The organism is Acinetobacter sp. SM34, from assembly GCF_022012365.1.
Lineage (GTDB): Bacteria > Pseudomonadota > Gammaproteobacteria > Pseudomonadales > Moraxellaceae > Acinetobacter.
In genome coordinates this window covers 1-57,671 of record NZ_JAKLTP010000008.1, presented here as the reverse complement: position 1 = coordinate 57,671, position 57,671 = coordinate 1, and the positions used below count along the sequence as shown (strand labels likewise).

The following is a 57,671-nucleotide window of genomic DNA, read 5'->3' as shown; positions in this document are numbered from 1 at the left end:
CGAGGCGCAAGCCATTCATTTTGGTAAATGGAGCTTTGTGCTATTAAACAGTGCAGTACAAGACCGGACCGATGGCTGGATTGAACAAGAGCAACTGCAACAACTGGATAGGCTTTTAGCAAAACTGCAACAGCAATTCGTGATCGTAGCATGTCATCATCATCCCTTTGAAATGCAATCAAAATGGATTGATCAGCACATCCTGAAAAACACTGAAAATTTAACTGATATTTTAGCCAAGCACAGCAATGTCAAAGCGGTTATTTTTGGTCATGTGCATCAGGATTCGTGGCATGAATGGCAGCACATCCAGTTTTTTTCTACCCCATCCACCTGTGTTCAGTTCAAACCCTTAAGTGAAGATTTTGCCCTGGATAATGAAGCTCCAGGTTTTCGTGTCCTGCATCTGAAAGCCAATGGTGAACTTGAAACCCAAATTTACCGGGTTCTAACAGCACGACAACAAATTAATAGTGAAATTTCAGGTTATTAACTTTTCATTTTGTTTTTTTTCTATTACTTTATGCCTTCTAAAGGAAGCATGGTCGATAGAATCCAAGCATCAAAGACTATCTAAAAGCACAAAAAGTCTATATGATGACGACCCTCGAAGGAAAATCTCCTTAGGGTTGGATAAAAACACTTGCATATCACCATATTTTTTGCGTATAGATAATACGTATATGATGAGGAATGCCCTATATGGCGAATGACAACCAAAATCAAGTCTTGGACGAACAAACTGATGTGGTAGATGAGAAATCTACCAAACGCGTGCGTAAAACGAAGCCAAAAGCGTCAGAAAGTGGTTCTACTGCTAGCTTATTTGGTATTGCACCTTATCAGCCTAAAAAAAATGAAGAATACATGTCTGAAGGACAACTTGAGCATTTCCGCCAGATTTTACTGGCATGGAAAGCTGAACTGATGTCTGAAGTAGACCGCACCTTAAACACCATGCAAGACGAAAATACAGCTTTGCCTGATGTTAATGACCGTGCGACACAAGAAGAAGAGTTTGCTATTGAACTCCGTACTCGTGACCGTGAACGTAAGCTGATTCGCAAGATTGAGCAATCCATCGAAGCGATTAAAAACGATGATTACGGTTTCTGTGAAACTTGTGGTATTGAAATTGGTCTGCGTCGTCTTGAAGCACGTCCAACTGCAACCCTTTGTATTGACTGCAAAACGCTAGCAGAAATCAAAGAGAAGCAAAATAACGGTTAATACTGTGTTAAGTAATCCCTCCCTGACCCTCCCTTTAAAAAAGGGAGGGAAAGCTGAAGAGAATTACGTGGGTCGGTTTGCGCCATCGCCAACCGGCCCTTTGCATTTTGGCTCACTCATTACCGCTGTGGCCAGTTATTGCGATGCACGTGCCCATCAGGGTCAATGGCTGGTTCGGATTGAAGATACCGACATTCCCCGCATTTACCCCGGTAGCGAAGCACATATCCTGCACTCAATCGATGCTTTTCAGTTCACACCTGATGCCGAGATCATTTTCCAAAAAGACCGCCTCGATATTTATGAATCTGTGATTGAGCAGCTGCATCAGCAAGGCTGGGTCTATGCCTGCCAGTGCACCCGTAAAATGCTCGGTTCCAATCATATCTATGCCGGGACCTGCCGAGATTTAAATCTGCCTTTTGAGCATCAAGCCATCCGTCTGAAAGTATCGGATCAGGCCATTTGCTTTACTGACCGTTTACAAGGATCTCACTGTTGCAACCTGCAACAAGACCTCGGTGACTTTGTGCTGAAGCGTCGTGATGGCATTATCAATTACCAGTTGGCAGTCGTCGTGGATGATTATCTACAAGGCATGACCCATGTGGTTCGCGGTGCCGACCTGCTGGATAATACCGAACGGCAAATCTGGCTCGGTTCGCTACTGGGTTATCGCAAACTTGAATATATGCACCTGCCTTTGGCGATGAACGATCAGGGGCAAAAACTCTCTAAACAGAATCTGGCGCAAGCGCTTGACCTCAAGCGTGCCCCTGAATTACTACAGCAGGCCATTCGCGCTTTGCATCAGCCAGAAGTTGATTTAGACACGCCAGAAAATATGCTGAAACAGGCTATTGCTCAATGGAATATTGAATTAATTCCACATACAACCGAGCTACAAGGCAGCTATTTATAAAATCCAGATTAGGATTAAGCTAAAAAATCTATATCAAAAATGGCAGGCTGAAGATGTTTTTTATATTTGGCATTGGTCCTAAAACCAAGGTAGTGGAGAAAAGTCAGTTTCTTTGTCCAGTCTGCAGAACACGCAGCGCTTATGAATTGAAACAGCAATGCAATTATTTTTCTTTATTTTTTATTCCACTGATTCCCCTTTCAAAAGCCAAAGGAGAATTTGTGAAATGTCTGCATTGTGGAACTGAAATGCCAAGCACGGTACTGAACCATGCTTAGCCAGATTGATTGCCAGCTTTGGGCTAGAAGCTGGATTCTTCTTTGCTTGGATTGGCCTTTTGTGTGGTGGCATCAATCTTCAAAATCAGGCTGATCATCACTGCACACATAATTAAAGATGAACCCCCATAACTAATAAACGGCAAGGTCAAACCTTTGGTCGGCAGCATGCCCATATTCATCCCGGCATTTACCAGGATTTGCAGCAAGAAAATAATACTGATGCCATAGGCCAGATAACCTGCACGCAAGTATTGGTGCTGCAAGGCACGGTGTCCGATTTTGATACAGCACACCACCATCATAAAGGACAAGATCAATACCGTACTGATCCCGAAGAAGCCGAATTCTTCACCTAAAATAGCCAACATAAAGTCAGTATGTGCTTCAGGCAGATAAGACATTTTCTGGATACTATGACCCAGTCCTACCCCCATCCATTCACCCCGACCAAAGGCCATCAGTGCATTAGACAACTGATAACCGGTTCCCAAAGGGTCTGCCCAGGGATTGGTAAAGGACAGCGCGCGCTGCAGGCGGTAAGGCTCAAAGATAATCGCAGCGGCCAAAGCGAATACAATCGCGATCAGGAAGAAAATAAACTGAATCGGCGGTGCGCCAGCCAGAAAGAAAATGCCTAAAATCATCAGGACAATAACCGCAGTCGCTCCCAAATCGGGTTCCAGCAGGATTAAGCCTACAGTGATGATCATCACGCCGACTAAGCGGTACAGGCCGGACGCGCTGCTTCTTACCTCTTTGGCACGCCGCACCACATAATCGGCGGTGAAGATCGCCATCATCACCTTGGCGACTTCGGAAGCCTGTAAGGTAAATCCGGCAATACGAATCCATCGGGTGGAACCATTGACCTCGGAACCGGCGACCAATACCACTGCCAGCAGCAGAATGGTCATAATCCACAGTGGAAAGGTATTATTAAACCAGACATTCAATGACACCTTATACGCCAAGAACGCGGCAACAGCGGCCACAAAAATGGAAATGCCGTGTCGGATCACATAGTGAAATGCATTTTCATGTAACCGGTCTGCATAGGGCATCGATGCCGATGCCACCATGATTGAACCAATACACAGCAAAGTGATTACACAAAAAATCAGTACATTACGCGGCGTAACTTCAGCGGGGATTTTCGGTCCCCACTCATTGTAGACCTGATTAATTTTATTTATGGTCGTCTGAGCTAACCCAGCCATACAACTTTCCTTATCGTTCTTTTAAGCCAGTGCATTCACACAATCGACAAATTGATGTCCGCGTTCACTATAACCTTTGAACATATCAAAACTTGCGCATGCAGGTGACAATAACACCACATCATGGGCTTGAGTATGTTGCTGGCATAATTCTACCGCTTCTTTTAAGGATTCGGCATGAATTAAGGTGGTTGTACCTTCAATTGCGCTTTCAATGACGGGTCGATCTTCACCAATCAGCACGGCAACTTTGGCATATTTAGTTAGAGCTTCACGAAGTGCGCTAAAGTCCTGCCCTTTACCTTGACCACCTAGAATAATAGCAACTTTTCCACCCTGTGGCTCAATCGCTGCACCCAGACCATCAATAGCCGCCAAGGTTGCGCCAATGTTGGTGCCTTTAGAGTCATTATAATAACGAACCCCGTGCACTTCTTTGACAAATTCACAGCGGTGCTCTAAACCTTTAAAGGTTTTCAGCGTTTCAAGCATGCTCTCTAAAGGCAGGCCAATCGCCTCCCCCAAAGCTAGGCATGCCAAGGCATTGGCAACGTTATGCGTACCTTGAATGTACATGTCTGAACTTTTCAATAAACGTTCACGGCCACGGGCCAGCCAGATGCTGCCATTATCTTCTTTTAAAATACCGTATTGATTTAAATCAGGTGCATTCAAACCAAAGCTCTGCATTGGTGTGTTATCTGGAACCAGTGGACGGGTCAAAGAATCATCACGGTTATAGACCACTTTTTTCACACCCTGGAAAATGCGGTGTTTTGCCGTATGATAACCAAACATGTCACCATGACGGTCAAGATGATCTTCACTCATATTCAGCACGACTGCCACTTCAGCATTTAAATTGGATGTCGTTTCTAACTGAAAGCTGGATAATTCCAAAATATAAAGTTCAGGATCATCTCTGGTTAAATCCAGTGCCGGACGACCCAAATTACCGCCCACAGCCACTTTTTTGCCGGCATCTTTTGCCATCAGGCCAATGAGTGTGGTTACGGTACTTTTGGCATTTGAGCCGGTAATGGCCACAATCGGTTTATCGGTTGCACGGCGCAAAATCTGAATTTCACTCACCACCGGAATGCCTTTGGCAATTGCAGCCTGAATTTCTGGAATCTTCGGATCAAGCCCTGGGCTAATCACGATTTCTTCAGCTTGTAATAATAGATCTTGATCGAGCTGACCAAAACTGGTTTGCACTGCTGCCGGAATCTGGTCATGCCCGGGTGGTGTCTTTCGAGAATCTGTTACTGCAACGCGGTAGCCATTTTCATGTAAGAAGTTTACTGCTGCAACACCTGAAATTCCGAGTCCTGCAACGACTTTTAATCCACCACGCTGTATTAACATTTTTGCCCCATTTTTTGGTACGTTTTCAAAACTGACAAAATGTTAGCACTTTGCTGTTTTGAATGCTTTTTCTGTTTTGACTTTATCTCGGCTTTTTTGTGTCAGTGCGTAAAAAAACCGTCATAAATGACGGTTTTCAATTTTTTTTCCCGGCAGTAGATTTTATTTCCACTTTACTGCCTGGACTTCAGGTTTTTTCTTGGCAGGACTGTCCGAGGCCGAACAGCCACAACTGCCACCGCAGCCAGAGACCATTTCAGGTTTTAACCATTTTGCCAGAACTGTCCAGCCCTGCTTTTGGCAGCCGTTCGAAAGTGAGCTGAAGACTGAATACGCGGCTTTCGGAAAAACTTTCTTAAACACCACCACAGCACTCCAAATGACCAAAGCAGCCACAATGAGAATTTCAATCATTTCAGTCTCCTTTCACTTGTTTAGCTTTGGACAAAATTATCCAAAGTAAAATTATCCAAAGTAATGTGAAGCAATTTGATAAGTCAGGAATGACATGAGATACGCCAGTCCAAACAGATAAATGGTCATGAAGGTTACGGTTTTGAATGAACCTGTTTCACGCTTTACCGTTGCCAGCGTCGCCAGGCAATGCGGCGCATAAATGAACCACACCAGCAAAGATAAACCGGTTGCCAATGACCAAGCCAAATCACCGCTACTGATTAAGGTCGATAAGCCTTGCGCGACCGCATCATCATCAGCTGCAGACAAGGCATATACGGTACCGAGTGCTGCCACCACCACTTCACGAGCCGCCATGGCTGGAATCAGGGCAATACAGATTTGCCAGTTAAAACCCAATGGCGCAAAAATCGGCTGCATCACATGACCCAGCATACCGGCAAATGAATAGTCAATTGCTGGCCCAACTGCGCCTTCTGGCGCCTGCGGGAAAGTACACAGGAACCACAGTAAAATGGACAAGGCGAAGATGATGCCACCCACCCGTTTCAGGAAGATTTTGGCGCGGTCAAGCAAGCCAATCCAGACACTTTTCACATCCGGAAAACGGTAACTTGGCAATTCCATCAACAAGGCATGTTGGGATTTGTCTTTCTGGAAAAATTTCAGCACAGTCGCCACAATCAGGGCACTGACAATACCTGCCATATACAGCGCGAACAGCACCAGACCTTGCAGGTTGAACATGCCCCACACCATTTTTGCTGGAATAAAGGCAGAAATCAGCAAGGCATAGACTGGTAAACGCGCAGAACAGGTCATCAATGGTGCAACTAAAATAGTGGTCAAACGGTCACGCGGATCGCTGATACTACGGGTTGCCATAATGCCCGGCACAGCACAGGCAAAACTGGATAGTAATGGAATAAAGGCACGGCCACTTAAACCAGCCTTAAACATCAATTTATCCAGCAAGAAAGCTGCACGTGGCAAATAGCCGGATTCTTCCAATACCAAAATGAAGAAGAACAGGATCAGAATCTGTGGCAAGAACACCACTACACCGCCCGCACCGGCAATAATGCCGTCCACCACCAGACTATTCAGCAATGGATGTGCAATATACTCACCCACGGTTTCTCCCAGCCATCCAAAGGCTGCTTCAATCCCATCCATAAATGGCGCAGCCCCAGCAAATACCGCCTGGAAGATAATAAACATCATCACTGCCAGGCTGATTAAGCCAAACACCGGATGCAAGAAAATTTTATCCAGAAAATCAGAACGCTTATCTTCATGGTCAACGAAAACCACCACATCTTTTAGAATCTGGGCAATTTTTTCATGATTTGAACCGGAAATCTTGACATCGCTCAGTTCAGTGTTGGGCGTTCTAAATGTTTCAGCATCTAGCGCGCCCATCAGGTTTTCAATGCCTGCATTACGCACCGCCACAGTTTCCACTACAGGAATACCTAAACGCTGCGATAATTTTTGCGTGTTGATCTGCATGCCACGGCGGCGTGCTTCATCCATCATATTCAGCACAAGCAAAATAGGACGCCCCAGCTCGATCATTTCCAGAACCAGACCGAGATGCAGTTTTAAGTTGGTGGCATCAACCACGCACAGGAAAGCATCCTGATCACCTTCTTCAGCAATTTTGCCCTGCACCACATCACGGGTAATGGCTTCATCCGGGCTGGTCGCATTCAGACTATAAGTCCCGGGCAAATCCAGCACACGAACCGCACGCGCTGAAGGCAAGCTGAACTGCCCAACCTTTCGTTCAACCGTGACCCCCGCATAATTACCCACTTTTTGCCGTGTTCCGGTCAAATGGTTGAATAATGATGTTTTACCACAGTTAGGGTTACCTACAAGGGCAATACGTAGCGCATCACTCATGCAGTGATCCCCTCTTCAATTTCAATTTTTTCAGCTTCAACTTTACGCAGTGCGAAACGGGTAAACCCCACCTGAATCAGAATGGGATCGCCACCAAAAATACCTTTGGTAATGACCTGAACTTTTGTCCCCGGTACAAAACCTAAAGTTTCTAAACGACTCGCCACCAGATCAGTCTGAGCTGTATCACCATCCAAAGTACGATTCACTTTGCTAATAATGGCCGTTTGTTTCACTTTCAAATCAGATAATCGCACCGCATCTAATCCTAAAATATTTCGTACAGTATACAAACAAATGAGAATAATTACCAAGTAAGGTTTGATTCCAATTCTCATCTTGTGTGCGGCGTTCGACATTGCAAAAAAATTGGTCTACATTGATCAAGACCAAGAAAAACTTGGGGTTTTCATTTAACGTAGAAGTGACATGCTCAATAAAAAGCCTCGTATTCCCGCAGCTGTAAACATTCCTGAAAATTTAAGTTTTTTGCAGGGCTTTCGAGATTATTTAATTGCCCAAACCGTCAGTCCGCATACCCGTAATGCCTATCTATCTGATTTAATTCAATGTAGTGAATGCAGTGCTGTTGCCATGCCAGACTGGAGCAGTGATGACATTTCCGATGTTTTATTAAACCTGACCCAACAGGGAAAAAGTCCGCGCTCGATTGCCCGCTCACTTTCTGCCCTGCGTTCCTTTTATAAATTTCTGCGTGAGCAAAAATTACGTAGCGATAATCCGGTGGCGACCCATAAAACCCCTAAAATTGGGCGAGCCTTACCGAAGGATTTATCCGAAGCCGATGTTGAAGCCTTAATTAATGCACCAGATATCAATACCGCTCTGGGCTTACGTGACCGGGCGATGTTTGAAGTCCTCTACGCCTGCGGACTGCGGGTATCTGAATTGCTCAATTTAAGGCTGGAACTGATTAACCTAAAACAGGGCTATTTGCGTATTGTCGGCAAAGGCAATAAGGAACGTCTGGTGCCTTTGGGGCAGGTCGCTTGCGAATGGATTGAAAAATATCTGCAGCAAGCACGTGCCAGCCTGTATAAATCTGCCACTGACTATGTGTTTTTAACCCAGCATGGTGGCATCATGAGTCGGCAAAATTTCTGGTATGCCATTAAGCGCTATGCCTTGCAAGCCGGCATTCAGGCCGAACTTTCGCCGCATACCCTGCGGCATGCCTTCGCCACCCATCTGCTCAATCATGGCGCCGATTTGCGTGTGGTACAGATGCTGCTCGGACATAGTGATTTATCCACCACGCAAATTTATACCCACGTGGCTCAGGTTCGCATGCAACAGTTACATGCCACTTATCACCCACGCGCTTAACGGCAGTAAATATCAGACTAAGAAGTTTTATTTCAGGCATTTTTTTTTGTTATGCTTATTCACCTGTTTTTTTATACCTACAAGAAAGGGTTGTTTATGTTATTTACCCGTTCAAAAATTTTTCTCGCATGTACACTTGTTGTTGGCTTGGGATTAACGGCCTGCTCCAATTCGAATAATGATGAAAAAAAGCAAAATACTTTAACCGCTAGCGCACCTGCCACCGGGGAAGCATCCAACCTTTCAGAACGCAATGCACAGCAACGTCTGGTCAACACCTTGCAGCAGCATTTCAAGAAAGCCAATATCAATGCCAAAATTTTAAATATTAAAGCGACTGAAGTCCCTAATCTGTATTGGGTCACTCTCGAAGGCATGTCATCTGTATATGCCACTGCCGATGGCAAATACATTATTCAAGGCGATGTACTGCGTTTAGGTGACAGTAAAATTCACAATGTCAGTGAAAACTTGCAGTCTGAGACCAACAAGAAGCTGCTTGCCAACTTAAAAACTGAAGATCTGCTGGTTTATAAAGCCAAAGGCAAGACCAAACATGTGGTCTATGTCTTTACCGATGCCAGCTGTCCATATTGTCATAAATTACATGAACATATGGCTGAAATTAATGCCCAGGGCATTGAAGTACGCTATATCGCATGGCCACGTGGCGAACAGTTCATGCCAGCCATGGAAAGCGTATGGTGTAGTGCCGACCGTCAAGCTGCATTCGATCAGGCCATTGCCGGTGCACCGCTTGCTCCAGCGACCTGTAAAAATCCAGTCAGAGATCAATATCAATTGGGCTTGAATATGGGCGTCAATGGTACTCCAGCAATTTATAATACCGAGGGTGTTTACCTGGGTGGATATCTATCGCCTGAAGAATTGGTGCAACGTTTAAATAACTAATTTTTATCAATTCATTTACTAAATTTAATAGGTAAAGATAAAGTGATATCTACCCTAGAGTCTGGCGGTTTTTTTAGCTATGATCTAGTTTCGCTTAAAGTTGAATACATATTTGGAGTGTGACGTGAAACCAGTTCGTCTGGCAATCCTCGGTCTTGGTACTGTGGGTGGTGGTGCCCTTAAACTACTAAAAGAAAATGCTGCTGAGATTAAACGTCGCACCGGTCGAGAAATTCGAATCACTCATGTAGGTACCCGTCGTCCACGTCCTGATCTGGATTTACCTGCTTCGGCGAAGCAAAGTGCTGATCTGCTCGATATCGTTCGTCAACCGGATGTCGATGTTGTGGTTGAAGTCATGGGCGGTATTCACCCTGCTTATGAAGTCATCATGGAAGCGATGAAACACGGCAAGCACATTGTGACGGCCAACAAGGCCTTACTGGCTGAACATGGCAATGAACTGTTTAAAGCGGCCGAAGACAATGCCGTGCAAATTGCCTATGAAGCAGCCGTTGCCGGTGGTATTCCGATTATTAAAGTGATTCGTGAAGGTTTGGCTGCCAATAAAATTGACTGGCTGGCGGGCATCATCAATGGTACAGGCAACTTCATTTTAAGTGAAATGCGTGAAAAAGGTCGTACCTTTGCAGACGTGCTCAAAGAAGCGCAAGAACTGGGTTATGCTGAAGCAGATCCAACCTTTGACGTTGAAGGCATTGATGCTGCACATAAACTAACGATTCTGGCTTCATGTGCATTTGGTATTCCGCTACAGTTCGATAAGGTATTTACCGAAGGCATCAGCAAAGTGACTGCTCAAGACGTGAAATATGCCGAAGACTTGGGCTTCCGTATCAAACACTTGGGTATTGCACGCCGTACCGATGCCGGAATTGAATTACGCGTCCACCCGACCTTGATTCCAGATGACCAGCTGATTGCTAACGTCAACGGTGTAAAAAATGCCGTTCTAGTCCAAGCCAATGCAGTCGGTCCAACACTGTATTACGGTGCTGGCGCAGGTGCAGGTCCAACGGCTTCTGCGGTAGTCGCGGACGTGGTGGATATTGTCCGTGACATTATTTACACAGAAGATGGTGCTGGAACTATTCCGCAGCTTGCGTTTGAAGCACTGACAGACTTACCAATTCTACCACGTGAAGAAATGACCACCGGATATTACATCCGTATTAATGCCGAAGATCAAACTGGCGTTCTGGCCGATGTCACCACCATTTTAAGCCGTGCCGGTATTAGCATCGACGCGATCATGCAACAGCCGCGCTTAAAAGACCTTATTCCTATCGTGATTCTGACTGATCCAGTGAAAGAATCAAAAATGGATGAAGCCCTTCAGCAAATTCAAGCATTGCCCGTCATTCATGGCGAAATTGTACGAATTCGTTTAGAATCGCTTGATAATTAATCGGGTTGAGGGGAGTATTCCCCTTGCCAAGCTCTACATACAATTGGAACATCATCATGTCTAATGCCAATCGTTATACTGGTTTAGTTGACCGCTATCGCGACCGTTTACCAGTGTCTGCAACAACTCGCGCAATCTCTTTAGGCGAAGGTAACACGCCACTGATCAAGCTTGAGAACATTCCTCGCATTATTGGCAAAAATGTTGAAATTTATGTGAAGTACGAGGGCTTAAACCCGACTGGTTCATTTAAAGACCGTGGCATGACCATGGCGGTAACTAAAGCGGTTGAAGAAGGTTCTAAAGCCATTATCTGTGCATCTACAGGTAACACTTCTGCTGCAGCGGCTGCTTATGCTGCCCGTGCCGGTATCAAAGCGTTCGTACTCATCCCGGAAGGCAAAATTGCCATGGGTAAAATGGCACAAGCCATGATGTACGGTGCGGTAACCATGCAAATTCGCGGCAACTTCGATGACGGCATGCGTCTGGTAAAAGAAGTGGCTGACCAAGCGCCTGTGACCATCGTAAACTCAATCAACCCGTACCGTTTGCAAGGTCAAAAAACCATTGCTTACGAAATCGTGGATGAATTAGGTCGTGCACCTGATTATCACTGTCTACCAGTGGGTAACGCAGGTAACATCACTGCACACTGGATGGGTTATACCGAAGCTGTTGCCAACCAGCCTAAAGACCAGTTTGAACAAGTGGTTTATGATGCTGCAACAGATCAATTCACTGGTCCAAAACCTGAAGGTCTGCCAACAATGGTCGGTTACCAGGCTTCTGGCGCTGCTCCATTCTTACGTGGTGCACCAGTGGAAAACCCTGAAACTATCGCAACTGCAATCCGTATCGGTAACCCACAAAGCTGGAACCATGCCAAAGCGGTTGTTCGTGATTCTCAAGGTTGGTTCGACGAACTAACTGATGCCGAAATCCTTGAAGCACAACGCATGCTGTCTATGTACGAAGGTGTATTCGTAGAACCTGCTTCTGCAGCATCTATCGGTGGTGCAATTCGTGACATTAAAGCAGGTAAAATTGCTGAAGGTTCTGTAATTGTATGTACAGTGACTGGTAACGGCTTAAAAGACCCTGACACAGCAATCAAACAATGTTCTGATGCAGTGATGTTGTCTATCGATGCGACAATGAATCAAGTCAAAGACTCTATTCTTTCTAATATGTAATTTATTTCATCTTTAGATTGAAACAAAAAAGCCCTGCAATTGCAGGGCTTTTTAATTCAGAAGTATTTAAAAGTTGAGTAAATTTGAATACTTCCCAAAATTTAACATTAAATACGTTTGGGTAACTGGGTTGCCCAGCTCATTAAACGTGTTGCATCGTTGGTACGTGCGGCAGAGGAATCTGCTCCAAGAAGTACCACAATTGCAGGACGGTTATTTAAAGTGGTATGCATCACCACACAACGCCCTGCTTCATTAATATAACCTGTTTTTGAAATATTGATATTCCAGCCACCGTTACGTACCAAAGCATTGGTATTGTTCGATTTTAATACACGATAGCCCAAGTTAAAATCATAGCTTGCTGTGGTTGAGAACTGACGGATCAAACTATATTGAGACGCCGTATTCACCAAAATACCCAAGTCTCGTGCTGAAGACACATTACGCGGGTCTAAACCTGAAGACTCCATATAATGGGTTGAATTCATGCCTAAAGATTTTGCCTTGGCATTCATTGCAGCCACAAATGCTGCTCGACCACCCGGATAAGTACGTGCCAATGCTGCTGCTGCAGGGTTTTCAGACTTCATTAAAGCAAACAGTAAAGCTTCAGCGCGATTCATGCTATCACCCGCGCGTAAAGTCGAACTTGAACTTTTACAGCCCGAACATGAAAAGTCAGATTGCTGTAAAGTTATTTTTTCTGACATATTTAAACGGGAATCCGCAATTACGACAGCTGTCATCAGCTTGGTAATCGATGCAATTGGAAAAGCCGTATTGCTATTTTTACTATAAAGCACTTCGCCAGTTTGACCGTCCATCACCAATGCAGCGCGGGCATTAACCGAAGGCTGGTTGCTATAATTGGAATTATTTAAAATTTGTACTGTTTTAGGTGCAGAATGTGTCACCACACCATTCGAACTACGTACGGAAGTGGCTATTTTGGTTGAACCTTGTGGAGAGACTTCTTCAGCTGAAGCATCACCGTTTAATAATTGATTGACATCCTCAGAGGACCAGTTCAACGCAGCCTGTCCCTTCCCTTTAGACGCATCCATAACCAGTTCTGCAAAACTGGCTGAACTCATGCTAAGCAGAATTGAAATGCCCAGCATATGCATTAAAGATTTTTTCGAATTTTTCACGGTGATTTACTCAACTCAAGGAGGCAATATACATTTGTATATTCCCTCAAAAATGCTTACATTTAGACACAAAGATGAACACTTTTTGTTGCTCACAACATTGTGTATAACATTTAATTGAAAGATATAGAATAGGATTGCTAATTTTGTCATTTCATTGCAAGCTTATTTTGCTTTATGTAACAAAAAAAATGCATTTTTTTGATATGAGGGAGAACTAGGTGATCACAGTTTTAGTGGTAGATGACCATGAATTAGTACGTACCGGAATTTGCCGTATGCTTGAAGACCATGCGGATGTTCAAGTGATTGGTCAGGCTGAATCTGGTGAAGAAGCGATTAACTTAGTCCGCCATCATCATCCTAATGTCGTTTTGCTGGATGTAAACATGCCCGGAATTGGCGGGGTAGAAACTACCCGACGTCTATTGCAAACTGCGCCTGAAACCAAAGTACTGGCGGTAAGCGGCTTGGCTGAAGAGCCCTATCCTTCCTTATTGCTTAAAGCAGGTGCAAAAGGCTATATCACCAAAGGTGCACCTGTGACCGAAATGGTTCGTGCCATCAACAAGGTCATGCAAGGTGGAAAGTATTTCAGTGCCGACATTGCAGAACAACTGGCCAGTTCCTATCTTTCAGACACCCAGCAATCTCCTTTTGATGCCTTATCGGAACGTGAAATGCAGGTGGCGATGATGGTGGTGAATTGTATTAGTGCCCAGGAAATTGCCGATAAACTTTTTGTCAGTGTCAAAACGGTGAACACTTACCGTTACCGCATTTTTGAAAAGCTGAATCTGGATAGTGATGTCAAACTAACTCACTTGGCCATTCGCTATGGTCTGATTAAACCTTAATACCCTTTGGCTTGTAGAAGACATGCATGACGCAACCTACCCAGACCTTTGAGTTTAACCAATATCATTTAGGCATTTGGTATAGCACGTATAGACTCATTATTGCGACCAGTCTTCTGCTGATTTTTTTACTCACTTCCCAGTACTTAAATACCGATTATCACTATCCGCAGCTTTATCTTTACGTGCTGATTGGCTACGTATTTACAAACTGTATCCAGTTAATCACGCTAAAAAGCATACGTTTAAAAATTACCCAGCAGCTGCCGCTGTTATTTGTTGTCGATGTGATTGCTTTAAGCTTGCTCACCTTGGCGGTAGATGGTCCCAACCTGCAATTAAGTCTGCTATTTGTGATTACTATCTTTGCCGCATCGTTATTACTGAATGCAAAAAAGGCGCTAATCATTACCTTAATTGCGGTAATTAGTGTGATTTATCAGCTTTTTTTAGGCACTATTTTTGATTTTTCTTCACTGAATAATATTGGCAATAGTGCGGTACTGGCCTTTCTGTTTTTTGTGGTCTATGGCAGTGGTCAAATTGCGGTAAAACGCTTCCAGTTACTGGAAAATTTAAATTTTTCTCAATCGCTGGAATTAAACCGACTGCAAAACCTGAATCGCTATATTCTGGAACAAATTGAACTGGGTTATCTGGTTTTAGATGAAAACTGTCATATTGTACTGAGCAACCCTGCTGCTTGCATGCTTTTAGGCATTCCCCCACTCTATGCCTATGACAAATACCCCTTATACAAGGCACAGCCCGATTTATTTGAATTACTTAAATTTGATCAACTGCAGGACGGAGAAAAATTCCAGTTTGAGTCGCAGCTCAGCCATTATCATATGCATATTGAAGTGCAAAAACTCATGGTTCCGCATCAAACCCTGACCCTGCTGGTGTTGCAGGATGCCACCAAGATCAATCAACGCGTACAACAATTAAAACTCGCGGCATTAGGTCAATTGTCTGCCAGCATTGCCCATGAAATTCGCAATCCTTTAGCGGCCATTGTACAAGCCAATGAACTTTTCAGTGATAGCGATCAGCATCAACAAGCAGCTTTGAGCCGAATGATTTCCAAACAGGCGCAGCGTATAGACCGTATTGTACAAGACACGCTAAATATGGTGCGCAATAAAGAAACCCATCCTTCAAACATTGAGCTAAAACAATTTATTCCCTTACTAATCCAGGAAGATTTGGCGGATATTGCCACTCAAATTAAATCTACCGTTCAGGGCAAAATTTTTATTCGTTTCGACGAGGCACAACTTCGTCAAGTTCTGATTAACCTGATTCGCAATGCCATTCGACATAATTCACCTGAGCATTCACATATCGAATTGAATGTTTATTTACAGGAAACCAATGTACGTATTGACGTCCGTGATTTTGGGGCCGGCGTTGCCTCCAAGGATCTGGCTTATTTATTTCAACCTTTTTTTAGTACCGAAATCACAGGAACTGGTTTAGGATTATACCTATCACATAGTTTTTGCGAAGCAAATCAGGCAAAACTGAACTATGTAGAACAAGAACAAGGGGCATGCTTTCGAATAGAATGCCTGCGAGTTGCTTTATAAATTTAAATTGCTGGGGTGTATTGTGGAACAACAACCACTTGTTTTATTGGTGGATGATGAGGAAGATTTGTGTACCCTCATGCAAATGTCTTTATCTCGTATCGGGATCAAAACCCATATTGCACATCGTGTTGAACAGGCTAAAAAATTCTTGTCTGAATACCGCTATGATGCCTGTTTAACCGATTTAAATTTACCAGACGGTAATGGACTGCAACTGGTGGAATGGATTAACCAGCATTTTCCCTCCATACCGGTCGCGGTACTGACTGCCTATGGCAATATGGAAATTGCCATTGCAGCACTTAAAGCTGGCGCCTTCGATTTTGTCAACAAACCGGTGAATCAGAAGCATCTGGAACAACTCCTGCAAAAAGCTTTTAACAAACCGTTTGAACAGTTTCAGACCAAAGAAGACAGTTTGGAACAAAAATTATTAGTTGGACAATCCCTGCCGATTCAACAGTTACGGGTGACCTTAAATAAAATTGCCCGCTCTCAGGCACCGGTATTTATTACCGGTGAATCCGGGACAGGAAAAGAAGTGATTGCCAATCTGGTACATCGCCTCAGTAACCGTAATGAAGGTCCGTTTATTGCCATTAACTGCGGAGCCATTCCGACTGAATTGATGGAAAGTGAACTGTTTGGGCATAAAAAAGGCAGCTTTACTGGCGCCACACAAGACAAACAGGGCCTGATTCAATCTGCCCATGGCGGCAGTTTGTTTCTGGATGAAATTGCCGAACTGCCTTTAAGCATGCAGGTTAAACTGCTGCGTGCGGTACAGGAAAAACGCATTCGTCCAGTCGGTTCAGACAATGAAATTGATGTCGACTTTCGCGTGATTAGTGCCAGTCATCAGGATCTTGAAGCCTTGGTTCAGCAAGGCCGCTTTAGACAGGATTTATTCTTCCGCATCCATGTCATGGATCTGGTGCTGCCTCCGCTACGTGAACGCGGTGACGATATTATTTTATTGGCACATCACTTTATTCAGAAAATTAGTCAGGAATGGGATATTCCACCAAAACAGCTGACTGATCGTGCGAAAAGCTTTTTATTGAGTCAGTATTATCCGGGAAATGTGCGTGAACTGCGCAATATTATTGAACGTGCCATTACCTTAAGCGATGACGAAAGAATCGACTTGCAACACTTGCAAAGTGCACCTTTACGTTATCCTACCGTAGCAGTGCCAGCCGTAACGGAAGATCACCATACATTGCGTAGTGATATCCTGATTTCTTCCAAGAAATTACCTGATGAAGGTTTAGAGCTTTATCTGGAAAATATTGAAAAAGATATTTTACTCAATGCCCTGAATTTAACCCATTGGAACAGAACACTGGCTGCTAAAAAACTGGGCATGTCTTTCCGTTCTTTGCGTTATCGCCTGAAAAAATTTGGACTAGATACCGACGAGGACTAGGTCGTTTATTTATGACTTAAAATGATCTCTGCAACATGTTCCAGATAGTTTTCTTCTTTCATCTCATGTTGCAGCAGATACTGTTGATTGGGCTGAATGCCCACACCTTCAATCATCTGCCCTTTCGGGGTGTAGTAATGCGATACTGTCATCTGTAAAGCAGCACCATTGGACAGCGGGAACAGTTTTTGTACTACCCCTTTGCCATAGCTTTTCTCACCCACCACCCAGGCACGGTCGTGATCTTTCATGGCGGCAGTAAAAACTTCAGCGGCAGAAGCTGAACGGTTATTGATTAAAATACCAAGCTTTAAATTCTGAAATTCAAAACTGGGCAAGGCCTGAAACTGCTGATCGCCTTCGGAACGGCTTTTAGTTGATACGATGATGCCTTGATTCAAGAATAAGTCGGCCGATTCAACCGCAGCCGACAACAAGCCGCCAGGATTATTTCTTAAATCGAGCAATACCGCTTTCAGACGTGAAGAAGAAGAATGTTCTTCAATCAAGCGTTTGATTTCATTGGCTGTATCTTGCTGAAAAACTTTAACTTTGATGACCAGCACCTGATTATGCAGCAGCGTTGCCTGAATATCGGTTTCTATTTTTTTATTACGCACCAAAATCAGCGGCTTGCTATTTTGTGCCAGTTGCAAGCTTAAGGTAGAGCCAATCGAACCATTCAGTAGGCTATTGACCTGATCATGGTTGAGTTTTTTCAGTTCCTGATCATCAACCTTGAAAACGCTCACGCCATTGCGCAAACCTTGCTTGGCTGAGTCGGCATTATCCTTTAAACCTTGAATAACCCATTGATGCAACTGCTGGTCATAACCCAGTTCAAAATCGACAGAGGCAATATCGCCTTCGGTATATTGCAACAGTTGCTTATAATCTTCTGGACTTAAGTAACGTGAATAACGATCCAGGCCACTCACCAGACCTTTAATGGCCTGTTGAAATAAGGTTTCGTCATTTTTGTCATCGACATAATTTTCTTTGACGATGCTATAAATCTGGACAAATTGCTGAATTGATTCTACCGGAACTTCAGCATAATTCTGTTCGACTTCATCATCAAAATCTAAAACAGGCTGACCCTTGCTTTTCACCGCAGCAAAGGCGGAATGGCTCACGCATATGAATAACGTTGTTAAAATGACAACCTTTTTCCAGCGCTGTAAAGCCATCCATCCACCTGTATATACAAAAATTTTTATGATTTTAAAGTAATCAAATTACGACCTTTCATTTCTGCAGGTACAGGAATTTGCATGAGGTTCAACAATGTTGGAGCAACATCTGCAAGGACGCCACCTTCAGCAATGGTTGCAGAAGTTGGGCCGACATAAATAAATGGAACCAGTTCAGTGGTATGTTGAGTATGAACCTGACCGCTTTGGTAGTCCTGCATTTGCTCTACATTACCATGATCGGCAGTAATCAGCATATGGCCTTTTTTAGCCATTACTGCTTCATATACACGGCCCAGGCAAGTATCCACCGCTTCAACGGCTTTCACTGCTGCATCAAATACACCGGTATGCCCTACCATATCACCATTGGCATAGTTCACCACCAACAGGTCATATTCACCTGAGTTAATTGCCGCAACCAGTTCATCGGTAACTTCATAAGCACTCATTTCCGGTTTCAAGTCGTAAGTTGCCACGCTTGGAGATGGAATCAAAATACGTTTTTCACCCGGGTATTCATCTTCACGACCACCGCTAAAGAAGAAAGTCACATGGGCATATTTTTCAGTTTCAGCAATACGCAGCTGAGTTTTACCCAAATCAGACAAGTATTCACCAATCGAATTTTTCAACGCTTCTGGCATATAGGCCACAGGTGCATCAATGGTGGCTTGGTAACGGGTGAGCATGACAAACTTAGACAGGTTTGGTACAACTTTACGTTCAAAACCGGCAAAGTCTTTTTCTACAAAGGCTTTAGTAATTTCACGCGCACGGTCAGCACGGAAATTCATGAACACCACACTGTCACCATCCTGAATTTTAGCCAGTTCGCCAATACGGGTGGCTTTGACAAATTCATCCGACTCATTTGCCGCATAAGCCTGTTCCAGACCTTCAACTGCTGTTGCTGCGGTACGTGCAGCTTCACCTTCGGTCAACAGGCGATAGGCTTGTTCTACGCGATCCCAACGGTTGTCACGATCCATGGCAAAATAACGACCGATCATGGTCGCAATGCGGCCCTGACCCGAATACTGGGCAAAAACCGCATCTATTTTTTCTAAAGAAGGCTGAGCGCTTTTTGGTGGAGTATCACGACCATCAAGGAAAGCATGCAGATAAACTTTTGCACCACGTTTTAACGCCAGTTCAGCCATGGCAACAATATGGTCTTCATGCGCATGTACGCCACCTTGTGACAACAAGCCCATAATATGTACTGCACCATTCGCAGCTTTAGCTTTTTCTACCGCATCAATCAACACTTCATGCTCAAAAAAAGCACCGGTACGAATGTCTTTGGTAATACGGGTGAAATCCTGATACAACACACGGCCTGCACCAAGGTTCATATGTCCCACTTCAGAGTTGCCCATTTGACCATCAGGCAGGCCGACATCTTCACCTGAACCCGAAATCAAACCATGGGGATGCTTTTGTTGCATAGCAGTTAAGTTAGGTCGTTTTGCTGCCAGGAAAGCATTGTCCTCGACCGCTTCGCGATGACCCACACCATCCATAATTACCAAAACGTGAGGGATTTTGCCAGCAGTTGCATCCGTCATAATGAACACTCTTTTGTTTACAATTTCATCGTTATATCTTACCGAATTTTCGGTCAAGACTCTATGTGCAGATCATGACTAAAGCTGATCATGCACATTGTTTTTACCACTTTGTATTTAAGCATTTAGCGGGCACGGCGCAGTAAATAACCGCCCACCAACATCATCAGCGCAATCGGCACAAACACAAACCAGGCCGGTGAGGGTGAATAGACCAGGCTGGCATAACCCAAGAAGTCCTGAAGATAGAAGAAGCCCAAGCCGGTAAATAAGGCAATCACCAGACGGAAACCCATCGACTGCTGACGTAAAGGGCCAAAAATAAAGGAACAGGCAATCAGCACCAGGCCAATCAAGGCAAAAGGTGAACCAACTTTTTGCCAGAAGGCCAGCTGGTAGGTTTTTGGAATCTGGCTATATTCATGCATATAACTCATAAAGCTCACCAACTGACTTGGAGATAAGTCTTCAGGGTCAATCGTGACCATATGCACATATTTCGGTTGCAAGGCTAAAGTCAGAGGCAGCTGATCGGTTTTCACCAAGGTTGAATTACCTTGCGGCAGAATATCCATTTGCGCAGCAGTTTTCAGATTCCAAGCACCATCTTTAACAAACTGACCTTGCTCGGCATTTAAAACACCTTTCAAGTGATAACGATCATCAAAGTCAACCACTTGAACATGTTTTAGCTGTCCTTGCGCATTGGCATAATCAATGTAAATAAAGCGCTGGCCTTCGCGCGTCCAGTAACCATTGACTTCACCCAGTGAACTTACGCTACGGTGATCTTTGACACTTTTGGCCTGTTCATTGGTATAAGGAATCACCCATTCACTTAAGACAAAGGATAAAACTACCAGAATCAGGGCTGAGCGAATCACCCAGCCGACTATACGCCACAGGCTGACCCCAACCGAACGCATCACTACCAGCTCACTATTGGAAGCCAAAGTACCTAAACCCAGCACAGCACCAATTAAGGCAGAAATAGGTAAAATTTCATACAGATAACGCGGTGCACCCCATAATACATAGAGCAATGCCTGCCAGGCACCATAGTTCTCGTTGAGTGAACCCAATTCACCCAAATAGGTAAATAAAACCTGTAGAACCGATAAAACAGCTGTAGCACCTAACATGGCAAGTGCCGTGGTTTTGGTCACATGTTTGGCAATTATTCGACGTGCTAACATTTTAAGACCTCACCTGCTGAATTCGTTTCTTGATTTTCGGTGCCAGTTTCTGCTTCCGGGAAAACAGAGCTGCGGCAACTGCATAGGCCAGCAACACCATAGGATATGCCCAGATGCCCATTTCATCTTTACTGACCCGGGTTTTTACCGCCATGAGTGCCACAATCAAACTGGCAAAAATCAGTAAGGCCGGGAAGAGTTTTAAATAGCGTCCCTGACGCGGGCTCACTTCACACAGTGCAATCGCTAGCATTAAAGCTGTCACAATGGAAAATGGCACAAAGATACGCCAGCCCAATTCACTTGCCACCACCGGATCAGTACGGTTGTTCCAGAGCTTGCCAATCGGTAAGGCTTCGACTTCCGCACTTTCAAATTTGGCTTCCTTATCGCTTTCTAGGCGTAAACGGTAAGACTGAAATTCGGCCTGGGTATATTTGGGTGTGCCGGGGAAAATTTCGTAACGGCGCCCTTCAGATAAATCGACAATACTGGCCGTTTCATTGGCCACTTCTACACGAGTGGCTTCTTTCGCCAGAATCATGACATCAGGCTTGCCCGGCTTTTCTGCGCGTTGATAGAAAAACACATCTTTAAGATTACGACGGTCTTCCGACAGGTCTCCGGCATAAATAGTATAAGGACCGGAAGAAATAAATTCTTTGGGACGGACCAAATCAAAACCGGTTCTGACCGCCTGATTAGTCGTCAGTTCTTCAAACTTACGTAGTCCCCATGGAGACATCCACACCATCAACACGGTTTGCACAGCAAGAAAAACCACCGTCAACGGGATCAGCAAACGCCCCAGCTGGTTACGGCTGATGCCGCTGCCATTCATGACTGCCATCTCATGATCGACATAGAGACGGCCAAACACCAGCATCAGACCAATAAAAAAGCCGAGTGGAAGAATTAAGGTTAAAAATTCTGGCAGTCGATAACCAATAATACTAAACAAAATACTGGTATCTAAACGACCTTGTGCCGCCACACCAAAGAACTTGATCAGCCGACCACCCATCATGATTAAGGTCAGCAAGGCAATCACCACCAAGGATGTAGACACCACTTGCTTGACCAGATAACGCCGAATAATCAAATTAATTCTTCCAAAAAAAGGCAAATAAAAACTAGCGCTAGTTTACCCGAATGGTGAAAATATAAAACCTATACTGTTGTTGCGCATTGAAACTCTATTCATAGAAATGTTTCAATGGTTTAATGGTTTGCAATCTTTCAAAGGCATGAATACAGAACATGAAACTGACAATTAATACGTCATTCCAAGAGAATGCATCTAGCCCATATTTGTTGATATTAGTCGATTCTGAGCAACTTCAAAAGGCAGAGACTGCTTATGAAATCAATGGTTTAAATACATTAGTAGAAGCTGCTCAATTTAAAGCCAGCCTGACCGAATCTTTGCCTCTTATTGGCAAAGTCGCAGCATGTGCAAATACTGCCCTGATTGGCTTGGATAAGGCAGCAGAACTTCAGCCAGCTAAATTAGCAAAAATCGCACAAACTATTATCAAAGCGTCACAAAAAAAATTCCAACAGATCAGTATTGATATTTCTGCATTGCCACCTGAACAGCATTATTTATTTGCCTTGGCTTTAACTCAGGCCAGCTATGCTTTTGATGAATACAAATCCAAGAAAAATGAATTTGTACTGCAACAGATCAATCTGATTGCTGCAAACAGCACTTTAAACCCGCAACAGTTGGGCCTGATTCATGCCGTTCAGTCAGGTCAAAGTTTGGCACGTGACCTGGGCAACCGTCCAGGCAATATCTGTTTCCCTGAATATCTGGCAGAACAGGCTCAAGCCTTGGCAGCGCAGTATCCGGACTTGCTGAAAGTGACCGTGATTAATGAGCAGCAAATGGCTGACTTGGGCATGAATGCCTTCCTTGCCGTAAGCAAAGGTTCAGACCGTCCGGGCCGTGTGATTACCCTTGAATATAAAGTCAATACAGAACAGGCACCTGTGGTACTGGTCGGTAAAGGCGTAACTTTTGATACTGGCGGTATTTCACTCAAACCAGGTCTAGGCATGGACGAAATGAAATTTGACATGTGTGGCGCTGCATCTGTACTAGGCACCATGCGCGCATTATGTGAAGCAAAACTGCCGATTCATGTAGTGGGTGCCATCGCTGCTGCTGAAAACATGCCTTCAGGTCATGCCACCCGCCCGGGCGATATCGTAACCACCATGAGCGGTCAAACGGTGGAAATTTTAAATACCGATGCGGAAGGCCGTTTGGTGTTATGCGACACGCTGACCTATATCAAACGTTTTAATCCGGCGCTAGTGATTGATATTGCAACTTTAACCGGTGCTTGTGTAGTGGCCTTGGGTTCAGTCTTGTCCGGTTTGTTTACCCCAGATGACGAACTGGCTGCCGAAATTACCGCTGCAGGCCAGACCTCTTTTGACCGGGTATGGCGCATGCCGGTGCTTGAAGACTATCAGGAACAGCTAGACTCTCCTTTTGCCGATATTGCCAATATCGGTGGACCTAAAGCCGGCTCTGTGACTGCAGCATGTTTCTTGCAACGTTTTACCCGTGAATATCGTTGGGCACATCTGGATGTTGCCGGTACGGCATGGAACTCAGGTACAGCCAAAGGTGCAACCGGTCGCCCTGTACCATTACTGGTTCAATTCCTGGCAAACCGTGCGCAGTCGAATGGCTAAAGTCAGCTTCTACCTGTTTGAAAAAAGCAATGAACGGCAAGTGCAAAGCACTTGCCGTTTGTGCCGCAAGATTCTGAAACAGCCGGCGCATATCTGGTTGTATTGTGCCGCCCCAGACTTGCAACAGCAGCTCGATGAACAATTGTGGAGTTTTGATCCGAGCAGTTTCATTCCGCATGGCATTGATCAGGAACAGGCCCCAATTTGTATCTCCTCCCGGCTACCGGAACAATCTGACTGGATTGTGTTTAATTTTAACAATCAAGCCATTGAACAGATTGATAAATTTAGTCACATTATAGAAATCATAGAAAATAACGAATCGGCAAAACAACTGGGTCGTGAGAAATTTAAACAATATCGACGCTTAGGTATTGAGCCACGAACTTTCAAGCTTTAGCTGATCAATAGAAATAAGGAGAGATAGGGTGGCATTAAATGTCGGTCAAGATTTTAAACAGCGCTGGTTAAATGTACCTGAGGCTGTTCGTCAGGCATTTATTGATGACCTTCACCGTGTCTGCAATGTGCTGAAACCTGAAACCAATATTCAGAAGTGGCTAGAAAAAGATAAAGAAGCACAAAAGCAATCTTATGAAAAAATTGAACAGGCCTATGTAGATCGCAAGGCTCAACTGATTGAAGAGGCTCGTTTACGCAAGCAACGAGCTTTAGAACAGTCTTTGGAAAAAAAGCGTGCTGAACAGCTGGCTTATGCACGGGCATTACAGTTAGATGAAGAAAGACAATTTGCCGAGCAAGTTCACACCTTGACTTTTATTCGTCAAAACTTAGAGCACGAAACGCAAACCTATACCGCGCGTTATCACAAGAACCCTGCGGGACCGGCCTTGAATTTTGCTAAGGGCATGATCTCGATTACTGACCATGAAATATTATCGGAACTGGAAAGTGTGCGTTTACGTCTAGAACTGGAAGCTGAAACCCTGATTGAACAAGCGGTGACCGTATTCCGTGCCAAGTTACATCAGGCTAGCCAGGAAGAAATTGAGTACATTTTAAAGAATTCTAATTTATCTACGGAAAAGCCAAAAACCTGATTGCTTATCTCAGTTCATTTAGGCCATTTTTAAATATGCTAAGTTAAAATAAAAGCGTCCACTTCGGTGGACTTATTTTTTATTATCCAGATATTAAAACAAGTCTACTGCAATTCCGAGCATATTGCCTGTGCCATAGCCAATCCCCAATAACAGGCCAATCCATACCAGTCCGCCGGTGATGTTATAAAACATAAAACTGAACACATTCATATGTCCTGCCCCGGCAGCGAAGGGCGCAAATGAACGAACAAAAGGAACAAAACGTGCCATCAAAATGGTTTTACCGCCATGTTTGGTAAAATAGTGATTGGTCTTGACGATATATTCAGGTTTTAAAAAACGTGAGTGCTCATGGAAAAACCTAAACCCCAAAATCTTCCCGGTATAGTAATTGACGATATAACCTAATACTGAGGCAATAAACAATAACACTCCCATAGAAGATAAATGCACATCAGCTGCAGTTGAACACAGGGCACCAATGGCGATCAGTAAACTGTCTCCCGGCAAGAAAAACATAAACACCGAACCCGTTTCTGCAAAGATAATCAGAAATAAAATGGCATAAATCCACAAGCCATACTGATCCAGTAAAGTAGGTAACCATTGTTCAATATGCATTAGAAAATCAAGCATCTTCAGCTACTCACTTTAACCACATTATTTTCATAACTTATTAAAAATAAAAACTAAAAATAAAAAAACAGCCTGGTTTTTTCAATCAGACTGTTTTCTATTCTAGGATGTTTTACTTCAAGAAGCCATTTTCTGCCAGAAAAGCCATGCTTATTTTTGACTGTTCTTTGGTGTCGGCAGCTTTGTCACCCAGCATTAAACGCTCGATATAGCGTGCCAATACATCCACTTCCAGATTCACTTTGGCACCAGTTTTCCAGGTCCCAATATTGGTTCGTTCTGCAGTATGCGGAATCAAATTCAGGCTGATGATATTGCCACGCAGGTGGTTAATGGTCAGGCTAATGCCATCCACCGTTACCGAACCCTTTTCTGCCAGATATTTGGCAATTTCAGCCGGTGCAGTCACTTCATAATAAATGGAGCGGGCGTCTTCACGTACCAGGGTAATTTCCCCAACCGCATCAACATGGCCGCTGACAATATGTCCACCAAAACGGGTCGTCGGCAACATGGCTTTTTCTACGTTCACGCGCTGACCGACTTTCCAGTTACCCAGTGTGGTACGGTTTAAACTTTCCCTTGAGACATCGGCAGCGTACCAGTTTTCACCCCATTCAATCACGGTGAGGCAAATCCCGTTGGTGGCAATCGAATCGCCCAAATGAACATCAGACATGTCGAGGTTGGTACCAATACGCAAACGTACATCACCGCCCACGCTTTGCAGACTTTCCACTTTACCTAGACTTTCAATAATGCCTGTAAACATAACTTGTTCTCTATTTGCTGTATTTGTTTTACCACAATGCCAATTGCGTACTTACACCGGTGGTATCGACACCGCCCAGTTCAGCAAAATGGTACAGCTGACCCAAGAGTTGGCGTAGCGGCGGGCCAGATTTGGCATGGGTATCGGTGATGACAATAAACTCAAGTACACGTGCACGTTCTGACTGGCGCTGCTTGCTGACCCGATAACGTGGAACATCCTGAGTGAGCAGGGTGACGCGGCCGCGTTTCAGATTGGCCTGCAGCAAGTCACCGGCTTCAATATTACCATCGGTCGAATAACTGGTCAGAATATAACGTGCATTAATCGTTGCCAACAATTTCTCATACGCATCTTTGGCATGTTTGGATGAATTGTACTGGCTTGGACGCTCTTTACGCCAGGCCCGGTCAATCCCGCTCTTGAAACCTTTGGTATCCGGGCTGGGTAAATCCACCTGATCCCACAAGGTTAAGGCATTCAGCACATGATAGTTACTGCTATAGGCATGCTGATTATATGGCGGATCCAGATAAGCGATATCGACCTCAAAATGACTCATCTGGTTGGCCAGATGCTGGGCATCGACACACCACATTTCCGCAGCCGGTTTTTTCGGGTCACCGATTTCACAGAAACGGCTTGGCGTCAGCCAGAGTAAGGATTCAATCCGTTCCAAAGCGGTTTGGGTTTTGCCACCCCAACCATGGTGAAAACTTTTAAATACCCCTGAAGTATTGCTGACAAAACTGGCTGAATACAGCAAGGGAGCCAGTAATGCCGACATTTCCACATCATTAATGGCACCTTGTGCCTGCCAGGTGGCAATTTGCTGACGGATGGCATCAATACGCATGCCGTTGCGGCGTTTGAAGAACAGGCGATCGCGGGTCGGATCATAAATTTCGTCATTGCGCGGACACAGGTTATGCGTGACCCAGCCTTTCACTTCAGGCAAACGGTTCAGATAATCAATAGCTTTTTGATAGCCGCCCAACTCTTTAAAAGCCGGGGCTTCTGTACACGATAAAATGGCGCTGTTTAAAGCATGGCTGTAAGGTTCCCAGTCATTGGCTATCACACGATAACCATTTTGTCGCGCCAGACGCGAAACCACCCCAGAACCAGCGAAAAAGTCAGCAAAAATAGGCGCCCGGCCATTGTGGCTATTTAAGGTTCCCGTACTCTCAAGCGCTTCCAAAATCAGATGCAGTAACCGGCGCTTATTGCCTAAATACGGAACAAGCTGGTTGAAAAGGTATTCATCTGTAGTACGTGCTGAATGACGACGTTTATGATAAACCGAAGACTCTGAATTCATACTGTCTCTTGAGAAGGGATTAACCTTAAGCGCACATCATTCCCGACTTGAACCAGGTCGATGAGCTTAAATCGAAGTTGCTCTGCCATACGGTCGAATTCCGCATTAAACATCGCACGAGCGGTTTGACCTAAAAAGGTCGGTGCAACATAGCTGATCATTTCATCCACCAGTTGCTGCTGCAAAAAGGCCGTGGATAATGTTGCCCCTGCTTCCACCAGCACATCATAAATTTGATATTGGGTAGATAAGGTCTGTAGTAGGTCTTTTAAAGGCTGTACTGGCAATTGTAGCACGCCCAAATCGGCCAGTTCCTGACGAAACGGCCCCATCACCATGAGCGTTTCGGGCTGCTGGAGTATTTTTGCAGTCAGAGGTAAACGTCCCTGGCGATCCAGTACCAGACGTTTAGGCTGCACAATCATACTGATATCGGCAATGCCATCCAGCTGACGCACATTCAGCTGGCAGTCATCAGCAAGTACCGTTTCAATGCCAGTAATGACGACACCTGAAATCGCGCGCCAGTGCTGTACATCCTGACGGGCTGCGGCTCCGGTAATCCATTTCGATTCACCGGATGCCATGGCAGTACGACCATCCAGACTGGACGCCACTTTTAAACGTACATAAGGCATGCCCGTAGCCATGGCTTTTAAGAAGCCGTGGTTGAGCTGATGAGCTTCTACCTGACAGATCCCGACAGCAACTTCAATGCCAGCCTCTTTTAGAATTTGTACACCCTTGCCAGCCACCAAGGGATTGGGATCAGGGCAAGCCATAATCACTTTAGCTACCCCGGCCTCGACCAGACCTTTGGCACACGGTGGTGTACGACCATAATGCGCACAGGGTTCCAAAGTGACATAAGCCGTTGCCCCACGTGCCTGCTCACCTGCTTGGCGCATGGCAAAAACTTCGGCATGCGGCTGTCCGGCTTGAGGATGAAAACCCTCACCCACCAGCTGCCCATCTTTAACGATGACACAGCCGACATTGGGATTGGGTTTAGTTGAATATTGTCCAAGTCTTGCCAACTTAATAGCACGTTGCATCCAGAGCTGATCTTGCTGCTGATCTAGTTGAATGAGATCTTGGTTTAACTCGGACATTGAATGGCTCTTGGAAAATAAAATCTTAGTGTTCGCGCTGCTGCATTTGTTCAATTTGACGACGGAAGGCTTCGACATCCTGAAAGTCTTGATACACCGAGGCAAAACGGACGTAAGCGACATGGTCTAAGGCAAATAAAGCCTGCATCACAATTTCACCAATGGTACGAGATTTGACATCGCGCTCACCTAAACGGCGAATCTGCAACTGGATATCACTGAGTACCGTTTCAATCTGTTCTTGAGTCACCGGGCGTTTTTGTAAAGCATGCATCAGTGAACGACGCATTTTCGCCTCATCAAAAGGTTCGCTTTTGCCATCGGATTTAATGACTCTTGGCATTACCACTTCATAGGTTTCAAAGGTGGTAAAACGTTCACCACAACTGATACATTCACGACGGCGACGAATCTGACAGCCTTCAGCAGCCAAACGCGAATCGATCACTTTACTATCTGCAGCGTTGCAAAATGGACAATGCATAGCGGTTTAATTGAACAAATCAAATCGGATTTAGAGTGTAGCAAAAATTCTGCTCTTTGTAGAGGCTTACGCAAGATATGGAAAAAAAACAGCCCTGACGGGCTGTTTTACACAATATATTGATTATAGGTTTTTATATTATTCTACACGTTCGCCATGTTGACTCAGGTCAAGACCCATACGTTCGTCATCACTCGCAACACGGATACCAATCACCAGATCAATCACTTTCAGAATGATAAAGGTCAATACTGCAGAGTAAGCGATGGTTGCCAGTACACCTTCAAGTTGCACCCATAATTGATGCATCATGTCTGTCGGTACTTTATCGCCCATGATGAATTCACTTGCAAACACTGCAGTCAGGATGGCACCGACAATACCGCCTACACCATGCAGACCAAAGGCATCCAAAGAATCATCCGCTTTCAGAGCACGCTTAAGTGCTGTAATCCCCCAGAAGCACACTACACCGCCGATCAAGCCCATAGCCAATGCACCACCTACAGTCACGAAACCTGCTGCCGGTGTAATCACCACCAAACCTGCAACTGCGCCAGATGCACCGCCCAATACAGAGGCTTTACCACGAATCAATTTTTCAGTAATCAACCAGGCAATTGCAGCAGCGGCAGCAGCAACTTGTGTAGCAATAAGTGCATAACCGGCTGAACCGTTTGCACCGAGTGCAGAACCACCATTGAAACCGAACCAGCCTACCCATACCAGGCTTGCACCGACCACGGTTAAAGTCAGGTTATGTGGAGCCATAGATTCACGGCCCAAGCCCATACGCTTACCCAGCATGTATGCAGCGACTAAACCTGCCACACCCGAGTTAATATGCACCACCGTACCGCCTGCAAAATCAAGCGCACCATCATTAGCTAACCAGCCGCCGCCCCATACCCAGTGAGTAATTGGTGCATAAACAACCACGCTCCAAATCGTAATGAATGCAACAAAGGCACCAAATTTCATACGTTCTGCAATCGAACCGGTAATAATGGCTACAGTAATGATGGCAAATGTCATTTGGAAAATAACAAACAGAATTTCTGGAATTGTTCCGGTTAAGGCAGTGGTCGTAATTCCAGATAACATGATTTTATCTAAATTACCAATGAAAGCATTGCCACTACCAAAAGCCAGTGTATAGCCAATCACCACCCAAGTAATACTGACAATGGCTGCCGCAACAAAGCTATGTGCCATAGTGCCAAGTACGTTTTTCTTACGAACCATACCGCCGTAAAATAATGCGAGTCCTGGAATGGTCATCAATAAAACCAGTGCTGTAGACACTAAAATCCATGATGTATCACCTGTATCTAATTTTGGTTCTTCTTTCGCAGGTGCTGCTGTTTGTTCAGCTGGAGCAGGTGCCGCAGCTAATTCAGAATTTGTTGTTAATGATGTATCAGCAGTATTAGCGACTGCTACATTTTCAGCAGGAGTGGATGCTGCTGTGACGGCTTCTTCAGCCCATGCAACAGAACCACCTAAAAGTGCGCCAGATAAACTCAGCGCAATGAGCATTTTTTTCATTCGTATCCCCCAACCTAGTTTTTTGAGTTATTAGCTACTCAGCAAACTTCATGCCAAATTAAACAGCATCTGCACCTGTTTCACCGGTACGGATACGGATGACTTGTTCTAAATTAGTAACGAAAATTTTACCGTCACCAATTTTACCTGTGCTTGCTACACGCGTAATCGATTCGATTACTGAATCTACCATTTCATCGCTAATCGCGATTTCAATTTTTACTTTAGGCAAGAAATCAACAACATATTCTGCACCACGGTAAAGTTCAGTATGACCTTTTTGACGACCAAAGCCTTTGACTTCAGTTACGGTGATCCCTTGAACACCAATGTCAGAGAGTGCTTCACGCACGTCATCTAATTTAAAGGGTTTTACAATTGCAGTTACGAGCTTCATGTTTGTTTTCCTTCGGCTTCTTTCACCAGTAAGGTTTTATGTTCAAATTTCGTGCCAAAAATTCTAAGGTTGGGGGAATTAGAAACTTTGACACGAGTTTTCTTTATAACCTATTTTATACTTTTAGATGTAGTCTGAATTCCAAAAAGTAGACATTTTTACTATAAAATTAACGATTTTACATATCGGATAAAGTTATATCCGGTCGCATGGGACTATGGTCTAGGTTTGAGCAATGCTACACTAGCGCCACTTCTCCATCACTATATGGACACTGCAATGATTGAAACCCTATTACAAGCCATCATGGAACAACTTGATCAACCGAAAAAGGATGTTGAACATAATTTACGTGCCTTACTGAATGAAGCTGTCAGCAAGATGGATCTGGTGTCTAGAGATGAAATCGAGCGACAACGTACTGCCCTCGATACCGCCAATTTACGATTAAATGAACTGCTTAAACAAGTTGAAGCCTTAGAAATTAAAATAAAGAACAATAAATAAGCACTTTTTCAGTGCATAAAAAGACCAAAAACGATTAAAAATAACGCACTACAATGGAACAATAATAAATGTCTTTTGCCAAGATTTATACTCGAGGTCTGCTTGGACTTCATGCCCCGCTGATAGAGGTCGAAGTGCATGTCAGCCAGGGCTTGCCTTCTTTAACTATTGTCGGACTTGCCGAAGCGGCAGTTCGTGAAAGTAAAGACCGGGTCCGTTCTGCCATTATCAATAGTGGTTTTCAATTTCCTACCAAACGTCTCACTATCAATTTAGCGCCTGCAGATTTGCCCAAAGATGGTTCGCGTCTGGATTTGCCCATTGCTTTGGGCATTTTAATCGCTTCGGGACAACTGCCTGAAAATGTGACAGATCATCTGGAATTTATTGGTGAACTCGCCCTGGATGGTCAGCTTCGACCCATCACCGGTATTTTGACTATCGCCATTGCCTGTCAACAGTCCGGACATCATCTTTTCTTGCCGCAGCAAAATGCTCAAGATGCCTCGCAATTGCCCAATTTTGAAGTGTTTGCCGCCCATCATCTAAAAGATGTCTGTGAGCATTTATCTAGCCAGCACCCGATTCAGCAATATCAAGCGCATAGCAGCAACCAAATCAATCAGTACAAGTTTGATTTAGCCGATGTCAAAGGTCAATTGCGCCCGCGACGTGCGCTCGAGATTGCCGCAGCAGGTGGACATTCACTGCTGTTTAAAGGCCCGCCCGGCACCGGGAAAACCCTACTAGCATCCCGCTTGGCCAGTATTTTGCCACCCTTGGATATGCAAGAAAATTTAGAAGTTGCCAGCATTTATTCGGTTGCCAATAACTCGCATCCCTTTGGGCAGCGTCCTTTTCGTGCACCGCATCATACCGCTTCCGCGATTGCCCTGGTGGGGGGTGGCTCACATCCTAAACCGGGTGAAATTACCCTGGCACATTTGGGCGTGTTATTTTTAGATGAGCTGCCCGAATTTGATCGTAAAGTTCTGGAAGTATTAAGGCAACCACTGGAATCTAAAGAAATTGTGATTTCGCGTGCATCAAGACAGATTACCTTTCCGGCCAACTTTCAACTGATTGCCGCAATGAATCCCTGTCCTTGTGGTTATGCCTTTAACCAGGATATTCGCTGCCAATGTTCCGCAGATGCGATTAAACGTTATCAAAATCGCATTTCAGGTCCGCTACTGGACCGAATTGACCTGCATATTGATGTGCCGCCTTTACAGGCACACGAATTACAAGATACATCAGCGGTTGAAAATTCACATACAGTTCGGGAACGGGTGATTCAAGCCTATGAACAGCAGATACAACGGCAAAAATGCCTGAACCATGCTTTAACGCCTCAGCAACTTGAACAGTTTGCCTGCCTCGATGCGCAGGCTCAGAAAATTATGGAAATGGCACAGCAACGCTTGAATTTGTCTGCCCGGGCCTATCATCGGGTATTACGTGTCGCGCGAAGCATTGCCGATTTATCGCAACATACCGAGATTCAAAGCCAGCATTTAACCGAAGCTTTGTCTTATCGGGCACAACAGGGCTAATCTAAGATGCATAATTTACTGATTCGTAGTGAAAATCCTGCTGATGATACGGCAATTAGCCATGTGATTGAACAGGCATTTCAAAAGCAGCAATACTCTAGTCATAACGAACAATTCATTGTCTCTGCCCTGCGCAAAGCCAATGCCCTGACCATTTCTTTGGTCGCTGTTTTAAATCAGCACATTGTGGGACATATCGCTATTTCACCGGTACAAATTTCTTCAGGTGTGCAAGGCTGGTATGGCTTAGGGCCGGTCACTGTTTTACCAAAATGGCAATTGCAAGGGATAGGTTCAGCACTCATCCAATCCGGATTAAGCCAATTGAAAACTCATGCAGCCAAAGGCTGTGTGGTTTTAGGTGATCCGGATTTCTATGCCCAATTTGGTTTTAAGGCAGTTCCTGAACTAATCTTGGAACATGTTCCGGCTCAATACTTTCAGGCTTTGTCTTTTCAGGGAGATATACCTCAAGGTTATGTCAGCTATCATGCTGCATTTTCTGCCACATGAGCAAAAATAAAGCATTGCTTTATTTTTAGCGCAAGGGACGAAATGTCAGAAGCCCCCAATCAGCTCCATAAAAAAACCTCCAAAGTCATGCTTTGGAGGTTTTTTTATGCCTTGAAATTACAATTAGAATGTTTTGGTTAGGGTAAATACCGCACCGGTATCCACCGCACGTTCTGCAACATCCGATAAACCATCAGTATCAATATTGGTTCCTACAGCTGCCAGTTCAGCACTGGCACCTGGAATGGATTTAAAGCCATAGCTTAGCCCCACTTTCCAGTCTACATAATTATCATCACCATCATTAAAGGTATATTTGTCTTCATCTACAACGGTATAGCCTACAGCAGCAACCCCACCAAAACCTGATGAACCAAATGGAACTGAATAACCCACATTCACATTCCAGCTGTCGGCATCTACACCCGCATAGTCATTGGTATAATTGAGATTGGTTAAAATGCTGTCACCTTCCGCAATCACACTCTTGAAGCCTAATTTACCGTATAATTCAACCCAGCTCAGATCAGTGGCACTTGGATAATTATAGTACACCACCCCAACATCTAATGTCGGTTTGCTACTGAAAGCTTCAAGGGTAGTGGCATAGCCAAGCGATGGATCCAGTTCCAGGCTAGGTGTGCCGCTGCCAAAATTCACATTGGAACCCCACAAGCCAAAATATAACCCTGAAGCATGAGCTAGCGTGAATCCTGCTTGTACGGCTGGATCATTTTCTGTTTGAGTCAGACCACGGAAACGATAGTCTGTAGTGACGGCTGCACTACCACTAAAAGACAGGCCAAAAGGTAAGGCAGGTGCATCTGCAGCAAATACAGCACCTGACATAGTAGCTAAAGTGGTCACAGCAAATAATTTTTTAAGCATTTTATAGATCCCCGACAGATTTTTATGGATTCAAGAGATATCAGCAATTGCTATGCCAGTTTAAAAAATAACATAGTAATTTTTAGCCCGTAAATCGCCATTAATATATTAATATATTGATATTTATTAATTTATTATTTAAAAATAAAAGCAAAACCTAGTCATTTTTCGAGCTTCACCAGATTGACAGCTTTCTCTCTTTTAGATGGCCTGCATGCTGATATAGCTTAAATATTTATTTACAACCTGCCTTATTTTGAGACTGTTTTTTCGAGTGGAGCTAAAAATGCCTAGAAAAAGTGCACAAAAAATATTCACCGTACGCTTATTTATGCATCGCACTCCTTCTCTGACTAAAATCGGCCAGTTAAAACCCAAATCCACCGGCTCAAAAATCTGGATCAAAATAAGCTGCTACCTTCTCACGCTTTAATCAAGCAATATTGGCCATGCTTGACTTACTGACCTATTAAGCACGCATCGCAGTAGAGGTCGGGAGCATGACCTCCTGCAAAATTATGTTTAAAACCTTAATCTTGATCTGCACACGATTATTCAAAAGTCCTGGCCTAGACTGGCCAATAGCTGCGAAACCAAGGATGAATCAGCTTTTATGTACCTATGCCCAACTGATAGCTAAAAACAGATCATGATTTTCATCTCACTGCCCACATTTTATACACCAAAGCCTCATATGGACTTTTTTGCTAATGATCAGACCGTATTTTCGACTCATATAAATCAGGCACTTATTGCGCGCAAAAAATAATACAATCTTATGTGGACTTAGCAGAATTTATTCCAGCTATGAAATGATTAAGATTTTACTCAAAGATAAACCGAACAATAAGAATTAAGACTTTTTCTATAATTTTTGGTCAATTTTTTTATCATTTTAAAGCAGATTTATTGAACAAAAAAATCGACATATAAACCCAGTTTTTTAACCAAAAAATCTTATTATTTCAGGGAAAAATCAGCTGATCTTGCTACTTTTTAAAAAATTAAATCATTATAAAGAGGTGTTTCTGCTGATATCACTGGTTGATAAAAGCCATGTTTTAGGACTTATATCAAAGTTTAGGGCGCTAAAATAGCATTTTTCAAAACTACAACTCTCTATCAATTTTTAATGAGGCATCGGCATTAGCCCAGAATTTATTTAGAGTTAAAATATCATATTGTTTTGTAAAAAAATTTACACAAATAATAATTTTTTAATATTTTATTAACCAAAAGGTATAATTTACATTTAAACAAGTTATAACTTTAATTAAATAAAATGTATTAAAAAAAGCTTTTTTTGCGATACATTACGTATACAATTCTGCCAATTTCTTCTCCCATTTTGTATAAGGCTCTCTCCCAATGCAAAAAGCTAAAAAACTTACTTTAGCAGTTTTAATTCAAGCTGCCTTAATTTCAACTGTATATGCTAGCGAGCAAAGCGAATCGAAAGGCTTTGTTGAAGATGCAGAAGGTTCTGTATTGTTGCGCACAGGCTATTTAAGCCGTGACAAAAAAAATGGTGTAGATGACACCAGCTCTTTTGCTCAAACAGCAATTGTGAAGCTGGATTCCGGCTACACTAAAGGCTTGATAGGTTTTGGTGTGGGTGTCGTGGGTGATGCTTCATTTAAATTGGGCGAAAATAAACATGCCGGTAATGGTATGATTCCACGTGAAACTGGCCTAAACAGTCAAGGTCAACTCACCAAAGGTGCAGGTGATACTTATGATCACTGGACCCGTGGTGGTGCCAATGTAAAAGCACGTGTATCTAATACTGATGTACGTTATGGTACCCAAGTTTTAGACTTGCCTGTATTAGCCAGCAATACAGCTCGTTTAGTTCCTGAATATTTCGACGGCTTCCTTGTAACAAGCCGTGAAATTAAAGGTCTGGAACTAACCGCAGGTAAATTCACTAAAAACCAGTATTCAGACCAGATCAATTCAGATGGTAATGAACTAGACCGTGCAGTGGTATGGGGTGCAAAATATCAAGTTAATGACAACTTGAATACTTCATATTATGGTACTGATATTAAAAATAAATTAGAACGCCATTATGCCAATGTAAACTTTAAGCAAAATCTTGCCAACAACAGTTCACTCACTTATGACTTCAGTGGCTATCATACTGAATGGGATCGTGGCGCCAATAGCAACTTATATTCATTCATTGGTCCAGCTGATGGTGATTACCAAAACTCAATTTGGGCAGTTTCTGGTACTTATAACAAAGGTCCGCATAATGTCATGTTGGCTTACCAGCAAAACTCAGGCAATACTGGTTATGACTATGGTTTAGGTCGAGGTGTGGGTGACGGTCATCAAACCATTTACATGCCAAACTCTTATCTGTCAGACTTTATTGGTAATGACGAAAAATCAGCGCAAATTCAATATACTTATGACTTTGGTGCAATGAATGTTCCTGGTTTAACCTGGACATCAGCGTTCGTTTACGGTTGGGACATCAAAGCAACTGATAATAAGGGAACAATGATCAGTGACGATGCTCAAGAACGCGAGTTCTTTAACCAGGTGAAATATACTGTTCAAAGCGGTTTTGCCAAAGATGCCAGCTTACGCGTACGTAATTCTTACTACCGTGCAAGCAATGATTATCAAAGTAATTACATAGGTGATACCAATGAATGGCGCATTTTCCTGGATATTCCTGTGAAATTATTCTAATTCCACAGCTTATTTAAGCTAAATAAAAAAACCTGCACAATGTGCAGGTTTTTTTATGTAAGCCTTTCAGGCTAAATTCGAAACAAACAATTATTTGTTTGCTTCTGTATAAGCTGCAATTGAGCTAAGTACTTCTTGTTTCGCAACATCAGCACCTTCCCAACCACTTAACTTAACCCATTTTCCTGGCTCTAAGTCTTTGTAGTGCTGGAAGAAGTGTTCGATTTGGCTGATCAACAACGGAGGAAGATCAGTGTACTCTTGAACATCTTTGTAGATCGGAGTTAATTTGTCGTGTGGAACTGCAACCAGTTTCGCATCAACACCACCGTCATCTTCCATGTTCAATTTACCCACAGGACGGCAACGAATCACTGAACCTGGTTCAACCGGGTGTGGAGTTACAACCAATACGTCTAATGGGTCACCATCAAGAGATAGTGTATTTGGTACATAACCATAGTTTGCTGGGTAGAACATTGCAGTACCCATGAAACGGTCTACAAATAATGCATCAGAATCTTTGTCGATTTCGTATTTGATTGGTGCTGCATTTGCAGGAATTTCAATAATTACATAGATGTCGTTTGGTGCATCTTTACCCGCTGGGATATTGCTGTAGCTCATAGCATCACTCTTTAACAAGTTAAATCTTTTTTAAACCGCAACGATTATAACGGTTTTTGCGTATTAAATAACTTTTCGATTATACATCTGGTGGGTGAAAATATGTATTTTCACATTTTCAGGCTCAGGTGGTTAATTTAATCACCAGTAGCAACAGACAAATCGGACACAGCAAGGATAAGGTCCAGATAATGGAACGCAAAGTGGCCCAATTGGCTAAATAACAGATTCCGTAGAAAATACGGAGTAAAATATATGCCACACCAAAAGTCATAATGATGTTTTGAGAAACCACCATATATTCTGCCATTAAAATAGAGGCAATAAATAAAGGTAAACTTTCAAAACTGTTTTGTTGTACCGCATGGGCACGTGCTGCTAAACCTGTGGTTTTAGCCAAAAATTCGCGCGGATTCTGGTTGTCTCGTGCTTTAAAACCTGCTGTTTTTTTTGCAATAGTGGTAAAAACATAAGGCAATAAACATGCAATTAAGATGAGATAGATTATTCCGCTAATGCTTTGCATCTCATTTTTCTCATTAAAATTTTATGCTGCCTATCATAGCATGGTGTTTTCGCAATATTTTTTGTAAATTATAGTGTTTTTATAAATCAGTAATAAGGATCCATGATGGTCAATCCTGATCAAGACAAAATGTTTGATGTACTCGAAAAGCAACGCCAACATCAACGTAAAGTGGATCGTGTACTCAAAGTCGTATTGCCTATTGTTGCATTCTTGGTTGCTACAATTTGTGCCAATATGAATGCCTGGTCTATGCTGGGTACCCTGATTATTTTAATTGTAGCTTTATGGATGGTCACCATTAAACGACAACCTTTATGGTATTGGTTATTCGGTATTTTGGTGTATTGCCTCATCGATAACTATTTCAGCTATGGTAGCTTGTATTTACCCGGCTTTAGCCGTCAATTTGGCACCATGTTTACCTTTGTCGGTATTTTTAGCATAGCACGTCCCTATATTGATCGATGGCTGTTAAAAGATTAAGGCCCAAATAAAAAAAAGCGCCGATCACGGCGCTTTTTTTATTGCAGCATTTATGCAGTTTTACGCAAGTCTTTACGCAAGATTTTACCTACGTTGGACTTCGGTAATTCTTCCATAAATTCAACATAACGAGGACGTTTATAACCGGTTAAGTTTTCTTTAGCGAAAGCAAGTACTTCTTCAGTTGTCAGTGATGGATCTTTTTTCACAACAAACAGTTTAGGCACTTCACCTGATTTTTCATCAGGTACACCAATCGCAGCAACTTCCAATACTTTCGGATGCTTAGAAATCACTTCTTCAATTTCTGAAGGATAAACGTTAAAGCCAGACACCAAGATCATGTCTTTCTTACGATCGACAATCTTGATATAACCACGAGAATCCATTACACCGATATCACCGGTACGGAAGAAACCATGGATCATCACTTTTTCAGTTTCATCTGGACGGTTCCAGTAGCCTTTCATGACTTGTGGACCACGAATCGAGATTTCGCCTTGCTCACCCAGAGCAACTTCATTGCCATCATCATCCAGAATAGCAACTTCAGTCAGTGGCAATGGAATACCAATGGTACCGCTGAATTCAGTTGATTGCGGTGGATTCGCTGTTGCAACAGGTGAAGTTTCAGATAAACCGTAACCTTCAATGATATTGGTACCGGTAACTCTCTTCCATGCTTCAGCAGTAGAAGGCAATACCGCCATACCACCACCCATAGCCATTTTCAGTTTGCTATGATCAAGCTGTTTAAATTCTTCATTGTTTACCAATGCATTAAACAAGGTATTCACTGCAGGGAAGAATGATGGCTGGTATTTACGCAGTTCTTTCATTACCGCAGGTAAGTCACGCGGGTTTGGAATAAGCACGTTGGCTTGACCTTTATACATACCGTACAACGCACACACCATGAATGCAAAGATGTGATAAAGCGGTAAGGCACAGAAAATACGGTCATCCGGTTGCCCATCTTGAGCACCAAATTTACTTTGGAAAATACCGTCACACTGCAACATGTTCGCAACCAAGTTACGATGGGTCAGTTCAGCACCTTTAGAAACACCTGTAGTACCACCGGTATATTGAAGTACCGCTGTATCACTGAGCGTGAGGTTAGGACGTTTATAGTTGCTTGCGCTCACTTTAGCCATTGCTGCGTTAAAACGGATATGTCCTGGAATATTCCAAGCTGGGATTTGCTTACGTACTGAACGTAACACAAAATTCACCAGTGTACCTTTTAAGGCACCTAGCATATCGCCCACAGAAGCGACGACAACGTGCTTCACAGGAGTTTTACCAATAATAGCCTGATAAACTGTTGCAAAGTTTTCAACAATAACAAGCACTTCCGAACCTGAGTCATTTAACTGATGCTCAAGCTCACGCGACGTATATAACGGGTTTACATTGACCAATATCAGACCGGCACGGAAGATACCCAATGCCACGACAGGATATTGAAGGACGTTTGGCATCATCACCGCCACACGTGTACCTTTTTCCAAACCTAAACTTTGTAAATATGTTGAAAATTTACGACTTGCTTCTTCCAACTCATTAAAAGTGAGAACTTTATCCATGAAAATAAAGGCGTCACGTGAGCCAAATTTTTGAAAATTACGTTCAAATACATCAACCAATGAGGTATTTTCAGCAGGTAATTCTACAGTTTCCGGAATCCCTGTCTTTTGGTATTCAGCGAACCAAATCTTTTCCATAATGCGTATTACTCCAATCTTAATCCTTAGTTTTTAAACTGTTTTTTTCTTTGCTGAACCTAGTTTTTTCCTTTTATGGTGTTCAACAAAGCATCCATTTGCACGAATTAACCATATATAGCGTATTTCGTATCCGGGATGCTAGTTTTATCTTTGAATGAACAGTCTATTTGCTTTTTGATATCCTCGTGGTAAGAGTTGACCTTTACTGCCTCGCTTACCAATATATTTTTGAAGATCATCGCCTTTTAGTTTTAATTGTTGCTGTCCAGCAACTACTTGAATTATTTCATCTAAATTAAGCATTGTCATGGATACAATTTGATCTTTTGTTTCGAGTTGTATCAATTTATTACCTTTACCTTTATTCAGACTTGGTAATTCTGACAAATCGACCACCAGCATACGCCCCGCTGAACTAAGCAAGGCTACATGGGTCGCCTGTTCTATTGCCTGCAGTGGCATCGCTTTAGCATCTTCCGGCACGGTCAGGAAGGATTTACCGGCTTTGGCATTGGTATCCAGCTGTTTAGCCTGAGTTTTAAAACCATAACCTTTAGAACTTAAGGCCAAAACTTCAGTGTCATCTTCGGCAATAAAGATTTGAATAAACCCGACGCCGCTGGCAGGTGATAGTTTGGAGCTTAAAGGTTCACCCAAACCACGTGCCGATGGCAGACTGTTAATGGCCAGCGCATAACTTCGACCGGTATCGTCCAGGACATAGACCCGTTGATTAGACTTACCCTGGGCATGACTTAAATATTGGTCGCCGGCGCGGAAGTTGAGATTTTCAGCATCGACCTCATGGCCTTTGGCAGAACGAATCCAGCCGGCTTCAGACAACACCACTGTGACCGGATCGACCGGCAACATGTCCTGTTCATTAATAGCAAGTGCTTCAGCACGTTTCACGATTGGTGAACGACGGTCGTCGCCAAACTTTTTTGCATCTTCTTTCAATTCATTGATGATCAATACTTTTAAAGATTCAGGATTGGCCAGTTGTTCACGAATAATGGCTGCTTTTGCTTCCAGTTCTTCCTGTTCACGGCGCATTTCCATTTCTTCAAGACGTGCCAAGTGACGTAACTTGAGTTCCAAAATGGCTTCGGCCTGAATTTCATCAATATTAAAGTGAGACATCAATACCGGTTTAGGTTGATCTTCTTCACGAATAATACGAATCACTTCATCAATGTTTAAATAGGCAATGATCAGACCTACAAGAATATGCAGGCGTTTTTCAATTTTATTTAAATGATATTGCAGACGGCGGGTTACGGTATTTTTACGAATCTCGATCCATTCCAGCAAGATGCGACGAATCGATTTCACTTGCGGACGGCCATCAGCACCAATCATGTTCATGTTGACACGATAGCTGGATTCCAGATCAGTGGTCGCAAACAGATGGCTCATCACCGCTTCGGCATCAATGCGGTTGGAACGCAGCACAATCACCAGACGGGTTGGATTCTGATGATCCGATTCATCACGCAGGTCACTGACCAATGGCAATTTTTTTGCCTGCATCTGATCGGCAATCTGGGTAATGACTTTGGAACCCGACACCTGATACGGCAAGTCGGTAATCACGATTTCATTTCTTTCTATTTTATAGACCGCACGGGTACGGTAACTGCCACGACCTGTGGTTTGTATTTTGAGCAATTCTTCAGGTGAAGTAATAATTTCCGCTCTGGTTGGCAAGTCAGGCGCTGGAATATATTCCGCCACTTTTTCATCGGACAGATTCGGATTGCGAATCAGCGCGATGGTGCCTTTGACCACTTCACGCAAGTTATGCGGTGGAATATCGGTGGCCATACCGACTGCAATCCCGGTGGTGCCGTTCAATAAAATATTCGGTACGCGTGCAGGCAAGTTCACCGGTTCTTTCATGGAACCATCAAAGTTGTCTTGCCAGTCACAGGTGCCCTGCCCCAGTTCAGACAACAGCACTTCACTGTATTGCGACAGCTTGGCTTCGGTATAACGCATCGCCGCGAAGGATTTCGGATCATCCGGTGAACCCCAGTTACCTTGACCTTCAATAAAAGGATAACGATAACTGAATGGCTGTGCCATCAGCACCATGGCTTCATAACAGGCAGAGTCACCATGCGGATGGTACTTACCGAGTACATCACCCACGGTACGGGCAGATTTTTTTGGCTTGCCGCTATGCTTTAAGCCCAGTTCACTCATCGCGAAGACAATACGACGCTGTACCGGTTTTAAACCGTCACTGATATGCGGCAATGCACGATCCATAATCACGTACATGGCATAGTTAAGGTAAGCTTGTTCAGTAAATTCGGCTACGGAACGATTTTCTGTCGCATGATGCACAAGGCTGGTCATAAAAGCGTGAAATCCTAAATAATTCGTTTTTGTATCTACGTTGTTATGCTATGTCGCAGGTGCAGACTACACAAGGGCAGTAACCCACACTCTGCGACAAATTGTGTCTTATGGACTAAAAATATCCATTTTATAAGGGTCAATCAACTAAAAAATCGGCAATTTTATAAACCGATCGACTCCAGAGTTTTGCCTTTGGTTTCTTCACCCAACACCAGAATGATCAGTGCCACGGCAATTAAAACTGCAGTAAACATCATAAACACATAACTAAAACCATGATCGAGCACCATCATATGAGTCACCGCAAATGGCGCAAAAATACCGCCAATACGACCAATGGCTCCGGCCCAACCAGAACCGAAGGCACGGATATTGGCTGGATACTGTTCTGGCGTATAGGTGTATAACACACCCCAAGCACCCAGGTTAAAGAAGGACATCAAACAACCCCACACCACAATCTGGGTCACATTGTCCGATTGACCAAAGAAGTAGGCAGACAGTGCACACATCCCAATAAAGCCTGCAAGCGTAGCCTTACGACCTAACTTTTCAACGAGCCAAGCTGCTACTAAATAACCCGGAAGCTGCGCTAAAATCATCACCAGTACATATTCAAAAGACTGTACGATGGTATAGCCTTCTTTGACCAGCAAACTTGGCAGCCAGGTAAAAATACCGTAGTAGGAAAATACGATCCCAAACCAGATCAGCCACAGCATCAGGGTACGACGGGCAAAAATGCCTGACCAGAGCTGAGAGAAGCTAATGTCATGCTTTTCAGCCACCGGTTTGACCTGAAATATTTCAATGACTTCTACACCACATTTGGCTTCAATTTTTTTCACCAAGGCATGCGCTTCTTCAAAACGACCACGGTTAATTAAGTACGGAACCGATTCCGGAACCATTTTCCAGATCACCAGCGCATACAGCGCAGGAATCCCGCCAATCAGGAAAGTGGCATGCCAGCCAAAATCAGGAATAATAAAACGCGAAACCAGTGCTGCAACCAGCCAACCGAGCCCCCAGAAACTTTCCAGCAACACAATAAAGCGCCCGCGGACATGGGCAGGAATATATTCACTCACCAGCGTCACGGCCACAGGTAACTGACCCCCCAGTCCAAGTCCGACAATGAAACGGAACACCAGTAACCAGGTCAGGTTCGGCGCAAAAGCACAGGCAGCAGTGGCCAGACTATAAATCACCAAGGTTGAGGCAAAGACCGTTTTACGTCCCCAACGATCCGCAAGGCCGCCTGAACACACCGCACCAATCGCCATGCCGATAAAACCGATGGAAACCACCCAGCTTTTATCATCCGGGGTCATGGCCCAGTCTTCGGCCATTTTTGCCAGAATAAAGGAAATCAATCCGGTATCCATGGCATCAAACATCCAGCCGAGACCGATCACCCATAGCAAGGTATAGTGAAACTTACCAATCGGTAAGCGTTGTATGCGTGAGACTAAATCCATAACAAGAGCTCTGATTTGGTGAAAGAATAGATGCTGCTTTCCCAACAGGATTTATAGTTGTATTGATTTTTATACGCCAATTTACAGATGATGACCGCTTATTTCGTCGGTCATTCATCCTATGGCGGTCATTTTATGAAGCATCTTTGGAAGATGCGGACTGGTCATCGTCATCTTTATAAATGAATTTCGGCATTTCCAGGCCAAAATAGATGGCGATGCAGCGCAAAGAGAAACCGAAGATTAAGGTCGAAATAACCGTGACCTCCAGCGAGAAGCCAATATCTTGACAAATCCAATAACAAATCACGGAAACAAAGGAAATACTGGCATACAGTTCACGGCGGAATACTAAAGGCACGTCGTTACAGAGAATATCACGCAGAATACCGCCGGATACTCCGGTTAACACCCCGGCGACCGCGGAAACCACAAAACCATGCCCCATTTGCAAGGCAATCTGACAGCCAATGATGGTAAAACCAATCAGGCCCAAGGCATCGAGAATCAGGAAGATGGAACGTAAATGGCGCATCCATTTGGCAATCAGGATGGTGACAAAGGCAGCCACACAGGTTAGCACCAGATATTCGGGATGCTTGACCCAGGTCAGCGGATAATGTCCCAGCAGCACATCGCGAACCGAACCTCCACCCAGTGCAGTCACACAGGCGATCAGCGTTACACCAAACCAATCCATACTACGCCGGCCTGCCGACAGTGCGCCTGTCATAGCTTCAGCCGTAATCGCAATAATATAAATGACCAATAGCAACATTGCCCTGCTTCCCCTGAGGGTAATTGATGCGCGCTATTCTAAGGCAAATTTAGCGGAAAATTACAGGTATTGTACACAACATTGCTTAAATTTTTTCCCTGAACCACAAATACACGGCTGTTTCATGGTGACGTGCATAGCTGTGGTCGGATCAAGGAAATACCATGCACCTTCATGCTTCACAAAATGGGAAATTTCATGATGAACCTGAGCCTGTTTGCCATCATGATAATGGGCCTTAAATTCAACCTGAGCATGGTGCTTGTCCAGTTTTTCCTGAGCCTGCACCACTTCAAGCTTAAGCCACTGGTTGGCTTTACTCCAGTCGGCAATCGCAGCCACATCCAGCGCCTGTTGCTGGCCTAATGCGGTGGTTTTAACAATGTAGTCAATTTCATGCTTGGCAAAGGCACTATAACGCGAACGCATCAGCTGTTCTGCACTTTGCGCTTGGGCCTGCCCCAAATGCAGAGGTTGGCAACAGCTGGCGTAATCGCCTCGACCACATGGACACTGTGTTTCTGACATCAATTTTTCCCATTTAAATGAGCAATAAAATAGCCCGACTATGCGGGCTATTTTAATTCAATCTTGGTGTTTAAAACTCATCTGCGCAGAATGAAATTAATCTTCAGCCGCATCTTGATTGAGCGGGATAATATGAACCTTATCAATTTTATGGCCCTCCATGGTGACAACCTCGAAGATATAGTTGTCTGCTTCCAGCTTGGCACCACTTTCCGGCAAACGCCCCAGATGGAACAGGATATAACCGGAAAGCGTTGAATACTGTTCAGATTCATCCACCAAATCACAACCTAAAAGCAAGGAAACATGGCGAATATCGGTTGAACCTTCCAGGATTAAAGTCCCATCTTCCAGACTTTCGGCAGCTGTTTCAAACTCGTCTTCATCCGGGAATTCACCGGCAATGGCTTCAAGTACATCAATCGGGGTGGCAATCCCTTCAATTGAACCATATTCATTCAATACAATTGCTATTTGTAACGGTGCCTGGCGTAACTGCTCCATCACCATCAACACCTGGGCATTTTCATGCACAATCACCGGTTCACGTAAATGACCTTCAAAATTCAGCTTTCCGGTTTCGATATAATCGTTCATGACTTTATGGGTCAGTACCACACCGGCAATATTGTCCAGTTCGCCATGCGCCACAATCAAGCGCGAATGGGTGGTGCTTAATAACTGTTCTTTAATGGAAGCATCATCTTCATCCAGATCAATCCATTCCAGTTCCGGACGCGGTGTCATCACCGATTTCACTGGCCGCTCTGACAGTCCAAGTACCCCTTGCACCATCACGCTGTGATAAACACCATTATCTTCATTAAAGACTTCATCGGCAAAGGCACGGGTTGCCAGTACATCTTCAGCTTCATTATTTTGCGATTCTGACTTACCACCCAGCATGCGCATCACGGCAGAAGCAGTACGGTAACGCAAGTCGGTAGTGGTCACCATCTTTTCCTGATTACGGCGCATGGTTTGGTTGATAAATTCCACCACCACAGAGAAACCAATTGCGGCGTATAGATAGCCTTTTGGAATATGGAAACCAAAACCTTCAACAATGAGTGAGAATCCAATCATCATCAAGAAGCCGAGGCATAGAATGACTACGGTCGGATGCTTGTTGACGAAATTCATCAGCGGTTTCGATGCCCACAGCATGATGCCGACAGCAATCACCACCGCAATCATCATCACCGACAGGTCTTTGACCATGCCGACTGCAGTAATCACGCTATCCAGAGAGAATACTGCATCAAGCACCACAATCTGAACAATCACCATCCAGAAGGCAGCATGTACAGGATTGTCTTCTTTTTGCGGCTGAACGCCTTCTATGCGCTCATGTAACTCCATGGTGCCTTTAAATAAAAGGAACACACCACCAAACAACAAAATCAGGTCACGACCGGAAAAAGGATGATCTAAAACATGGAACAATGGTTGAGTTAAGGTGACTACCCAGGCAATGGATGCAAGTAAAATCAACCGCATACACAAAGCCATCATTAAGCCAACAATACGGCCTGCATTGCGCTGTTCTGGCGGCAATTTTTCCGCCAAAATCGCAATAAAAACCAGGTTGTCGATACCCAGCACAATTTCTAGAACCACTAAAGTTGCCAGTCCAATCCATGCCGATGGATCTGACATCCATTCCAAGATCATTGGATGTTCTCCTGTGCAGGATGATGAGGGACTGATTTTAGAAGGTTCATATTAAAATCGCTGAATATGCGATGAACAGCATTCTCTATATTTTTTGCGGAAGCATTGAAGTGTTCAGAGCGAGGACAACCACTACCCATGTTGATTCATTTGTTGGAAAACAGATTTTTAGTATAGCAAGATGAGGTAGAAATTCATCCTTTTTTCCGTACTGCGCTGTTATTTGCTCAGCCAATTTCAACAAATCTTTGCAAAGTCTATATAAGGTTGATCACGCCGTGTCATATTTAACAGTTAAGCTAGAGACTGAAAAAATAAAATGCTATGGTAAAAATATAATGATGAACAGTGTATTAAAAATGACTCCTAAACATAACAATCCTACTCCCAAAACAACTCAACCTTTAATAGCACTCTACTGTGGTTCACGTTCAGGCAATAAATCAATTTATCAGGAAAAAGCCATCGCTTTGGCTCAGGCACTGGCAGACCTGGGTTTCGGCATGGTCTATGGTGGCGCAAGTATTGGTCTCATGGGACAAGTGGCAGATGCAGTCAGACAGCGTGGCGGTGAAACGGTCGGGGTGATTCCTGAATTTATGCTGGATTATGAAATCGCGCATCACCAGCTGACTGAGTTACACATTGTACAGAGCATGCATGAGCGCAAAGCCATGATGGCCGAGCGTGCCAGTGCCTTTGTGGCCTTGCCAGGTGGCTTGGGCACCTTTGAAGAAATTCTGGAAATTGCCACCTGGGGACAGTTGAATCAGCACCAGAAACCCATGATGCTGTATAACGTGAATGGCTTTTATGATGCCCTGATTAGCCAGCTGGATCATGCTGTTACTGAAGGCTTTTTACCGCCTCAGCATCGGGCCAAACTGATTATCTGCAATCATGCCGACCAGATTCTCAATGCCATTAAAAATTTGGGTGCCCCGAAACACTTTGCCATTTAAGCGGATGCCCCAATACAAAAAAGCGAGCTCCAGACAGTGCTGTCCCATAATGGATAGCACAACTTTTTATTACACCACTTTGAACGTATTGCTTTAAACTCTGTAAAAAATCACTTTAATATTGTTATGAATGCCACTCCTTCGCATCAAGCCCTACAACCTGAATTCCGACTGTTGGTTCTGTTGGTATCGATCGGTTTCTTCATGCAAGGTCTGGACACCACCATTGTCAATACCGCAATTCCGGCGATGGCCGAAAATCTGGCTGAAGATCCGCTGCAAATGCATAGTGTGGTGGTGGCCTATGTGCTTTCGGTAGCAGCCTGTATTCCCTTAAGCGGCTGGCTGGCCGACCGTTTTGGCGTACGCAATACCTACTTTACAGCCATTATTGTGTTTACCTTGGCATCGCTGGGATGTGGATTGGCCAACAGCTTAAATGAACTGCTGGTTTATCGGGTCATTCAGGGGATTGGTGGCGCATTGTTACTTCCGGTAGGCCGTCTGGCCATGCTCAAGGTCATTCCGCGCAGCCAGTTTTTATCGGCCATGAGCTTGATGAGTCTGGCCGGTCTGGTGGGTCCACTGATTGGTCCGACACTGGGTGGGTGGATGGTTGAAGTTACCTCCTGGCACTGGATTTTTTTAATTAATATTCCAATGGGGTTTTTAGGTTGCCTGATTACCTTTAAAGCGATGCCAAATGTGACCGAGCCTAGCGTCAAAAAATTTGATTTTTCAGGTTTTATTTTACTGGTTATTGCCATGGTAGGACTTTCACTGGGCATTGAAAATTTTGCCAGTCCACATCAGTCACTATGGTGGAGTATTGCGCTGGTGATTGCGGGGATATTTGCAGCTATCCTTTATGCCATTCATGCGCATACCCATCACAATGCGCTGTTTCGTAGCACATTATTTAGCAATCGCATTTATGCCATTGGTATTGTGGGTAATTTCTTTGCGCGCTTGGGCGGCAACGCGATACCTTTTTTAATTCCGCTGATGTTACAGGTGGCTTTCGGTTTTGAACCATTTATTACCGGTCTGTTGATGATTCCGACCGTACTGGGTTCTCTGGCCTCCAAGCCGATTATCCGGCAGATTATTCAACGCTTTGGTTATCGTAAGGTATTGTTGGTGAATACCTTACTGGTCGGAGCATGTATTGCCAGTTTTGCCCTGAGCACGGCGGAGACTCCAATCTGGTTAAGAACCTTGCATTTCTTTATTTTTGGCATGCTGAATTCTTTGCAGTTTGTTTCCATGAATACCCTGACCCTAAAGGATTTACCGCAACAGGATGCCAGCAGTGGTAACAGCTTCCTGTCCATGATCATGATGGTGTCGATGAGTATAGGGGTAGCTTTAGCCGGCACCTTGGTGAACCTGTTTACGGCCTATTTCGGTAGCGAGCAAATCGTGACGGCTTTTCATAGCACCCTGATCCTCCTCGGCTGCATTAACCTGATTACCGCAGCAATTTTCTGGCAAATTCCACGCCACACCCCAGTATAATCAGCTGGCATCAGAAACTACGTGGTCTGAATGTTCAGATCGCGTTATCATGTGCTTGATAAAACATCACAAATTATTTTATGCCTAAAAAACGATTAGCCAAATCCAATCATCACAAGCTGTATGCCTCTTGCATTGGTCTCATGCTGAGCTGTGTTGCAATCGTATTGTATGTTTTTGTTTTGCACCATAATCCTGCCTCTGCACAGGAATATCCGGTCAAAGGTTTTGATGTTTCACATCATCAGGGCGATATTCAGTGGCAACAGATTTCACCGAAAAGTTATCAATTTGTCTATCTGAAAGCTACCGAAGGCGGCGATTTTAAAGATCGAAAATTTCAGGACTATTGGTTACAAGCCCGTGAACAGGGTTTGACTGTGGGCGCCTATCATTTTTACCGTTTATGTCGTGATGGCGCAATTCAGGCACAAAATTTTATTGAAACCGTGCCCAATAAAGCTGATGCCCTGCCACCGGTGATTGATCTGGAATATGACAGTCACTGCATCAACACCTATACCAGGGAACAGCTACTTAAAGAAATTCAGGTCATGCATGATCGGCTATCTCAGCATTATGGCAAACAACCGATTTTTTATACCTCCAAAGCCTTCTATAACATTATTTTGGCTGGGGAATTTACAAAAACACCACTTTGGGTACGTGAATATCACGGCAAACCGGATTTAAAAGGCAATCCGAAATGGCTGTTCTGGCAGCATACCAATCAGGGACAAATTAAAGGCATCCCTAAAGAAGTGGACTTGAATGTATTTAATGGTGATAAAGAAGACTGGATGCACTTTTTAGAAGGCAATGGTGTCTATCCAATTAAAAAGGTTGAAAATTTACCTAAAAAATAACAAGATAAGCTTCGATCTTAATCCATAATAAAAATAAAACTGCATAAAAAACAGGAAAATTATGGCAAATCAAAAAGGATTTTGGCTGGCGTTCGGTATCGGCATACTTATTCTGGTGGCTGCCGTGGTTCTGCTACTGCAACCTTCAGGTCAAGTGTCTGATTTTCAAAAATGACAATATAAGGCATCTGCACAAGTAGCCACATCTTCCAAGCTCAAGGTCAAATTCTTTGGCATTTCCACCCTGCTGTTTGATGATGGCCAATCTCAGATCTTGATTGACGGTTTCTTTAGCCGTCCTTCCATTAGACAGGTGCGGTTCACCAAAATCCAAAGTCAATCCCAAATTCTCAAACAGGTCATAGCCCAATATCAATTACAACGAACTCAAGCCATCCTGGTGACCCATTCACATTATGATCATGCTCTCGATATTGCCGAACTCGGAAAACAGCTCCCGAACAGCAAAATTATTGGTTCAAACAGTAGCTTAAATATTGCCCGCGGCGGACATGTTCCAGAACAGCAACAGCTACCCGTCCAGCCTTTTAAACCCATGCTGTTTGGCCAGTTTAAGGTCACCGCTATTCCGTCACAACATACGCCATCTACTGCCGTCAATAATGACTAGGGAGAGGAAATTACCCGGCCGCTACAACTTCCTGCCTGCTTCTCGGCATTTAAGGAAGGCCATAGTTTTGACTATCTGATTGAACATTCAGGTCAGCGCATTTTAGTCAAAGCCAGTACCGGTGCTGTACCGGATCAACTGAAAAATTCAAAGGTAGATATTTTATTTTTAGGCATTGCCCAGTTGTCACGCCAATCGGAAGGGTTTCAGCAAAACTATCTCGATCAAACTCTGCGAACCTTAAAACCTAAAGTGGTTGTGCCTATTCATTGGGATAATTTTTTCAAGCCGATTGACCAGCCTTTGGAGTTTTTACCCTACTTGGCAGATCACGCCGAGCAAAGTCTAAAAATACTGATTCAAGCGGCTGAACTACAACAAACCCGTCTAGTTTTACTCAGTCAGCCTGTGTCGTATCCACTTGATCCTGCTCTACAATCTGATCGATGAAGATGAGATACTGAAGCCCAGCATGTACAGGCAGAATTTGGGACTGCATGAGAAAAATCATTCACATCGATATGGATGCCTTTTTTGCATCCGTGGAACTGAAAGACCGGCCGGAGTTAAAGCATTTGCCTGTGGTGGTGTCTTCACATCATCCACGGGCAGTGATTTGTGCAGCCTCCTACCCTGCGCGAGAGTTTGGCTTGCGCTCTGCCATGTCGATGTCACAGGCCCGAAAGCTTTGTCCACATGTAATCGTGATTGAGCCCAATTTTGAAAAATATCGTGCCATTTCTGCGCAAATTCATCAGGTGTTTCAACATTACACACCACTGATAGAGCCTTTGTCTTTAGATGAAGCTTATTTAGATGTGACTGAAAATCTGGAAAATATTCCAAGTGCCACCGAAGTGGCCATGCGGATAAGGGAAGATATTTTCCAAGCGACTGGTTTAACAGCCTCTGCCGGAGTCGCGCCAAATAAATTTTTAGCTAAAATTGCTTCAGACTGGAACAAACCGAATGGTATTTGTGTCATTAAGCCCTCACAGGTACAGCAGTTTATTCAGGATTTACCACTGAAAAAAATTCCCGGTGTGGGAAAAGTGATGCAAGAAAAGCTCAAGCTGCTGCAATTGCAAACGCTGGGAGATTTACAAAAAATTGAGCAGAATGTGCTAGTTCAACATTTTGGAAAATATGGCAAACAGCTTTTTCTCTATGCTCAAGGGATTGATGAACGTCCGGTTCAGGCGGAGCGCGAACGCCAACAAATTTCCAAAGAAACTACCTTTGATGATGACCTGACCTTAACCCAATGCCAGAACTCTTGGCCTCGACTGATTGACCAAGTCTGGAACAGTTTAGAACGCAAACAACTTTGCGCACGCGGCGTTTCAGCCAAACTCAAGTTAAAAAATTTTCAGGTCTTACAACACAGCAAGAGTTTCAAACAGCCTTTGCAAAATCGGCAACAACTGGAACAGGTGTTGCAACAGCTACTCATTGAAATGCATATTCCGAAACATTTTCAATTTCGCCTCATTGGCGTTGGGCTGTATCAGCTTTCCGATCAGCAAGATCAGTCACAGCTTTCTCTTTGGTAATATTTTGCGTGTTTTTCAACCAAAAGAATGTAATTAGACCAATTGATTACACACAACAAGTATTTTTGCGGTACTCTATGGGCGCGATACATTTATCCATGTAAACGCCGAGATGCTAAAAATCACCTTTACTTTTAGCATGCTGTCCTGTGATTGGCGTGACGATCAAATCCGAATATTACAGGGCAACTCTGTTGAACAGCATGGCTTCTCTCTTCTACCTCTTACATATCCTTTTACACCTCTCTATACATTCTTAAAAAACAGTCTATTTCAGGCTGCATATTCTAATTTTCCCGTTAATTTTAAAAATCTCTTCTGCGACAGCTTTAGCTTAACCATGGCTGCTCGATAAATGATTTACGCTAAAGGCTCATGGCATTATGATGTTGTCATCTACCTAGCTGCAGGCTTGTATGACCAAGATATGGCTCGCAGCAACTATGCCAAAAATATAGGACTTATATTATGACAGTACAACGCCTGCATGTTGAAAAGCGCTTTTCTGAAATTGCTATTTCAGGCAATCTGGTATATCTGGCTGGTCAATTGGCTACAGATACCACACTGGATATTAAAGGTCAAACCCGACAAACCCTGGAAATTATTAATCGCTTGCTGGCGGATGCTGGTACAGACAAGAGCCAGATTATGTCTGTAACTATTTATTTAAAAGATATTGAAAATGACTACGCAGCAATGAATGAAGTCTGGGATGACTGGGTGGCTGATATTGAAGCCCTGCCCCGTACCTGTGTCGAAGCCAAGCTGTATGCCCCTGATGTTTTGGTGGAAATGACGGTTACTGCTGTTCGTGCATCGCATTAAAAATGCAAAAAATAAGCATGAATATTCTTCATGCTTATGCTGATTTAACCTAACATTCGGATTTTCTTACGGCCCAAATCTGGATAAAAATCATACTTTTTTATTGAAGCTTCTGTTAACTCATCTAGCTGAAAATCAGTAGGGTTTTCAATTAAAAAATCTTGTCTTAACTGAAAATATTCCGGCACATCTTCATAACGAATCACTCGATACCCGGCCATTGCCAACAGCGCATCCTGATATTGGGCATTTTGCGGATGCCGTAAGGCCATAGGATCATCCAATGCAATAATGGCAAGCACCTGATGATGTTCATCCAGAATCACAAAATCTGCCACCATATTGCGATATTTATGGCGGGTACGGCTGTATTTGGTCGTCAGCAAGGCATCAAATGAAACATGAACCAACACGGTACTGCGCGGCAATATTTCTTTAAGGCGTGTAAAGGTTATCTGTTCACTAATATTAAAAATAGCCCTTTGTTTTAAAGCACTATCTTGCTGCTTGGTTCCACTTTCTAGGCTTTTCCAAGCCTTCAGCAGAATACCAAACAGAAGTAAACTTCCGACCAAAATATAAATTATCATCCTCTTAATCCTTTAATTTTTTATAGTCTTTCCGGTGTCACACCGATGCTTGTTATCAACCTCAGTATACAACGCTTATTTTTATTAAATATTTCAAGCAAACGAACTGCATTCAATCATGACAAAATCATTATAAATGCTGACAAAAAGTTGCACTGATTTTATTTTTTACATCTATGCCTAGGATTCATCCATTATCTGACACCGAATTACTGTAGCTCAAGGCACAGTAGGGATGCAAGACTACTTTTGCATATTGTCCTACAATTCCGATGAGCTGTTTTCATTAGAGGGCTATTTAATTGAATGATAAAAAAGAACGCCTAAGCGTCCTTTTTTGATTTTTAAATCAAGCTTTTGACTTAGGCTTAGATTTAGTTTTGGATTTAGAACCCGCAAATGGACGTTTTTCCCCAGTTTCACGTGGTGGTAAGCCGGTATGTTGAGTCAGGATCTGGCCTTTTTTAGGACGATTATTGCCATTTGTATTGGCAACATTACGTGATTGATTACGTGCAGTATTTTCACCGGTACGTTTTGCAGAATCTCCCGCCAAAGTCGAGTTTTTCTTGCGTGCCGACTGATATTGCCCTTCTGTGCCTTGCGGTTGATAGCTCGGAATCAGATGTTGTTTCGAATTACCAATCAAGTCTGAGCGGCCCATTTCTTTCAAAGCTTCACGTAACATTGGCCAGTTATTTGGATCATGGTAACGCAAGAAAGCCTTGTGCAAGCGGCGACGTTTCTCACCTTTTACAATATCCACATTTTCAGTATAACGCGCCACTTTCGCCAGCGGATTTTTACCAGTGTAATACATGGTGGTTGCCGTTGCCATTGGCGATGGATAGAAGGTTTGTACCTGATCGGCACGAAAACCGTTCTTCTTCAACCAGATCGCCAAATTCATCATGTCGTAATCGGTAGTGCCGGGATGCGCCGCAATGAAGTAAGGAATCAGATACTGTTCTTTACCGGCTTCTTTACTGAAACGATCAAACATTTGTTTGAAACGGTCATAGGTGCCAATACCCGGTTTCATCATCTTGGATAATGGCCCTTTTTCGGTATGTTCAGGCGCAATTTTCAAGTAGCCACCGACGTGATGAGTGACCAATTCTTTGACATATTCTGGGTTTAACACCGCTAGGTCATAACGTAAACCTGAACCGATCAAAATCTTCTTAATGCCTTTTAACGCACGTGCTTTTCGGTACAGCTGAGTCAATGGTGCATGATCGGTATGCAAGTTTTGACACACGCCCGGGAATACACAAGAAGGCTTACGGCAATTTTTCTCGATCTCAGGATCTTTACATGCCAATCGGTACATGTTTGCGGTTGGACCACCCAAGTCCGAGATAATGCCAGTAAAGCCAGGCGCGGTATCACGAATTTTTTCAACTTCACGTAGAATCGATTCTTCTGAACGGTTTTGGATAATACGGCCTTCGTGTTCCGTGATTGAACAAAAAGTACAGCCACCAAAACAGCCACGCATGATGTTCACAGAGAACTTGATCATATCGAATGCCGGGAAACGCGCATTACCATAAGCTGGATGCGGCAGACGTGCATAAGGCAAGTCAAACACATAGTCCATTTCTTCTGTGGTCAATGGAATTGGTGGTGCATTTAACCAAACATCACGTTCGCCATGCTTTTGTACCAAGGCACGGGCATTCCCGGGATTGGTTTCCAAGTGCAAAATACGGTTGGCATGGGCATACAGCACAGGATCATTGACCACTTCTTCAAATGCAGGCAAACGAATTACCGCCAGTTCACGTGGTGGCAATTTGTGTTTAATTGCTTTGGATGCGGGCTGTAACTGTACAATTTGCGTATCAGGATCGAGTTGATCCCCTTCACGAACAATTTGATTCGTAACAATTTCTTTTTGGAAATTTTGGTATTGGGTTAAAGAATTACCCTTATCTTTTTCAATTTCACAGCCATCTAAATCTTCAGTCATCACATAAGGATTGATGATCGGATCAACACGACCAATAGTATCGACATCATTCGATGCAATTTCTACAAACTTGGCTTTAGATGGACGGTTTAACTTATTCACGATAAATGCAGTGCCACGAACATCAGTAATTTCATGAATTTTTTCGCCTTTGGCCAAACGATGCATTACTTCAGTAATCGAACGCTCACCATTACCATACATGAGAAGATCGGCTTTAGAATCCATCAACACTGAACGACGAACTTTGTCTGACCAATAGTCATAATGTGCAATACGACGCAATGAAGCTTCGATACCGCCTAAAAGCACAGGCACATCGGGATAAGCTTCACGCACACGTTGACAATATACGGTTGCGGCACGGTCAGGACGTTTATTCGCTACGTTATCTGGAGAGTAAGCATCATCTGAACGGATTTTACGGTCAGCAGTATAACGGTTGATCATGGAATCCATATTCCCTGCCGTTACACCCCAAGCGATATTCGGTTTACCCAATACGCGGAACGCATCTACGCTGGTCCAGTCCGGCTGGGCAATAATCCCGACACGGAAACCTTGAGCCTCCAAAGTACGACCAATAATGCCCGAACAGAAAGAGGGATGGTCAATATACGCATCACCGCAAACTAAAATAAAGTCACAACTATCCCAACCGAGTTGATCCATCTCCTCACGTGACATCGGCAAAAATGGCGCAGGTTCAAAACAGGACGCCCAATATTTGTCGTAATCAAACAACGCTTTTGGCGCAGTCTGCATAGTATAAGCAGTAGACATGGCTAGCAATTCTCGGCTGGCAGATGATAGGAGATCTAAAATTAGATCAAAGATGAAAGCCGAGCATTTTAGCATGAATTAGGCTCAGCTTGCTTGATTATAATTTGTACAAAACCAGTGGTTTAATTTATTCTCCAAAAATAATCACTTCAGTTGAAAAAGCTTCTCCAGTAAGTGATTACTTATATAGTTAAACACACTAATTCATTTGAAATATGAAAATTGGATGGAATAAGGTTTGAAATATTTTAAAGTAAGCAAACTCCAGACTCTGATGCTGCTGATGATTAGAATGTTTGGACTAAAATCTTAGGAGCTAAATTTTCCCCCGCACAA

52 protein-coding genes and 1 pseudogene (1 of these 53 running past the window's edge) are annotated in these 57,671 nt (G+C 43.7%); 25 read left to right on the top strand and 28 right to left on the bottom strand.

Annotated features, from left to right (window positions below; genetic code table 11):
• The 4 genes from cpdA to LZZ98_RS08470 all read left to right on the top strand — a co-directional run.
• A protein-coding gene (cpdA, locus tag LZZ98_RS08485; RefSeq protein WP_237787470.1) for a 3',5'-cyclic-AMP phosphodiesterase crosses the window boundary here: on the top strand, positions 1–493 show its 3' portion. The gene continues 317 nt to the left of window position 1, outside the view; 493 of the gene's 810 nt are visible here — the last part of the coding sequence; the start codon falls outside the window, past its left edge; its stop codon occupies positions 491–493.
• Between the two features lie 209 nt (positions 494–702).
• The gene (dksA, locus tag LZZ98_RS08480; protein ID WP_086174133.1) at positions 703–1,230 is read left to right on the top strand and encodes an RNA polymerase-binding protein DksA; all 528 of its coding nucleotides are present in this window, start codon (positions 703–705) and stop codon (positions 1,228–1,230) included.
• Positions 1,231–1,234: 4 nt separating this feature from the next.
• Complete coding sequence (gene gluQRS, locus LZZ98_RS08475; protein WP_442862701.1) at positions 1,235–2,152, top strand: tRNA glutamyl-Q(34) synthetase GluQRS; 918 nt, start codon at positions 1,235–1,237, stop codon at positions 2,150–2,152.
• Between the two features lie 53 nt (positions 2,153–2,205).
• A complete protein-coding gene (locus tag LZZ98_RS08470; RefSeq protein ID WP_237787469.1) occupies positions 2,206–2,430 on the top strand; it encodes a zinc-ribbon domain-containing protein in 225 nt (74 codons plus the stop codon).
• A 23-nt stretch (positions 2,431–2,453) separates the two neighbouring features.
• Here the strand turns inward: LZZ98_RS08470 and ftsW are convergent, their stop codons facing one another.
• The 5 genes from ftsW to LZZ98_RS08445 all read right to left on the bottom strand — a co-directional run bounded on the left by ftsW (position 2,454) and on the right by LZZ98_RS08445 (position 7,600).
• Complete coding sequence (gene ftsW / locus LZZ98_RS08465) at positions 2,454–3,650, bottom strand: putative lipid II flippase FtsW (protein WP_237787468.1); 1,197 nt, start codon at positions 3,648–3,650, stop codon at positions 2,454–2,456.
• Between the two features lie 21 nt (positions 3,651–3,671).
• On the bottom strand, positions 3,672–5,018 hold the full coding sequence (gene murD, locus LZZ98_RS08460; RefSeq protein WP_086174137.1) for a UDP-N-acetylmuramoyl-L-alanine--D-glutamate ligase: 1,347 nt from the start codon (positions 5,016–5,018) through the stop codon (positions 3,672–3,674).
• 162 nt (positions 5,019–5,180) lie between these two features.
• Complete coding sequence (locus LZZ98_RS08455; protein WP_237787467.1) at positions 5,181–5,432, bottom strand: DUF6587 family protein; 252 nt, start codon at positions 5,430–5,432, stop codon at positions 5,181–5,183.
• A 51-nt stretch (positions 5,433–5,483) separates the two neighbouring features.
• Positions 5,484–7,343 (bottom strand): ferrous iron transport protein B, encoded by a 1,860-nt coding sequence (gene feoB / locus LZZ98_RS08450; RefSeq protein ID WP_237787466.1) that lies wholly within the window; start codon positions 7,341–7,343, stop codon positions 5,484–5,486.
• On the bottom strand, positions 7,340–7,600 hold the full coding sequence (locus LZZ98_RS08445; RefSeq protein ID WP_086174140.1) for a FeoA family protein: 261 nt from the start codon (positions 7,598–7,600) through the stop codon (positions 7,340–7,342). Before LZZ98_RS08445 ends, feoB begins: the two co-directional genes overlap by 4 nt.
• 172 nt (positions 7,601–7,772) lie before the next feature.
• Between LZZ98_RS08445 and xerD the strand changes: the two genes are divergently transcribed.
• From xerD to thrC, 4 genes are all read left to right on the top strand, one after another.
• On the top strand, positions 7,773–8,690 hold the full coding sequence (gene xerD / locus LZZ98_RS08440; protein WP_237787465.1) for a site-specific tyrosine recombinase XerD: 918 nt from the start codon (positions 7,773–7,775) through the stop codon (positions 8,688–8,690).
• Between the two features lie 96 nt (positions 8,691–8,786).
• Positions 8,787–9,602 (top strand): DsbC family protein, encoded by an 816-nt coding sequence (locus LZZ98_RS08435; protein ID WP_237787464.1) that lies wholly within the window; start codon positions 8,787–8,789, stop codon positions 9,600–9,602.
• Between the two features lie 124 nt (positions 9,603–9,726).
• Positions 9,727–11,031, top strand: coding sequence for a homoserine dehydrogenase (locus LZZ98_RS08430; RefSeq protein ID WP_237787463.1), 1,305 nt, complete (start codon positions 9,727–9,729; stop codon positions 11,029–11,031).
• Positions 11,032–11,087: 56 nt separating this feature from the next.
• Positions 11,088–12,227, top strand: coding sequence for a threonine synthase (gene thrC / locus LZZ98_RS08425; RefSeq protein WP_237787462.1), 1,140 nt, complete (start codon positions 11,088–11,090; stop codon positions 12,225–12,227).
• A gap of 107 nt (positions 12,228–12,334) precedes the next feature.
• Here the strand turns inward: thrC and LZZ98_RS08420 are convergent, their stop codons facing one another.
• Complete coding sequence (locus tag LZZ98_RS08420) at positions 12,335–13,381, bottom strand: serine hydrolase (protein ID WP_237787461.1); 1,047 nt, start codon at positions 13,379–13,381, stop codon at positions 12,335–12,337.
• Between the two features lie 221 nt (positions 13,382–13,602).
• Here LZZ98_RS08420 and gacA point away from each other — a divergent pair, with 221 nt between their 5' ends.
• The 3 genes from gacA to LZZ98_RS08405 are packed head-to-tail and all read left to right on the top strand — an operon-like array spanning position 13,603 to position 17,262.
• A complete protein-coding gene (gacA, locus tag LZZ98_RS08415; RefSeq protein ID WP_086174145.1) occupies positions 13,603–14,238 on the top strand; it encodes a response regulator transcription factor GacA in 636 nt (211 codons plus the stop codon).
• Between the two features lie 26 nt (positions 14,239–14,264).
• Positions 14,265–15,830 carry a sensor histidine kinase gene (locus LZZ98_RS08410; RefSeq protein ID WP_237787460.1) on the top strand — a complete coding sequence of 522 codons (1,566 nt, stop codon included), beginning with the start codon at positions 14,265–14,267 and terminating at the stop codon, positions 15,828–15,830.
• A gap of 19 nt (positions 15,831–15,849) precedes the next feature.
• Positions 15,850–17,262 carry a sigma-54-dependent transcriptional regulator gene (locus LZZ98_RS08405; RefSeq protein WP_330848199.1) on the top strand — a complete coding sequence of 471 codons (1,413 nt, stop codon included), beginning with the start codon at positions 15,850–15,852 and terminating at the stop codon, positions 17,260–17,262.
• A gap of 5 nt (positions 17,263–17,267) precedes the next feature.
• Here LZZ98_RS08405 and LZZ98_RS08400 read toward each other — a convergent pair whose 3' ends face one another.
• The 4 genes from LZZ98_RS08400 to lptF form a co-directional block, all read right to left on the bottom strand.
• Positions 17,268–18,452: a S41 family peptidase gene (locus tag LZZ98_RS08400; RefSeq protein WP_237787459.1), complete on the bottom strand. Its 1,185-nt coding sequence runs from the start codon at positions 18,450–18,452 to the stop codon at positions 17,268–17,270.
• Positions 18,453–18,478: 26 nt separating this feature from the next.
• Positions 18,479–20,026 carry a 2,3-bisphosphoglycerate-independent phosphoglycerate mutase gene (gpmI, locus tag LZZ98_RS08395; protein WP_237787458.1) on the bottom strand — a complete coding sequence of 516 codons (1,548 nt, stop codon included), beginning with the start codon at positions 20,024–20,026 and terminating at the stop codon, positions 18,479–18,481.
• Positions 20,027–20,151: 125 nt separating this feature from the next.
• Entirely contained in the window at positions 20,152–21,222 is a 1,071-nt protein-coding gene (lptG, locus tag LZZ98_RS08390; protein ID WP_086174149.1) for an LPS export ABC transporter permease LptG, read from the bottom strand.
• A gap of 1 nt (position 21,223) precedes the next feature.
• Complete coding sequence (gene lptF / locus LZZ98_RS08385; RefSeq protein WP_237787457.1) at positions 21,224–22,324, bottom strand: LPS export ABC transporter permease LptF; 1,101 nt, start codon at positions 22,322–22,324, stop codon at positions 21,224–21,226.
• A gap of 158 nt (positions 22,325–22,482) precedes the next feature.
• Here lptF and LZZ98_RS08380 point away from each other — a divergent pair, with 158 nt between their 5' ends.
• From LZZ98_RS08380 to blhA, 3 genes are read left to right on the top strand one after another with little or no spacing between them, the layout of a single operon-like run.
• Entirely contained in the window at positions 22,483–23,931 is a 1,449-nt protein-coding gene (locus LZZ98_RS08380; protein ID WP_237787456.1) for a leucyl aminopeptidase, read from the top strand.
• On the top strand, positions 23,924–24,331 hold the full coding sequence (locus LZZ98_RS08375; RefSeq protein ID WP_237787455.1) for a DNA polymerase III subunit chi: 408 nt from the start codon (positions 23,924–23,926) through the stop codon (positions 24,329–24,331). The genes LZZ98_RS08380 and LZZ98_RS08375 overlap by 8 nt, the downstream gene beginning before the upstream one ends.
• A gap of 28 nt (positions 24,332–24,359) precedes the next feature.
• Entirely contained in the window at positions 24,360–24,992 is a 633-nt protein-coding gene (gene blhA, locus LZZ98_RS08370) for a cell division protein BlhA (protein ID WP_237787454.1), read from the top strand.
• Positions 24,993–25,085: 93 nt separating this feature from the next.
• On the opposite strand, the gene LZZ98_RS08365 is transcribed toward blhA, so the two are convergent.
• The 7 genes from LZZ98_RS08365 to glnK form a co-directional block, all read right to left on the bottom strand.
• Positions 25,086–25,631, bottom strand: coding sequence for a VTT domain-containing protein (locus LZZ98_RS08365; protein ID WP_237787453.1), 546 nt, complete (start codon positions 25,629–25,631; stop codon positions 25,086–25,088).
• A 112-nt stretch (positions 25,632–25,743) separates the two neighbouring features.
• Positions 25,744–26,403, bottom strand: a complete 660-nt coding sequence (locus LZZ98_RS08360) for a riboflavin synthase (protein ID WP_237787452.1) — start codon at positions 26,401–26,403, stop codon at positions 25,744–25,746.
• Positions 26,404–26,431: 28 nt separating this feature from the next.
• Entirely contained in the window at positions 26,432–27,724 is a 1,293-nt protein-coding gene (locus LZZ98_RS08355) for a DNA adenine methylase (protein ID WP_237787451.1), read from the bottom strand.
• On the bottom strand, positions 27,721–28,836 hold the full coding sequence (ribD, locus tag LZZ98_RS08350; RefSeq protein ID WP_237787450.1) for a bifunctional diaminohydroxyphosphoribosylaminopyrimidine deaminase/5-amino-6-(5-phosphoribosylamino)uracil reductase RibD: 1,116 nt from the start codon (positions 28,834–28,836) through the stop codon (positions 27,721–27,723). The genes LZZ98_RS08355 and ribD overlap by 4 nt, the downstream gene beginning before the upstream one ends.
• 25 nt (positions 28,837–28,861) lie before the next feature.
• On the bottom strand, positions 28,862–29,320 hold the full coding sequence (gene nrdR / locus LZZ98_RS08345) for a transcriptional regulator NrdR (RefSeq protein ID WP_086174158.1): 459 nt from the start codon (positions 29,318–29,320) through the stop codon (positions 28,862–28,864).
• A 138-nt stretch (positions 29,321–29,458) separates the two neighbouring features.
• Positions 29,459–30,868: an ammonium transporter gene (locus LZZ98_RS08340; protein ID WP_237787449.1), complete on the bottom strand. Its 1,410-nt coding sequence runs from the start codon at positions 30,866–30,868 to the stop codon at positions 29,459–29,461.
• A gap of 58 nt (positions 30,869–30,926) precedes the next feature.
• The gene (gene glnK / locus LZZ98_RS08335; protein WP_086174160.1) at positions 30,927–31,265 is read right to left on the bottom strand and encodes a P-II family nitrogen regulator; all 339 of its coding nucleotides are present in this window, start codon (positions 31,263–31,265) and stop codon (positions 30,927–30,929) included.
• Between the two features lie 279 nt (positions 31,266–31,544).
• On the opposite strand from glnK, the gene LZZ98_RS08330 reads away from it, so the two are divergent.
• The 3 genes from LZZ98_RS08330 to LZZ98_RS08320 all read left to right on the top strand — a co-directional run bounded on the left by LZZ98_RS08330 (position 31,545) and on the right by LZZ98_RS08320 (position 33,841).
• Positions 31,545–31,772, top strand: a complete 228-nt coding sequence (locus tag LZZ98_RS08330) for an accessory factor UbiK family protein (RefSeq protein ID WP_237787448.1) — start codon at positions 31,545–31,547, stop codon at positions 31,770–31,772.
• Positions 31,773–31,840: 68 nt separating this feature from the next.
• Positions 31,841–33,328, top strand: a complete 1,488-nt coding sequence (locus LZZ98_RS08325; RefSeq protein ID WP_237787447.1) for a YifB family Mg chelatase-like AAA ATPase — start codon at positions 31,841–31,843, stop codon at positions 33,326–33,328.
• 6 nt (positions 33,329–33,334) lie between these two features.
• Positions 33,335–33,841, top strand: coding sequence for a GNAT family N-acetyltransferase (locus tag LZZ98_RS08320; RefSeq protein WP_237787446.1), 507 nt, complete (start codon positions 33,335–33,337; stop codon positions 33,839–33,841).
• A 123-nt stretch (positions 33,842–33,964) separates the two neighbouring features.
• On the opposite strand, the gene LZZ98_RS08315 is transcribed toward LZZ98_RS08320, so the two are convergent.
• Positions 33,965–34,738: a TorF family putative porin gene (locus LZZ98_RS08315; RefSeq protein WP_442862703.1), complete on the bottom strand. Its 774-nt coding sequence runs from the start codon at positions 34,736–34,738 to the stop codon at positions 33,965–33,967.
• Positions 34,739–36,097: 1,359 nt separating this feature from the next.
• Here LZZ98_RS08315 and LZZ98_RS08310 point away from each other — a divergent pair.
• Positions 36,098–37,432: an OprD family outer membrane porin gene (locus LZZ98_RS08310; protein ID WP_237787445.1), complete on the top strand. Its 1,335-nt coding sequence runs from the start codon at positions 36,098–36,100 to the stop codon at positions 37,430–37,432.
• Positions 37,433–37,522: 90 nt separating this feature from the next.
• On the opposite strand, the gene ppa is transcribed toward LZZ98_RS08310, so the two are convergent.
• A complete protein-coding gene (gene ppa / locus LZZ98_RS08305; RefSeq protein WP_237787444.1) occupies positions 37,523–38,059 on the bottom strand; it encodes an inorganic diphosphatase in 537 nt (178 codons plus the stop codon).
• A 124-nt stretch (positions 38,060–38,183) separates the two neighbouring features.
• Positions 38,184–38,585 (bottom strand): MAPEG family protein, encoded by a 402-nt coding sequence (locus LZZ98_RS08300; RefSeq protein ID WP_237787443.1) that lies wholly within the window; start codon positions 38,583–38,585, stop codon positions 38,184–38,186.
• 105 nt (positions 38,586–38,690) lie between these two features.
• Between LZZ98_RS08300 and LZZ98_RS08295 the strand changes: the two genes are divergently transcribed.
• Positions 38,691–39,071 carry a hypothetical protein gene (locus LZZ98_RS08295; RefSeq protein WP_237787442.1) on the top strand — a complete coding sequence of 127 codons (381 nt, stop codon included), beginning with the start codon at positions 38,691–38,693 and terminating at the stop codon, positions 39,069–39,071.
• Positions 39,072–39,121: 50 nt separating this feature from the next.
• On the opposite strand, the gene LZZ98_RS08290 is transcribed toward LZZ98_RS08295, so the two are convergent.
• The 6 genes from LZZ98_RS08290 to LZZ98_RS08265 form a co-directional block, all read right to left on the bottom strand.
• Positions 39,122–40,798 carry an AMP-binding protein gene (locus LZZ98_RS08290; RefSeq protein ID WP_237787441.1) on the bottom strand — a complete coding sequence of 559 codons (1,677 nt, stop codon included), beginning with the start codon at positions 40,796–40,798 and terminating at the stop codon, positions 39,122–39,124.
• Between the two features lie 147 nt (positions 40,799–40,945).
• A complete protein-coding gene (gene parC, locus LZZ98_RS08285) occupies positions 40,946–43,165 on the bottom strand; it encodes a DNA topoisomerase IV subunit A (protein ID WP_237787440.1) in 2,220 nt (739 codons plus the stop codon).
• A 164-nt stretch (positions 43,166–43,329) separates the two neighbouring features.
• Positions 43,330–44,649: a niacin transporter NiaP gene (gene niaP / locus LZZ98_RS08280; RefSeq protein ID WP_237787439.1), complete on the bottom strand. Its 1,320-nt coding sequence runs from the start codon at positions 44,647–44,649 to the stop codon at positions 43,330–43,332.
• Between the two features lie 133 nt (positions 44,650–44,782).
• Positions 44,783–45,427 carry a trimeric intracellular cation channel family protein gene (locus tag LZZ98_RS08275; RefSeq protein WP_086174171.1) on the bottom strand — a complete coding sequence of 215 codons (645 nt, stop codon included), beginning with the start codon at positions 45,425–45,427 and terminating at the stop codon, positions 44,783–44,785.
• Between the two features lie 60 nt (positions 45,428–45,487).
• Entirely contained in the window at positions 45,488–45,955 is a 468-nt protein-coding gene (locus tag LZZ98_RS08270) for a YchJ family protein (protein ID WP_237787438.1), read from the bottom strand.
• Between the two features lie 96 nt (positions 45,956–46,051).
• Positions 46,052–47,629 (bottom strand): TerC family protein, encoded by a 1,578-nt coding sequence (locus LZZ98_RS08265; protein WP_237787437.1) that lies wholly within the window; start codon positions 47,627–47,629, stop codon positions 46,052–46,054.
• A 341-nt stretch (positions 47,630–47,970) separates the two neighbouring features.
• Here LZZ98_RS08265 and LZZ98_RS08260 point away from each other — a divergent pair, with 341 nt between their 5' ends.
• From LZZ98_RS08260 to LZZ98_RS08235, 6 genes and pseudogenes are all read left to right on the top strand, one after another.
• On the top strand, positions 47,971–48,591 hold the full coding sequence (locus LZZ98_RS08260) for a TIGR00730 family Rossman fold protein (protein ID WP_237787531.1): 621 nt from the start codon (positions 47,971–47,973) through the stop codon (positions 48,589–48,591).
• A gap of 126 nt (positions 48,592–48,717) precedes the next feature.
• Positions 48,718–50,109, top strand: coding sequence for a multidrug transporter subunit MdtD (gene mdtD / locus LZZ98_RS08255; protein WP_237787436.1), 1,392 nt, complete (start codon positions 48,718–48,720; stop codon positions 50,107–50,109).
• Positions 50,110–50,189: 80 nt separating this feature from the next.
• Positions 50,190–50,975: a glycoside hydrolase family 25 protein gene (locus tag LZZ98_RS08250; RefSeq protein WP_237787435.1), complete on the top strand. Its 786-nt coding sequence runs from the start codon at positions 50,190–50,192 to the stop codon at positions 50,973–50,975.
• Between the two features lie 61 nt (positions 50,976–51,036).
• Positions 51,037–52,056 (top strand): annotated as a pseudogene (locus LZZ98_RS08245) (MBL fold metallo-hydrolase).
• Positions 52,057–52,103: 47 nt separating this feature from the next.
• Entirely contained in the window at positions 52,104–53,159 is a 1,056-nt protein-coding gene (dinB, locus tag LZZ98_RS08240; RefSeq protein ID WP_237787434.1) for a DNA polymerase IV, read from the top strand.
• Between the two features lie 468 nt (positions 53,160–53,627).
• The gene (locus LZZ98_RS08235; protein ID WP_237787433.1) at positions 53,628–53,987 is read left to right on the top strand and encodes a RidA family protein; all 360 of its coding nucleotides are present in this window, start codon (positions 53,628–53,630) and stop codon (positions 53,985–53,987) included.
• 44 nt (positions 53,988–54,031) lie between these two features.
• On the opposite strand, the gene LZZ98_RS08230 is transcribed toward LZZ98_RS08235, so the two are convergent.
• Both LZZ98_RS08230 and LZZ98_RS08225 read right to left on the bottom strand, forming a co-directional pair.
• Positions 54,032–54,577, bottom strand: coding sequence for a DUF2726 domain-containing protein (locus LZZ98_RS08230; RefSeq protein WP_237787432.1), 546 nt, complete (start codon positions 54,575–54,577; stop codon positions 54,032–54,034).
• A 349-nt stretch (positions 54,578–54,926) separates the two neighbouring features.
• A complete protein-coding gene (locus LZZ98_RS08225) occupies positions 54,927–57,335 on the bottom strand; it encodes a YgiQ family radical SAM protein (protein ID WP_237787431.1) in 2,409 nt (802 codons plus the stop codon).
• Positions 57,336–57,671 lie beyond the last annotated feature (336 nt).

Bases quoted from the DNA above. Each gene is read 5' to 3' on its own strand.
- dksA (WP_086174133.1), top strand. From the start codon at position 703: ATGGCGAATGACAACCAAAATCAAGTCTTGGACGAACAAACTGATGTG.
- LZZ98_RS08470 (WP_237787469.1), top strand. From the start codon at position 2,206: ATGTTTTTTATATTTGGCATTGGTCCTAAAACCAAGGTAGTGGAGAAA.
- ftsW (WP_237787468.1), bottom strand. From the start codon at position 3,650: ATGGCTGGGTTAGCTCAGACGACCATAAATAAAATTAATCAGGTCTAC.
- murD (WP_086174137.1), bottom strand. From the start codon at position 5,018: ATGTTAATACAGCGTGGTGGATTAAAAGTCGTTGCAGGACTCGGAATT.
- LZZ98_RS08455 (WP_237787467.1), bottom strand. From the start codon at position 5,432: ATGATTGAAATTCTCATTGTGGCTGCTTTGGTCATTTGGAGTGCTGTG.
- feoB (WP_237787466.1), bottom strand. From the start codon at position 7,343: ATGAGTGATGCGCTACGTATTGCCCTTGTAGGTAACCCTAACTGTGGT.
- xerD (WP_237787465.1), top strand. From the start codon at position 7,773: ATGCTCAATAAAAAGCCTCGTATTCCCGCAGCTGTAAACATTCCTGAA.
- LZZ98_RS08435 (WP_237787464.1), top strand. From the start codon at position 8,787: ATGTTATTTACCCGTTCAAAAATTTTTCTCGCATGTACACTTGTTGTT.
- thrC (WP_237787462.1), top strand. From the start codon at position 11,088: ATGTCTAATGCCAATCGTTATACTGGTTTAGTTGACCGCTATCGCGAC.
- LZZ98_RS08410 (WP_237787460.1), top strand. From the start codon at position 14,265: ATGACGCAACCTACCCAGACCTTTGAGTTTAACCAATATCATTTAGGC.
- LZZ98_RS08400 (WP_237787459.1), bottom strand. From the start codon at position 18,452: ATGGCTTTACAGCGCTGGAAAAAGGTTGTCATTTTAACAACGTTATTC.
- gpmI (WP_237787458.1), bottom strand. From the start codon at position 20,026: ATGACGGATGCAACTGCTGGCAAAATCCCTCACGTTTTGGTAATTATG.
- lptG (WP_086174149.1), bottom strand. From the start codon at position 21,222: ATGTTAGCACGTCGAATAATTGCCAAACATGTGACCAAAACCACGGCA.
- LZZ98_RS08380 (WP_237787456.1), top strand. From the start codon at position 22,483: ATGAAACTGACAATTAATACGTCATTCCAAGAGAATGCATCTAGCCCA.
- LZZ98_RS08375 (WP_237787455.1), top strand. From the start codon at position 23,924: ATGGCTAAAGTCAGCTTCTACCTGTTTGAAAAAAGCAATGAACGGCAA.
- LZZ98_RS08365 (WP_237787453.1), bottom strand. From the start codon at position 25,631: ATGCTTGATTTTCTAATGCATATTGAACAATGGTTACCTACTTTACTG.
- LZZ98_RS08360 (WP_237787452.1), bottom strand. From the start codon at position 26,403: ATGTTTACAGGCATTATTGAAAGTCTAGGTAAAGTGGAAAGTCTGCAA.
- LZZ98_RS08355 (WP_237787451.1), bottom strand. From the start codon at position 27,724: ATGAATTCAGAGTCTTCGGTTTATCATAAACGTCGTCATTCAGCACGT.
- ribD (WP_237787450.1), bottom strand. From the start codon at position 28,836: ATGTCCGAGTTAAACCAAGATCTCATTCAACTAGATCAGCAGCAAGAT.
- nrdR (WP_086174158.1), bottom strand. From the start codon at position 29,320: ATGCATTGTCCATTTTGCAACGCTGCAGATAGTAAAGTGATCGATTCG.
- LZZ98_RS08340 (WP_237787449.1), bottom strand. From the start codon at position 30,868: ATGAAAAAAATGCTCATTGCGCTGAGTTTATCTGGCGCACTTTTAGGT.
- glnK (WP_086174160.1), bottom strand. From the start codon at position 31,265: ATGAAGCTCGTAACTGCAATTGTAAAACCCTTTAAATTAGATGACGTG.
- LZZ98_RS08330 (WP_237787448.1), top strand. From the start codon at position 31,545: ATGATTGAAACCCTATTACAAGCCATCATGGAACAACTTGATCAACCG.
- LZZ98_RS08325 (WP_237787447.1), top strand. From the start codon at position 31,841: ATGTCTTTTGCCAAGATTTATACTCGAGGTCTGCTTGGACTTCATGCC.
- LZZ98_RS08320 (WP_237787446.1), top strand. From the start codon at position 33,335: ATGCATAATTTACTGATTCGTAGTGAAAATCCTGCTGATGATACGGCA.
- LZZ98_RS08310 (WP_237787445.1), top strand. From the start codon at position 36,098: ATGCAAAAAGCTAAAAAACTTACTTTAGCAGTTTTAATTCAAGCTGCC.
- ppa (WP_237787444.1), bottom strand. From the start codon at position 38,059: ATGAGCTACAGCAATATCCCAGCGGGTAAAGATGCACCAAACGACATC.
- LZZ98_RS08300 (WP_237787443.1), bottom strand. From the start codon at position 38,585: ATGCAAAGCATTAGCGGAATAATCTATCTCATCTTAATTGCATGTTTA.
- LZZ98_RS08295 (WP_237787442.1), top strand. From the start codon at position 38,691: ATGGTCAATCCTGATCAAGACAAAATGTTTGATGTACTCGAAAAGCAA.
- LZZ98_RS08290 (WP_237787441.1), bottom strand. From the start codon at position 40,798: ATGGAAAAGATTTGGTTCGCTGAATACCAAAAGACAGGGATTCCGGAA.
- parC (WP_237787440.1), bottom strand. From the start codon at position 43,165: ATGACCAGCCTTGTGCATCATGCGACAGAAAATCGTTCCGTAGCCGAA.
- niaP (WP_237787439.1), bottom strand. From the start codon at position 44,649: ATGGATTTAGTCTCACGCATACAACGCTTACCGATTGGTAAGTTTCAC.
- LZZ98_RS08275 (WP_086174171.1), bottom strand. From the start codon at position 45,427: ATGTTGCTATTGGTCATTTATATTATTGCGATTACGGCTGAAGCTATG.
- LZZ98_RS08270 (WP_237787438.1), bottom strand. From the start codon at position 45,955: ATGTCAGAAACACAGTGTCCATGTGGTCGAGGCGATTACGCCAGCTGT.
- LZZ98_RS08265 (WP_237787437.1), bottom strand. From the start codon at position 47,629: ATGATCTTGGAATGGATGTCAGATCCATCGGCATGGATTGGACTGGCA.
- LZZ98_RS08260 (WP_237787531.1), top strand. From the start codon at position 47,971: ATGAACAGTGTATTAAAAATGACTCCTAAACATAACAATCCTACTCCC.
- mdtD (WP_237787436.1), top strand. From the start codon at position 48,718: ATGAATGCCACTCCTTCGCATCAAGCCCTACAACCTGAATTCCGACTG.
- LZZ98_RS08250 (WP_237787435.1), top strand. From the start codon at position 50,190: ATGCCTAAAAAACGATTAGCCAAATCCAATCATCACAAGCTGTATGCC.
- dinB (WP_237787434.1), top strand. From the start codon at position 52,104: ATGAGAAAAATCATTCACATCGATATGGATGCCTTTTTTGCATCCGTG.
- LZZ98_RS08235 (WP_237787433.1), top strand. From the start codon at position 53,628: ATGACAGTACAACGCCTGCATGTTGAAAAGCGCTTTTCTGAAATTGCT.
- LZZ98_RS08230 (WP_237787432.1), bottom strand. From the start codon at position 54,577: ATGATAATTTATATTTTGGTCGGAAGTTTACTTCTGTTTGGTATTCTG.
- LZZ98_RS08225 (WP_237787431.1), bottom strand. From the start codon at position 57,335: ATGTCTACTGCTTATACTATGCAGACTGCGCCAAAAGCGTTGTTTGAT.